Origin of the sequence: Azospirillum agricola, assembly GCF_017876095.1 — a bacterium.
GTDB lineage: Bacteria > Pseudomonadota > Alphaproteobacteria > Azospirillales > Azospirillaceae > Azospirillum > Azospirillum agricola.
This window is the reverse complement of the sequence record NZ_JAGINM010000024.1, coordinates 1-54585: the sequence shown is the minus strand read 5'-3', so window position 1 is coordinate 54585 and position 54585 is coordinate 1. Positions and strand designations below refer to the sequence as shown.

Genomic DNA, 54585 nt, shown 5'->3' with positions numbered 1-54585 from the left:
CGGGTCGAACAGCCCGAGCGCCGTGCGCAGCAGCAGCCCGTAGATCAGGATCGCCATGCCGAGATGCAGGGCCAGCCGGTAATGGCTGACGTTGGGCTGGTCGACCAGCCCGCTCTTGACCATGAACCAGCCGACGACGCCCTGGAGGCCGCCCAGCAGGAACAGTCCGGCCAGCTTCGGCCACAGGCCGGGGGCGATGCGGCCCTGGATCCAGAAGCGCAGGAAGGGGATCAGGAAGACGAAGCCGATCAGTTGGCCCCACAGCCGGTGGAACCACTCCCACCAGAAGATTTCCTGGAAGCCGGCCAGATCCATGCGGTTGTTGAAGATGCGGAATTCCGGCGTGCCCTTGTACAGGTCGAACACGCGGTTCCATTCCGCTTCCGACAGCGGCGGCAGAATGCCGATCAGCGGCTTCCATTCGACCATCGACAGGCCGGACTCGGTCAGCCGGGTGATGGCGCCGATCACCGCCATCGCCAGCACCATGGCGGCGCAGACGACGAGCCACCAGGCGATGGGGCGGTCGGAGGGCGGGGAATGGGCCGGGGTGCGGGCGAGGTCGGAGGCGAACGCGGTCAAGGCGGCAATCCGGAGCGCAGCGGTGGGACGTTCGCCACTGTGGGGCCAAGCGGCGCCCGCGTCAAATCCCCGCATCGCATCCGGATCGCCCGGCCCTCCGGTCTACAGTGGCGGACCGGGGCCTCGTTCAGGCGGTGCCGTCCTCGGTGGTGACGCCGCCGCGGGCCTGCGGATCGACCTGCCCTTGGAACAGCGCCGATTCGGCGGCGCGGCGGGCGACGAGGCCGGGCAACGTGGTGTGCACCCCGTCGACGGTGGCGTAGACCCAGCGGCCGAACTGGCCGGCGGCTCCATCATAGTCGCCCGCGTTCAGCAGCTTGAGCAGGGTGGAGGACGCCAGACTGCCGCTGCCGAGGTTGAACACGAAAGAGGCGAGCGCGCCGCGCTGGTCGGGATTCAAGGCCACCCTGACCAACCCGTCCACCTGTCCGGCGGCGGCGGTCAGGTCGGCGGACAGGAAAGCCTCCGCCTGCGCGGTGGTGATGGTCTCGCCCATGACGACGCCGGCGGTGTGGCCGTAGCCGATGGTCGCCACCCCGGCCGGACAGCGGTAGGCGGTCAGGCGGAGTCCCTCGAAATGCTTCACCAGATCGACGGCGGCTTGGCACACGGGCGTGATGGTCATGTTCCGGCCTCCCAATGGTTCTTGCGGGAAGGGCGTGGCCGCTCACCCGCTTTGGGAGGCGATCATACGATGGCGCGTCGGAATTGGAGAGAATTTCCGCCGAATTCCATTCAATGAAGCGAGTGCCGTCCGTCGATGGGGCGCGGTCCTACCGGGGTGGGTCCTGGATGATCCCGAACAGGAGGAACAGGGCGAAGAGCAGCGCGACCAACCCGGCGATGGTGGTGAATTCCAGCAACGCCTCGGTCAGCCACAGCGCGCGCTCCTGGGGATCGGTTTGGTCGTTGCTCATCGATGGCGCCTCCACGCCGTAACGCCGGTTGGATGATAAAATTTTAGGAAATTGCAGATCATTTCGCTGTGACGGCGGTCACAGGGGCGGTCACAGGGGGCGGTCACAGGGGCGCGCGCAGGGACGGTTGCCCGTCGAAGGCCGGCCCATCCGCCGGCCCGAGGGGCGGGAGACTGTGATTCTTTTCAGAAGCCCGGTCATCGGCAGCCACCGCCGTCGGCTAAAAATGCCAAGGAACGCAAGGGCTTGGCCGGGAGATGACGGGATATTTCCCGGCATTCGCGTCAAAATTCGAAACGAGCCTCTTGAATCCAAAACGGGGTTCGATTAGCTGTCTGGCACTCGCCGAGGGGGAGTGCTAACACAATCCCGCCGGCCAACCGTTCCCAAGACCAAGCCTTGATTCAAGGAGCCATCCCATGAAGTTCCGCCCGCTGCACGACCGTGTCGTCGTCAAGCGTCTGGAGTCCGACACCAAGACCAAGGGTGGGATCATCATCCCCGACACGGCCAAGGAAAAGCCGCAGGAAGGCGAGATCATCGCCGTCGGTCCGGGTGCCCGTGACGAGGCCGGCAAGGTCGTGGCGCTGGACGTCAAGGCCGGCGACCGCATCCTGTTCGGCAAGTGGTCCGGCACCGAAGTGAAGATCGAAGGCGTCGATTACCTGATCATGAAGGAATCCGACATCATGGGCGTCATCGAGGCCTGAAGACCTCCGCCCATCCTTCTCTTCAACATCCGACATTCAGAGGAATCGAGACATGGCTGCCAAAGACGTTAAGTTCGGCCCCTCCGCGCGCGAAAAGCTGCTGCGTGGCGTCGACATCCTGGCCGACGCGGTGAAGGTCACGCTCGGCCCCAAGGGCCGCAACGTCGTGATCGAGAAGTCCTTCGGCGCCCCGCGCATCACCAAGGACGGCGTGTCGGTCGCCAAGGAAATCGAGCTGGCCGACAAGTTCGAGAACATGGGCGCCCAGATGGTCCGCGAGGTCGCCTCGAAGACCAACGATCTGGCCGGTGACGGCACCACCACCGCCACCGTGCTGGCCCAGGCCATCGTCCGCGAAGGCGTGACCAAGGTCGCCGCCGGCCTGAACCCGATGGACCTGAAGCGCGGCATCGACATCGCCGTCGCCACCGTCGTCGCCGACATCCAGGCCCGCGCCAAGAAGGTCACGACCAACGACGAGATCGCCCAGGTCGGCACCATCTCCGCCAACGGCGAGGCCGAGATCGGCAAGATGATCGCCCAGGCCATGGAGCGCGTCGGCAACGAGGGCGTCATCACGGTGGAAGAGGCCAAGAGCCTGGACACCGAGCTGGACGTCGTCGAGGGCATGCAGTTCGACCGCGGCTACCTGTCGCCGTACTTCATCACCAACGCCGACAAGATGATCGCGGATCTCGAGAATCCGTACATCCTGCTGCACGAGAAGAAGCTGTCGGGCCTGCAGCCGCTGCTGCCGGTTCTGGAGGCCGTCGTCCAGTCCTCGCGTCCGCTGCTGATCATCGCCGAGGACATCGAGGGCGAGGCGCTGGCCACGCTGGTGGTCAACAAGCTGCGCGGCGGCCTGAAGATCGCCGCCGTCAAGGCTCCGGGCTTCGGTGATCGCCGCAAGGCGATGCTGGAGGACATGGCCATCCTCACCGGCGGCCAGGTCATCTCGGAAGACCTCGGCATCAAGCTCGAGAACGTCACGCTCGACATGCTGGGCACCGCCAAGAAGGTCGTGATCTCCAAGGAGAACACCACCATCGTCGACGGCGCCGGCCAGAAGGCCGACATCGAGGCCCGTTGCGGCCAGATCCGCGCCCAGGTCGAGGAGACCACCTCGGACTACGACCGCGAGAAGCTCCAGGAGCGTCTGGCCAAGCTGGCCGGCGGCGTCGCGGTCATCCGCGTCGGCGGCGCGACCGAGGTCGAGGTGAAGGAGCGCAAGGACCGCGTTGACGACGCCATGCACGCCACCCGCGCCGCGGTGGAAGAGGGCGTGGTCGCCGGTGGCGGTTCGGCCCTGCTGTACGCCGGCAAGGCGCTGGACAAGCTGGTCCCGGTCAACGACGAGCAGCGCGTCGGCATCGACATCATCCGCCGCGCCCTCCAGGCGCCGGTCCGTCAGATCGCCTACAACGCCGGCACCGACGGTTCGATCGTCGTCGGCAAGCTGCTCGAGCAGGCCGACACCAACTACGGCTACGACGCCCAGAAGGGTGAGTTCACCGATCTGGTCGCCGCCGGCATCATCGATCCGGTGAAGGTGGTCCGCACCGCCCTTCAGGACGCGGCCTCGATCGCCGGCCTGCTGATCACCACCGAGGCGATGATCGCCGAGAAGCCGGAGAAGAAGGCTGCTCCGGCCGGCATGCCGGGCGGCATGGGCGGCATGGACGACATGGGCTTCTAACAGGAAGTCCGGCGTTCCGACGCTGTGGTTCGGAAGGGGGCGCCCTCGCGAGGGGGCGCCCCTTTTCCATGCCGGACCGCGGTTTCACGGCTGCCTTTCCCAGCCGCCTTTCCCGAAAGTCAAGCCGAACTCCGGCTTGCTTTGACGGGGGCGCCTCCCAATAATCCCGCCTCCACGCCGGGTCCCGGATCGGGGCCGCGGTCGCTAGACTGTTTTTTACGAGGGCCTTTTCATGCGCTCCTTCGAGGGCCAGCATTCCGACAACGTCGCCATCAAGCGCACCCGCGAGGAGAAGCAGCGCCAGCTGGCGCAGCTCAAGGAGCAGCTTGCGACGCTGAAGTCCCACGCGGCCCCCGCCATCCGCGAAGCGCTGGTGAAGCGCGTCGCCGAACTCGACGCCGAACTGCGCCAGCCCCCCAAGCCGCCGCGCGAAAGCCGCGAGGACAGCCCGCGTCCCCGCCGCGAGACACGCGCCAGCGTGTACCGCAGCGACGACACCGGGCCGGGTGCCCAGTCGGGCGGTGCGTCGGGCGGCCCCACCGCCGCCTCCGTCTTCGCCTCGCCGCGCCGCCGCAGCTGACCCTGCCATGAGCACCGACCGCGCCGTCCCGCCGACCGCCGCACGCCGCCTGATCGACCAGGCCTGGCTGCTGATGATGCTGCCGCCCCTGTTCTGGGCGAGCAACGCGGTCATGGGGCGGGCGGTCGCCGGCGCCGTTCCTCCGATCGGCCTGGCCTTCTGGCGCTGGGTGCTCGGCACGCTGATCGTGCTGCCCTTCGCCTGGCCGCATCTGCGCCGGGACGCGGCGGCGCTGCGGGCGCGCTGGCCGGCCGTGCTGCTGCTGGGCACGCTCGGCATCGGCATGTTCAACACCTTCCAGTACATCGCGCTGAACTCGACGACGGCGCTCAACGCCGTGATGCTCCAGTCCTCGATGCCGGTGATGATCGTGCTGATGAGCTTCCTCCTGTTCCGCGACCGCGTGCGGCCGGCGCAGGGGCTTGGCATCGTCGTCTCGCTGGCCGGCGCCCTGACGCTGATCTCCTACGGCGACCCGGCGGCCCTGCTGGGCTTGAGCCTGAACGCCGGCGACCTGTGGATGCTGACCGCCATCGCCGTCTACGCCGCCTACACCACGCTGCTGCGCCGCAAGCCGGTGGTGCACGGCTTCAGCTTCATCCTGGTCACCTTCGCCATCGGCGCGGTGGAGCTGCTGCCCTTCTACATCTGGGAAAGCCTGACCCAGCGCCCGGTGGAGGCGACGGCGACGACGTTCCTGGCGGTCGGCTACGTCGCGCTGTTCCCGTCCATCGTCGCCTATCTCTGCTTCAACCGCGTGGTCGAGCTGGTCGGCGCCAACAGCGCCGGGCTCACCATTCATCTGGTGCCGGTCTTCGGCAGCCTGCTGGCGGTGCTGTTCCTCGGCGAACAGCCGCATCTTTATCACGGGATCGGCATCGCGCTGATCGCCACCGGCATCGCGCTCGCCACCCGGCGCCGTGCTTGAGACTTTCCTTTCCTTCCAGATATTTGTGCTTGCCGGACGACATTTTGTAATCGCGATGCGGTCCGACCCTTGCGCCGGATCGGCAAGTTCAGACATGGATTTGCCAACCCTCTCCCTTGATAACCACCATTTATCTTCTGGTCTTTTCTTCGGATTTCGTTAAGGATACAGGAACAGTTTGGTTGGGCGTCAGGTGGTGACTTGGCCGTTTTGTGACGCGCGTACTATCGGACGGGGATCTTGGATCACCACCCTCACGGATATTATCCCCGATATCCCATTTGCCACCCGCGCTATCCCTCCTTCAGGAAGCCAAGACACGGGCAACGCCACTAGACTGTGGGCATGACGGTGGTTCGATGAACCGGAGAACCACCAAGACCTCAACCCGGCCCTGCGCCGGATGCCCCTTGTGTGGTGGAGGGCCGTTCTGATGCTCACGCAAACCGCTTGCCTCGTTCACATCGTCGACGGCGATCTCCCGACCCGCAGCACCCTGGCGCGGGCGCTGGGCGCCGCCGGCATCGCCTGCCGGGTCCACAGCACGGGCGCCGACGCGCTGACGGTGCTGGGCACCGCCTCCGCCTGCCTGGTCATCCGCAGCAGCCTGCCCGACATGACCGCGCGGGAACTGATGGCCGAAGCCGCCTTGCAGGGCCACGACCTGCCGGTGCTGGTCGTCACCGACCAGGGCGACGTCGAGGCGGCGGTCGGCGCGATGAAGGCCGGCGCCCTCGACTGCCTCGCCCACCCCTTCACCACGGGCACCTTCCTGGAGCGGGTGCGCGCCTGCCTCGCCAGCGAGAACCCGCAGGCCCAGCAGCGCGACCGCGGCCGCGACGCCTCGCGCCGGCTGGCCCTGCTGAGCCGCCGCGAGTCCGAGGTGCTGCGCCTGATCGTCGAGGGCAAGCAGAGCAAGACCATCGCCTGGGAGCTCGGCATCAGCATCAAGACCGTCGAGGTCCACCGCGCCCGCATCATGGAGAAGACCGGCTGCCGGTCGATCGTCGGGCTGGGGCGGCTCTGGGAGGCGGCGGAGATGCTGCGCGCCCGCAACCTTCCCTGGCCGGTTCCGTCCAGCCTGCCGTCGATGGCCGCCATGGTCGAGATGGGCGCGCCCTGAGTTGCGGTCCTTCCCGCGCCCGGCGCTCTCGGCCGGGCGGGAGGGAGGGAAATCAGACCGCTTGCGGCTTTGCCGCATCCGGGAGCCGGCTATCGCTTGGGTTCGGACGGCGGGTGGACGTACACTCCCTTCCCGTTGACCCACGCCGCGTCTCCAGGAGCGTTCTTTCCATGCTGCCCGACCATTGCCATCGTCGAATCGACGTCGCCTCGGCCGCCGATGCCGTGGCGGTGCGGGATCTCGCCGCGGCGCTGGCCGAAAGCGTGCTGTCGGCGGCGGACGCGGAGCGTCTCGACGCCATGGTCGGTGCGCTGGCCGGCCATGTCCTGGCGCGGTCCGGCGGGATGCTGCTGCTGCGCCGCTGGGGCCGGCGGGAGGGGGTGGAATGCCTCGCCTGCGACCGCGACACCGGGGCGGACGCCTCCCCCGACAGCGATGGCGTGACGCTGGCCCGCGCGTGCGCCGACCGTTTCGCCGCCCACGCCACGCCCGGCGTCGGCCTGACCATTCTGGCGCGGGTGCTGCGGCCGGGCTGCTCCGACGAGCCGGCGGTCGGCGCTCCGGCCATCGCCGGGGTCGCGATGCTGCCGAAGCCGGGTGCCGCGGCCTGCGCCGATGGCTGGGTCTTGCGCAGCACGGCCGGCGCGGATGGGACCGGCAGCGGGGTCGCCCTGCTGGTGGACGGCGCGGAAGGGGCCGGCGCCCTGGCCCGCCGCGCCGAGGCGGTGGTTGCCGCGACGGCGCCCGGCCTGTCGCCGCAGATGGTGATCGGCGCCATCCGGCGGGACGCCGGCGAGGGCGCGGACGTGACGGCGGCGGTCCTGAGGTTCGACGCCGATTCGGTGGATTACACCGCGCTCGGCACGGTGGCCGGCGCGGTGGTGCGGCGCCACCACGTCACCTCGCTGGCGGCGCGCTGGGCGATGGTGGGCTACAACCCGCAAATGCCGGCCAGCGTGCATCTGCTGTGGCAGCCGGGCGACCATGTCGTCCTGCACAGCGACGGCTGCGCCCGCCTGCCGGTCCTGTTCATCGAGCGCGGCCTGCACGACGTCGATCCGACCCTGGCGGCGGCCGTCCTGCTGCGCGACGGCGCGACGCAGGACGACGACCGCACCGTCATTGTCCTGCGCAACATCGCCGGAGCCGTCCAGCGGGATTGAGCGGCGGGGCCGGGCGGCGGGGGCCGGGCGGCGGGGTTGGGCGCTTCCGGGCCTCAGTCGGACCGGGCGTTCAGGCCCGGGGCAACGTTGGTCCAGCCCCCCGGCGCCGCCGGCGCGACCGTGGCCATCGGCCCGGCGAGCGCGCCGCCGCCCAAACCCAGCAGCCGTTCGGCCGCCTGGGCGCATTGGCTGCGCAGTTCCGGCACCGCCGTCATTTCCCAGAAGGGCGCCTTGCTGACCGGCCCGAGCGCGAAGAGCCGCGGGACGGCCTGCCCGTCGGCGCCGATCACCGCCCCGTCGATCGTCACGTCGAGCCCCAGCCGCAGCGGATCCGGCCGCGCCAGCCCATGGTCGAGCAGCGCCCGCACCAGCGGGTGTCGGATCCGGCCATAATCGCAGTTTGTGCCGGTGGCGTTGATCAGCGCCGCCGCCGGCAGATGGTGCAGCGTCTCGCCGCCGCGCGCCGCCACCTGGATGTCCAGCCCCTGTTGGTCGTCGGTCAGCGCGATGTCGCGCAGGCGGCCGGCCAGGATGCGCAGGCGGCCGTCGGCCCGCGCGGCGTCGATGCGGTCGGCCACCTCCGGCGCCATGCGGTGGCGGTGGACCTCCCAGAAGGGGCGGGCGTGCCGCAGGAAGCGGCGGCGCTCCTCCATCGGCAGATGCGCCCAGATGCGGTGGTGGTGCGGACGCAGCGCGTCGAAGGCCGCCCGCCAGTCGAAGCCGGCCGCCTCGGCGCGCCGGGCGTCGCCCTTCAGCGCGATCAGCACGTCGAGCACGGTGCTGGGCAGCACGTCCGGGTGGAGGAAGGACTTGTAGGGCTGCGCCTCCTGGTGGCGGTGCGGCAGCAGGCCGCGGCGCGACACCGCGGTGATCGGACCCCGGTGCCCCTGGTCGAGCAGGGTCGACACCGTGTCCACCATGGTCAGGCCGGTGCCGAGGATGACCACCGGGGCGTCGCGGTCGATGCGGGCGATGGCGCCGAGATCCCAGGGGTCGCCGATGAAGCGCTCCGACGCGAAGGCGGCGTTGGCGGTTTCCGATTCGAGTCCGGGCGGCGAGGGCGGGAAGTTGCCGATGCACAGCACGGCATCGTCCACCGTCAACCGGCGGCCGTCGCCGAGCTGGACATGGACGCGCCCGCCGTCGGGCCGCAGATCCACCGCTTCGCCGCGGATCAGGCGCAGCCGGGCCTGGGGGGAGGCGTTCGCCTCGGCCTCGGCCAGCACGTCCTTGATGTAGGCGCCGTACAGCGCGCGCGAGACGAAGGCGTGCCCGCTCGGCGGGACATGGCCGTCGCCCTCGCGGCTCCACAGCCAGCGCAGGAAATGGCGCGGGTCGTCGGGGTAGGCGCTCATGTTGTAGGCGCGCACGTTCAACAGATGCGTGCTGTTGGATGTCGAATAGGCGAGGCCGGTGCCGTGGCAGCCGCCGCACTCGATCAGATGGACGGCGGTCGGCGTCTCGGCGTTGCGCAGCAGATGGGCGGCCAGAACGCTGCCGGTGAAGCCGGCGCCGATGATCGCGATCCTGCGCTCGGCTGGCGCTGCGAGAGGATGGGCACGGTGGGGCTGTGCAGGCATCACGGTCATCCGTCCTTCCACGAGGGTTCGGGAAAAAGACCGGCCGTTGGCGTCCCGCTGGCGTCGAGAGGGGCGCGTCGGCCGCGTGTCTGCTCGTTCCGCTTGTTAAGCGGATCTTTACCACAGGCGTGGAGCGCGCGCCAACTGTGGAGCGTCCGGACGGAAAACGCAAGATGCTGCGCGGAATCATTTCCACACAGTCTTGTGGGTTTATAGATTTATGACACCCCGAGCGCCGGGCGGAGCGTCAGCGCCAGCGTCCGCCGTGGCCTCCGTGCGGTCCGCCCCAGCCATGCCGGTGTCCATAGCCGTAGCCGCGGCCATATCCGGGGCCGCCATAGCCGTAACGGCCGCGGAAAACCACGGTCGGCGGCGGCGCGTACACCGGCGGAGCGACCACGACCGGCGCGCTGTAGGTCGGGTAGGCGGGATAGGCCGCGTAGGGATCGTAGGCGACGCAGCCGGTCAGGGACAGCAGCAGGGAGGACAGGAGGGCGACGCGGACGGTGCTCATGGTCGTGGACCTTGAAAGGGCGGAAGCGCCATGCAGGAGACAACACGTCCGCCGCCCCGCTTATTCCACGCCTCTTCCCGAATGGATCGATCGTTGAATCGGATCGATGAAACAAGAACTATGAATTTCCGATATCCGGTGGAGCGGTCCATCCTGCGGATCGGCACGTCCCGTTCAACAGAAGGAAGGTTCCGTTCCATGAAGGCCATCGGATACCACCGGCCCCTGCCCATCGCCGAGGCCGATTCCCTGATCGACATTGTTGTCGACACGCCGACCCCGACCGGCCGCGACCTGCTGGTGCGGGTGGAGGCGGTGTCGGTCAACCCGGTCGACGTCAAGCTGCGCGGCGGCGTCGCCCCCGCCGACGGTGCCCTGCGGGTGCTCGGCTTCGACGCCGCCGGCACGGTCGAGGCGGTCGGGCCGGAGGTCACCGGCTTCCGGCCGGGCGACGCGGTGTTCTATGCCGGCGCCATCGACCGGCCCGGCACCAACAGCGAGTTCCATCTGGTCGACGAGCGCATCGCCGGCCCGAAGCCCAGGAGCCTGGGCTTCGCCGAGGCGGCCGCCCTGCCGCTGACCGCCATCACCGCCTGGGAAATGCTGTTCGACCGGTTGGGGCTGGTGCGCGGCGGCGAGGACGGGCGGTCGCTGCTGATCGTCGGCGGGGCCGGCGGCGTCGGCTCGATGGCGATCCAGCTCGCGCGAAAGCTGACCAACATCCGCGTCATCGCCACCGCGTCTCGCCCGGAGACGGCGGCCTGGGTGCGCGAGCTGGGCGCGCACGACGTGATCGACCACAACGGCGCGATGCCCGAGCAGATCCGCGCCCTGGGCTTGAGCGGTGTCGAGGCGGTCTTCTCGACCAACGCGACCGACCGGCATTTCCCCGCCCTGGTCGAGATCGTGGCGCCGCAGGGCCGCATCGGCCTGATCGACGACCCGGCTCCCATCGATGTCCGGCTGCTGAAGCGCAAGAGCGTCTCGCTGCACTGGGAGCTGATGTTCACCCGCTCGCTGTTCCAGACCGCCGACATCGCCGAGCAGCGCGCGCTGCTGGCCGAGGTGTCGCGGCTGGTCGATGACGGGACGCTGCGCACGACGCTGACCGAGACGCTCGGCCGGATCGACGCGGCGACCCTGCGCCGGGCGCACGCGCTGATCGAGAGCGGCACGGCGCGCGGCAAGATCGTCCTCGCCGGCTTCTGAGCCCGGAGTCCGCGCTCAGGCCGCTTCCTGGGACGACGCGACCAGCGTCGGGCCCTGGGAAGGGCCCTGGGAGGAGCGGGGCGGTTTCATCGCCGACAGGCTGTCGGTGATGAAGCCGACCAGCGGTTCGGCCAGCCGGCGGTTGCGGGGGGTCTCGCCGAAGATGGCCATCTCGACCTCGCCCAGCTCGGGCAGGCCATCCTCGGGGCCGAGCCGGCGGGCGTCCTCGGGCACCGAGGATTCGCTCAGCACCGCCACCCCCAGCCCGGCGCGGACGGCGGCCTGCACCCCCATGACGCTGGCGCTGGTGTAGACCACCCGCCAGGGCCGGCCGGCCTCGCCGAGCGCCGCCAGCCCACGGTTGCGGAAGACGCAGGGCGCCGGCAGGGCGCAGAAGGGCAGCGGCGCGTCGGGGGACAGCTCCAGCGTCGGGGCGGCGACCCAGCGCAGCGGTTCCCGCCAGATCGCCCGGCCGCGCGTCTCTCCGGCGTCGCGGCGCGAGATCACGAGGTCGAGGTCGCCGGACTCCAGCCCCTCGACCAGATCGCCGCACAAGCCGACGCGCACGTCGATGTGCAGGCGCGGGTGGATTTTGGCGAACTGGCGCAGCACGCGCGGCAGATGGTCCGACAGGAAATATTCGGCGACGCCGAGCCGCAGCTCGCCCTCCGCCGCCGGTTCGGTGAAGCGGCGCACCGTTTCGTCGTTCAGCTCCAGCATCCGGCGGGCGTAGCCCAGCAGCAGCTCCCCGTCATGGGTGATGGCGAGCGAGCGGCTGGTGCGGTCGAAGACCCGGCGGCCCAGCATGTCCTCCAGCTTCTTGATCTTGACGCTGATCGCCGACTGGGTGCGGCCCAGCCGGTCGGCCGCCGCGGTGAAGCCGCCGGCCTCGGCCACCGTCACGAAGGCCCGCAGCGCGTCGATGTCGAGATCGGGAAGCGGCATCGCCAACCATTCCATGCTTGAATTGATAATGGGCAGTCTATCCGGAGTTCGCATGGATGGCGAGCGGTCCGACCGGTGTTGGTGGACGTTACGGTATGGGCAGGGAGCCCGGCGCTCCCCAAGACACGTGCCAACACATCGGTTCGGGAGGTTCCACCATGACCCACGGCGTGACCCACAGACTGTTCCTCGCCTCCGCTCTGGCCGCCGCCGCCCTGCTGGGCGGCTGCCAGTTTCCCGGCGTCGAGAGCCCGCGCCAGACCGCCGCGCTGACCCCGCCCCCGGCCCCGCGCCCGCCGCCGGAGGAGCGTGGCATCTGGATCGTCGGCAGCCCGGCCCTGCGCGGCCCGGTCCAGGACGCGGCGGCGAAGTTCGGCGGCGGGCCGGACACGCGGCCCCGGCTGGTGGCGGGCGGCACGGCAGCGGGTTTCCGCGCCTTCTGCGCCGGGGTCGGGCTGGAGCATCCCGACATGGTGGCGGCGGACCGTCCGGCGACGGCGGCGGAGATCAAGCGCTGCCGCGCCAAGGGCATCACCGTCAGCGAATACGACCTGGGGCCGAAGCGGTTCCTCTATGTGAAGGACGCCCATCTCGGCGCCGTGCCGGGGGTGCGGGATTTCGTCGGCAGCTGGGGCATTCCGGGCAAGCCGGTGAACGACCCGACCACGGGAAGCTGAGCGCCCGTCACGGGTCGCGCCGGACGATGGCGACGACGTAGCGGCAGGGGCCGGGGCCGGGGTTGGCGAAGACGCAATCCTCGGGCGGCCCCAGCCGCAGGCAGTCGCCGGGGGCCATCGCGTAGAGCGCCGTTCCCTGATGGAAGTGCAGCGTCCCTTCGACGACCAGGATCTGCTGGTCGCCGATCATGCGGTAGGCCGCCGCCGGATAGGCGACCTCCGCCCCCGCCGGCAGGTCGCCCCAGACCAGCTCCAGCGGTCCGCCGCCGGGAACCGGCGGGGTCAGGGCGCGCCGCTGGAAGCCGGTCGCCGGGTCGGTCCAGCGCTCCTGCTCCGCCAGCCGCGCGAGTCGCCCCCCGCCCCCTTCGGCGCTGGCCAGCAGTTGCGACAGGGTGACGCCGAACGCGGCGGAGAGGCGGCCGAGCAGGGCGGCCGTCGGGCTGCTCTCCTCCCGCTCGATCTTGCTGATCATGGCGCGCGAGACGCCCGACCGGTTGGACAGGTCGGCGAGCGACCAGCCGCGCCTTTCCCGCTCGATCCGGATCCGCTCCGCCAGACGCCGTTCGAGGTTGTCAAATTCAGTGGACATTCGTCCACTATAATGGATTCATGGGGCGAACGCCATCTCTTCCCCGCCTTCGGAAGTCCGCATCATGAGCATCCGCATCCGTCCCGCCGAAGAGGCCGATCTCCCAACCATCCTCGCCATCACCAACGACGCCATCCTCAACACCACCGCCGTGTGGAGCCTGACGCCCGCCACCCTGGAGACTCGCCGGGCCTGGCTGGAGGAACGGCGCTCGAAGGGCTTCCCCGTCCTCGTCGCCGAAGGAGGCGGGGCGGTTCTCGGCTTCGCCTCCTTCGGTGATTTCCGGCCCTGGGAGGGGTATCGGCACAGCGTCGAGAACTCGATCTACATCGCCGCCGGGCAGCGTGGGCGCGGCCTTGGCCGGGCGCTGCTGGGTGCCCTGCTGGACGAGGCGGCGCGCCAGGGCAAGCACGTGATGGTCGCCGGAATCGAGGCGGGGAACGAGGCGTCGATCCGCCTGCACGCCGCCTTCGGCTTCGTCGAGACCGGGCGGCTGCGGCAGGTCGGCCGGAAATTCGACCGCTGGCTCGACCTCGTGCTCATGCAGCGGATTCTGGGGGAGTGACGAGGTCGGCCGGAATTCAGCCGGCGGCGAACAGGTCGCCTTCGGACGGGCCGCCGGTCGCGTCGCCCCCATCGGAGTTGGCGTGGGGATCGGCGTTGGGATCGCCCAGCGCGGTTTCCCAGCCCAGCGCCGGCAGGCCGATGGCGCGGGTGTTGCCCAACCCGCTGCGCGTCGCGATGAAACCGCGCTGCTCCATGTAGGTCAGCAGCCGGCGCCCGCGCCCCTTCGACCGGCTGCCGCAGGCCCGCGCCACCTCGGCATCGGACGGGCAGGGCGTGTGGTCGAGCGCGGCGCGGGCCAGCAGCAGGAAGACCGGCTGGATGTCCTCGGTCAGGGTGGCGGCGACGGCCAGCGCCCTGCCCCAGGCGGGATCGTCGCCGGTCCCGCCCGCCGCCCCGGCGCGCGCGGCGGTCAGCTTGCGGCGGAAGGCGGGCAGGGCCAGACGGTCGCCGTCAACCCCGCGTCCCCGGCAGCGCACCAGGAAATCCTGGTACAGCACGGCGATCGGGCGGTAGGGCGCTTCCGGATCGGCCAGCACCTCGCGCAGCACCTCCTCGTACCGGGCCTCGCGCTCGGCCGCCTGTTCGGCCGTCTCCTCCGGTTCCGGGAGCGGCAGCGGGGTTTCCTCCTCCATGGCGGCCGGCGGTGGTGCTGCGGCGCGGCCGCGCGCAAGCTGCGCCATCAGGTCGGCGCTGGCCGAGGTCGAGGGGCGGCGCACCGGGTAGCGGGCCGGCTCGTCGTCGGTGGCGGTGAAGATCAGGTCGCGGGCGTTCTCGGTCGGGGTGGCGGGCGGCGGGATCAGGGTCGGGCTGCCGGTGCGGCCTTGCGTCTCCACCGTGCCGATGCGCAGCGGCAGCGGCCGGCGCGACAAAGCGGGGCCGAGCGCGATGAAATGGCCGCGCTCCAGGTCGCGGAACATCTCGGCCTGCCGGCGCTCCATGCCCAGCAGGTCGGCGGCGCGCGCCATGTCGATGTCGAGGAAGGTGCGGCCCATCAGAAAATTGGAGGCCTCCGCCGCGACGTTCTTCGCCAGCTTGGCGAGGCGCTGGGTGGCGATCACCCCGGCCAGCCCGCGCTTGCGGCCCCGGCACATCAGGTTGGTCATGGCGCCGAGCGAGACCTTGCGCGCCTCGTCCGACACCTCGCCGGCCGCCGAGGGGGCGAAGAGCTGCGCCTCGTCCACCACCACCAGCATCGGGTACCAGCAGTCGCGGTCGGCGTCGAACAGCCCGCCCAGGAAGGCGGCGGCGGCCCGCATCTGCATCTCGGAATCCAGCCCCTCCAGGTTCAGGACGACGGAGACGCGGTGCTGGCGGACGCGGGCGGCGATGGATTGCAGGGAGGCTTCGGTGTGCTCGTCGGCCTCCACCACGACATGGCCGAAGCGCTCGGCCAGCGTGACGAAGTCGCCCTCCGGGTCGATGATCGCCTGCTGGACCCACTGGGCGCTCTGCTCGATCAGGCGGCGCAGCAGGTGCGACTTGCCGGAGCCGGAATTGCCCTGCACCAGGAGGCGGGTCGCCAGCAGTTCCTCCAGGTCGAGCGTCGCGGCGCCGCCCGCGTTCGTCCGCCCCATGTCGATGCCGACCTTCATCCCGCTCGCCTCCCGCAGACCCGAACCATCCCGTGAAGCGCCCTCCTATAGCGCAGCCGGCCCCGCCGATACGAGGATGCGATTCGCGGGTCAGCCTTTTGCCCGCCACTGTTGCCACCGGAGTTTGCGGAAGGGGGCGGGAGGCGCTTGCGCGGCGTGGGATCTGTCCCATATCCTGTGGGGACCAAGGGGGCGCAGCTCGCGACCGCGCCCCCAGGTCCGGCCCTTACGGCATCAGATCGAGGATTTCCTTGATCAGCTGCACGATAAGGACCAGGAGTTTGAGGATCTTCATCATCCTCGCTCTCCCTTGTCGGTGGAACGCGGGCGGTGGCCACTCCGCCGCCCGGTTTCCACGCTCCAGACGCATGGAGGCGAACGGGCGGCCGGGCAACGGAACTTCCACTTTTCGGCGCCTTTTCCTGCCTTGCGTCAATCCTTGAGGGCTTTTCTTGCTGGGCACTCGCCCGCGCGGGGTTTGATGAAAAAACCCACGCGGGAGTCACGAAACCGCAAAGATCATTTGATACGAATGTTCGCTGAACCTGTGGTTCCGGCGCGTGACGGGCACGTGCGACACGAGCGGGTGGCGGTCTTCCAATGACCTTGCTTTCCATGGATGCGGCGAAAGGCGGCCACCCGGCGGGGCCGGGCGGCTTGGTCGACTCGCCATCCAAGCCCCGCTTCGACTGGCCGGTGGCGGTCGCCGCCCTGGGCTACGCCTTCCAGCCCATCGTCCAGCTGCGCAACGGGCGCTGCCACGGTTACGAGGCGCTGCTGCGCGGCTTCGACCGCACGCCCTTCGCCGACGCGGCGGAGCTGCTCGACGCCGCCGACGCGGCGGGCGCGCTGGCCGAGGTGGAGACCGCGCTGCATGCCAAGGCGGTCGCCGCTTACCGCGGGCTGGCCGGCTGGGCCGAGGCCAAGCTGTTCCTCAACCTCGACGCCCGTCTGGTCGGCCGGCCCGGCTCGCCCTGGCTGGCCCATGAGCCCGGCGGGCGGCGGTACAGCGGCATCACGCTGGAGATTTCCGAGCGGCGCCCGATCCCGGCCGAGGTCGCGGTGGAAACCGCCGTCGACCTCTACCGGCGCGGCGGGCTGGGCATCGCCATCGACGATTTCGGCGTCGGCCACGCCGGCCTGCGCCTGCTGTTCGAGGCGCGGCCGGATTATGTGAAGCTCGACCACTACTTCATCCACGGCATCGACCGCGATGCGCGCAAGCGGGCGCTGGTCGGGGCGGTGGTCGGCCACGCCCATGCGCTCGGCATCCAGATCGTCGCCGAGGGGATCGAGACGGCCGGCGAGTTCTACGTCTGCCGTGACCTCGGCTGCGACTTCGCGCAGGGCTTCCTGATCGCCCGCCCGAGCGCCGACCTCGCGGGCGTCTCCACCCGCTACGGCATCGTCGAGGAGTTGAACCGGCGCGACCGCCGCCAGCCCAGCGAGGCGCACCGCCGGCTGTCCGAGGTCATCGAGCGGCTGCCGCCGCTGCGCGTCGAGTCGCGCAAGACCGAGCTGCTCGACTATTTCAAGGGCGACGGCAGCGCCTCCATCGCCCCGATCGTCGATGAACACGACCGCCCGCTCGGCCTGATCCGCGAGCGCGACCTGAAGCGCTTCGTCTATTCCCGTTTCGGCGGCGAGCTGCTGCGCAACCGCGGCCTGGGCGATCGGCTGGACGATCTGGTGATCAAGACGCCGGTCTGCGACATCTCGACCCCGCTCGACCAGGTGATCGAAGCCTTCTCGGCCGAGTCGGCCAGCGACGGCATCATCATCGTCGAGGGCGGCGCCTACGCCGGGGTGCTGTCGAGCGGCGCGCTGCTGCGGCTGGTGCACGAGCGCAACCTCGCCATGGCGACCGACCAGAACCCTCTGACCCGGCTGCCCGGCAACGCCGCCATCGTCCGCCACATCGAGGGCGCCCTGGCCGACCCGTCGCGCGGCCATGTGCTGGCCTATCTGGATTTCGACAACTTCAAGCCGTTCAACGACAATTTCGGCTTCCGCCAGGGCGACCGCGCCATCCTGATGTTCAGCGAACGGATGAAGGCCTGGGCGGCGGCCGCCTCCCCGGCGGCCTTGGCGGCCGATGCGGGCGATTGTTTTGCCGGGCACATCGGCGGCGACGACTTCTTCCTGGGCGTCAGCGGCGGTGACGAGGCCGAGGTGCTGGCACGGCTCGCCGATCTGGTGGCGCGGTTCCGCTCCGACGCGGAAAGCCTCTACGACGCGCAGACCCGCGAGGCCGGCGGCTTCCTGGCCAAGGACCGCTACGGCGCCCTGCGCAGCTTTCCGCTGCTGTCGGCCAGCGGCGTGGTGGTGGTCCTGCGTCCCGGCCCGCACGGGCTGACGTCGGACGCCGTCAACGCGGCCATTGCCGACAACAAGGCCCACGCCAAGGGCGCCGCCGACAAGCTGTGCGTCGTCAGGCTGCCGGCGGACCCGGCTCCGCGCTGAGGCGGCGGGCGACGGCGAGGACCGTCTCGCGCAGGAAACGGTGAGCCGGGTCGCCGTCCTGGCGCGGGTGCCACGCCTGCGCCACGGCGACCGACGGCGTCTCCACCGGCAGGGCGAAGAAAGTCACCGGCATCCCCAGTGCCATCGCGTGCCGCGCCGCGCCCCGTGGCACGGTGGCGACGAGATCGGACTGCACGGCGGCGGACAGCGCGGTGGAGACGTCCGGCGCCACCAGATCGACCCGGCGTTCCAGCCCCAGCGCCGCCAGCGCCTCGTCGACCGGACCGCGCTCCTTGCCGCGGCGCGAGGCGCCGGCATGGCCGCAGGCGGCGAAGCGTTCCGCCGTGACCGGCCCGGCCAGCAACGGGTGGCCGAGGCGCACCACCCCGACGAAGCGCTCGCGGTAGAGGGTCTGCACCCGCACCTCCGGCCCCATCGGGCCGATGACGCCGATGTCGAGGTCGATGTGGTTGTCGCGCAGGGCGTCCACCGTCTCGTTCCCCTCGCCGACGAAGCGCAGCGCGACGCGCGGCGCCCGCGCCCGCAACCCGGCCAGCAGCGGCGCGGCGAGAAAGCCGGCGGAGCCCGAGCGCACGGTGAAGCGCCGCTCCAGCGCCGGCAGGTCGACATGATCGGGGCGCAGCAGGGTCTGGGCCTCCGCCACCAGGGAACGGACACGCTCGCGCATCGCCTCGGCGCGCGGGGGCGGCACCATGCCGCGCCCGGCGCGCACCAGGATCGGGTCGCCGACCGCCTCGCGGATGCGGGCCAGGGTGCGGCTCATCGCCGGCGGGCTGAGATTCATCCGCTCCGCCGCCCTGGTCACGCTGCCCTCGGTCAGCAGGGCGTCGAGCGCCGCCAGCAGGCCGAGTTCCATCGGCGGACACTCCCTGGATTGCGTTCCCTGCACTTATAAGTTCGGATCGTTGCACTGTAAATCATGGTTGGATGGGGCGAAGGATGGGGCATGCCCCATTCCTGGAGTGAGAATTCGATGAGCGACACGCTCGCGCCGCCCGGTCCCACCGCCCCGCCCGCCGGGGCGTCCGTCCTGCCCCGGCTGCTTCCCTTCGTCCTGACCGTCTTCCTCGGCTTCCTCGCCATCGGCCTGCCGCTGTCGGTGCTGCCGCTGCATGTCCACGGCGCGCTCGGTTTCGGCGCGGTGCTGGTCGGGGCGGTGGTCGGGCTGCAATCGGTGGCGACCGTCCTGACCCGCCGCCACGCCGGCATCCTGTCCGACACGCGCGGGCCGAAACGCGCGGTGCTGACCGGGCTGGCGGCCTCGGCGTTGGCCGGGGTCTGCTACGGCCTGTCGCTGCTGGCGCCGGGGAGCGGCGGCGGGCTGGCGGCGATTCTCTGCGGCCGGGTGGTGCTCGGCTTCGGCGAGAGCCTGTTCATGACCGGGGCGCTGTCCTGGGCGATCGCCGTCGCCGGGCCGCAGAACGCCGGCAAGGTGATGTCGTGGAACGGCATCGCCATGTACAGCGCCATCGCCGTCGGGGCGCCGGCCGGGCTGGCGATCCTGGAGGCCGGCGGCTTCGCGGCGCTGGCGATGGCGGCGGCACTGGCTCCGCTGGCCGGGCTGGCGGTGGCGGCCGGCGTGCCGGCGGTGCCGGTGCCGGGCGGCGTGCGCATGCCCTTCACCGCGGTGATCGGCCGGGTGCTGCGGCCGGGGCTCGGGCTGGCCTTCGGTACCGTCGGCTTCGCGGTGCTGGCCTCCTTCGCGCCGCTTCTGTTCGCGGCGCGCGGCTGGGACGGCGCCGGCTTCGCGTTGACGGCCTTTGGCGGTTGCTACATCGCGCTGCGGCTGGTGGCCGGCGGGCTGCCGGACAAGCTGGGCGGACGCCGGGTCGCGGCGGTGTCGCTGCTGGTCGAGGCGGTCGGGCAGGCGATGGTCTGGGGAGCCGGCTCGCCGTGGGTCGCGGTGGCGGGGGCGGCGGTGACCGGGCTCGGCTTCTCGCTGGTGCTGCCGTCGCTGGGGGTGGAGGCGGTCAAGCGCGTGCCGCCGCACAACCGTGGCGTGGCGCTGGCCGCCTTCGTCGCCTTCTTCGACCTGTCCATCGCCTTCGCCGCCCCGGTCGCCGGGGCGCTGGTCGGGAGCTGGGGCTACCCGGCGGTCTTCCTGGCCGGGGCGGCGGCGGCCCTGCTGTCGGCGCTGGTCACGCTCACCGAGCGCCGCGCGTGAGCGGCCTTTTCCGTGGATGGGCGGCCGTCAGGCGAAGTCGCGGAAGCTCTCCGCCGCCGCGCGGTCGTAGCCCTGGCTGGCGCGCAGGAGCTGGCGGGTGTAGGGCTGCGCCGCCTCGCCCCGGCGCAGATCCTCCACGGTCATCTCCTCGACGATCCGGCCGCGGTTCATCACCGCCAGCCGGTCGCACAGGTTGGCGACGACGGCGAGATTGTGACTGACCAGCACCAGCGTCAGCCCGCGCTCGGCGCGCAGGCGGCGCAGCAGGTTCAGGATCTCCGCCTGCACCGAGACGTCGAGCGCCGAGGTCGGCTCGTCGAGCAGCAGCAGGCGCGGCTCCAGCACCAGGGCGCGGGCGATGGCGACGCGCTGGCGCTGGCCGCCGGAGAGCTGGTGCGGATAGCGGAAGCGGAAGGACGGCCCCAGCCCGACCTCGAGCAGCACCCGGTCGATCCGCCCGTCGGTGTCGCCCAGCCCATGGATGGCGATCGGCTCGGCGAGGATGCGGTCCACCGGATGGCGCGGGTGGAGCGAGCCGTAGGGATCCTGGAAGACCATCTGGCAGGTCTTGAAGAAGCCCTTGGCGCGCCGGCGCGACTGCTCGACCCCGGCGACCGCCACCCGGCCGCTCCAGTCGTGGTTCAGCCCGCTGACCGCGCGCAGCACGGTGGATTTGCCGGAACCCGACTCGCCGACGAGGCCGAAGCTCTCGCCGTCCCGCACCGACAGCGAGACGCCGTCCACCGCGACGACCGAATCCGCGCCCTGCCCGAAGGCGACCCGGAGGTTCTCGATCCCGATCATCCCTTGTTCCGTCATTGGCCGCCCTCCGTCAGCCAGGCCGGGTCGCGGGTCAGCACCGGCAGTTCGGCGCGCGGGTCGTCGAGCCGTGGCAGGCTGTCGAGGAGGCCGCGCGTGTAGGGATGCGTCGCGTTGCGCAGCTCCGACGCGCGGCAGCTCTCGACCACCCGGCCGGCGTACATGATGAGGATGCGGTCGCAGAAGGAGGCCACGAGGTTCAGATCGTGGCTGATGAAGATCATGCCCATGCCGCGCCGCCCGCACAGATCGTCGAGGATCGCCAGAACCTGCATCTGCACGGTGACGTCGAGGGCCGAGGTCGGCTCGTCGGCGATCAGCAGCTCGGGCTCGGGGATCAGCATCATGGCGATCATGATGCGCTGGCCCATGCCGCCCGACACCTCGTGCGGGTAGCGGCCGTAGACCCGCTCCGGGTCGCGGATCCGCACGGCCTCCAGCATCTCCAGGGCGCGGCGCCTCGCCTCGGCCGGGCCGGCGTCGCTGTGGACGCGGTAGGCCTCGGCGATCTGCCGGCCGACCGTCATCACCGGGTTCAGCGAGAATTTCGGGTCCTGCATCACCATGGCGATGCGCCGGCCGCGGATGGCGCGCAGCCGCTTGTCCGACGCGCCCAGCAGATCCTCGCCCCGGAAGGCCAGCCGGTCGGCGCCGACCACGCCGGGCGCCGGCACGAGCCGCAGGACCGAGCGGCCGGTCATCGACTTGCCCGACCCCGATTCGCCGACGATGCCGAGCTTTTCCCGCCCGACGGTGAAGGAGACGCCGCGCACCGCCTCGGTCACGCCCTGGCGGGTGGGGAAGGAGACGCGGAGGTTCGACACCTCCAGCAGGGGAGAGTCGCTCATCGCCTCAGTCGCCTTTCGGGTCGAGCACGTCGCGCAGGCCGTCGCCCAGCAGGTTGAAGCCCAGGCTGACGACGAAGATGGCGAGGCCGGGCATGGCGGCGACCCACCATTGCTCCAGCACGTTCTGCCGGCCGGCGGCGATCATGGCGCCCCATTCCGGCAGCGGCGGCTGCGCCCCCAGCCCGAGGAAACCCAGCCCGGCGGCGGTCAGGATCACGCCGGCCATGTCCAGCGTCACCCGCACGATCAGCGAGGCGACGCAGAGCGGCACGATGTGGCCGAGGATGATGCGCGCGCTCGACGCCCCCTGGAGTCGGGCGGCGCTGATGAAGTCGGCGCGGCGGATGGTCAGCGTCTCGGCCCGCGCGATGCGGGCGTAGGGAGGCCAGGAGGTGATGGCGATGGCGATCACCGCGTTCTCGATGCCGGGGCCGAGCGCCGCGACGAAGGCCAGCGCCAGGATCAGCTTGGGGAAGGCCAGGAAGATGTCGGTGATCCGCATCAACACCGCGTCGACCCAGCCGCCGAGATAGCCGGCGACCGTGCCGATCAGCAGCCCGACCACCGGCGCCGTCGCGGCCACCAGCGCCACGATCATCAGCGTCAGCCGCGCGCCATGGATCAGCCGGGACAGGATGTCGCGCCCGAAGCTGTCGGTGCCCAGCCAGTGCAGGGCGCCCGGCGGTTGCAGCCGGTTGGCGAGATCCTGCTCGTAGGGATGATAGGGCGCCAGCAGCGGGGCCAGCGCGGCGACGACGACCAGCCCCAGCACGATCAGCAGCCCGGCCATCGCCAGCCGGTTGCGCCGGAAGGCCAGCCAGCCGGACCACGCCCGCCCCAGCCGGGCCTGCATGCGCGACTGCGGCGTGTCGGTGGACAGCCACGCGCGCCATGTCGATCCGCCGTTCATCGCGCGCCCGTTCATCGTGCCCTCGGATCGAGCAGACGGTAGAGCAGGTCGGACAGCAGGTTCAGCCCGATGAAGACCGTGCCGACGACCAGCGTCCCGCCCAGCACCGCGTTCATGTCGGCGCTGAGCAGCGAGTTGGTGATGTAGAGCCCCAGCCCCGGCCAGGCGAAGACCGTCTCGGTCAGCACAGAGCCCTCCAGCAGGCCGGCGTAGGACAGGGCGATGACGGTGGTCAGCGGCACCGCGATGTTGCCCAGCGCGTGGCGCCAGACGACGCGCGCTTCCGACAGGCCCTTCACGCGGGCGGTGACGATGTATTCCTGGCGGAGCTGGTCGAGCATGAAGCTGCGCGTCATCCGCGCGATGTAGGCGACGCTGTAGAGCCCGAGGATCGCCGTCGGCAGCAGCAGGTGGTGCAGCGCGTTCCAGAAGATGTCGGTCTCGCCGGCCAGCAGCGCGTCGATGGTGACGATGCCGGTCCGCGCCTCGACCATGCCTTCATAGAAGATGTCCACCCGGCCCGGCCCCGGCACCCAGTCGAGCCGGGCGTAGAACAGCAGCAGCCCCATCAGCCCGAGCCAGAAGATCGGCACCGAATGGCCGAACAGCCCGAGCAGGCGGATGACGTGGTCGGGCCAGCGCCCGCGGTGGGTGGCGGCGACCACCCCGGCCGGCACGCCGAGCGCGGCGCCGACGGCGACGGCGACGGTCGCCAGCTCCAGCGTCGCCGGGAAGACGCGCAGCACGTCCTCCAGCACCGGGCGGGAGGTCAGCACCGAGTCGCCGAGATCGCCCTGGAGCACCGCGCCGAGATAGCGCAGGAACTGCTGCCACAGCGGCAGATCCAGCCCCAGCTCGGCGCGCATCCGGGCGTAGGCGTCGGCGCCGGCGCGGTCGCCGATGGCGGCCAGCACCGGGTCGATGGGCACGACGCGGCCGATCAGGAAGGTGACCAGCAGCAGGCCGAACAGGGTGAAGGCGACCGAGGCGATCAGGCCGAGACAGCGTTTCAGCGTGCGCAAGGAGGCTCCGGGGCGGACCGTTCCGGACGGAACAGGGGGAGGTCAGAGGGAATCACACTCCATGCGCCGTGCAAAGCCTGCTGTTCGCCGTTTCCGTTCCCCGGACGCCGCCTGCCCCCTACGCCGCCTGCCCCCTACGCTGCCTGCTTGGTCCGCCGCGCCGGCTGGGTCGGGATGGTCAGGGTGAAGATGGTGCCGCCCTGCCGCTCGATGGCGAGCGTGGCGCCGGCCTGGTGGGACAGCGCCTGGACCAGCCCGAGCCCCAGCCCGCTGCGGGCGCCGCCGCTGCTGGCCGCCGTCCGCCGGCTCGGCGCCGGCATGTCGGCGGGCAGGCCGCAGCCGTCGTCGCGGACGATCAGGCGCATGTGGCCGTCCACCGGCTCCAGGATGACGCGGACGGTGCCGGGATGGCCGTCGGGGAAGGCGTGGAGCAGGGCGTTGGACACCAGCTCGCTGGTGGCGATGGCCAGCGGGGTGGCGCGGTCGGCGTCGAGGATCCAGTCCTGCGCCTCCACCTCCAGCCGGGCGGCGGTCGGGTTGTCGGAGCGCACCAGCCCGTCGCACATCTGCCGCAGCGCGTCGGCGAAGTTCAGGTGCGCCGGTTCGGCCGAGCGGTGCAGCAGCTCGTGCAGCAGGCTCATGGTCTGGATGCGGCGCAGGCTCTCGTCGAAGCCGCGGCGCGCCCGGTCGTCGATGCGGGCGGCCTGGAGCCGCAGCAGGCTGCAAATGACCTGGAGGTTGTTCTTCACCCGGTGCTGCACCTCCTTCAGCAGGACCTCCTTGTCGGTGAGCGCGCCTTCCAGCCGGGCGTTGGCGGTCTCCAGCTGGGCGGTGCGCTGGTGGACATGCTCCTCCAGCGTGTCGTAGGCGTGCTGGAGCGCGTCCTCGGCCTCGCGCTCGCGCCGCGCCCGCTCGATGGCGAGCGCGCCGATCCCGCCGACCGTCGCGCAGGCGGCGAGCGCGAAGGCGGCGTAGGTCCAGAGCTGGTCGCGCCAGCGCTTCAGCACGCTGCCGGTGGCGATGGTGACCTCGGCGCTGAGGCCGGTGTCGCCGACCGGGCGGGTCGCGGCGATGTCGTCGGCGCTGGCCGGGTTGCCGCCGGTGCCTTCGCCCTCCGGCTCGCGCAGCAGGGTGGCGCCGTCGGCGGCCTTCAGCGCGATGCTGTGCCCATAGCCGACGTCGAGCGCGCCGTAGACCGCGTGCAGCGACCGGGCGTCGATGCCGGCGACGGCGTAGCCGCGCGGCTGCCCGCCGGGGCCGGCGATCGGACGCGTTAACCGCAGCACCGGCCGCCCGCTCATGGAGCCGTCGGCGATGACGCGCCCGGCCGGGTCGAGCCGGCCCGCATTTTCCTCGGGGGCGCCCTCGGCGAGACTCGACAGCAGCGGCGCGCCGGCCGGGTCGCGGATCTCCAGCGCCACCACATGCGGCGCGCTCTCGACCAGCATCGACAGCCGCTCGCGGGCGGCCTCGCCGGCCGGCAGCGGCTGGTCGGGCGGGCCGGCCAGCGCCGCGATCTGGGTCAGCAGCAGGTCGCCCGACTCGATCACCCGCGCCGTGTGCTCCGCCACCAGCAGCCCGACGTTGCCGGCGACCCCGGCCGCCTGCCGCACCGCCTCGTTGCGGTCGCGCCACGCGAACATGCCGGACAGGCCGACCGTCAGCAGGACCGCCGCCACGCAGGCGATCAGGACCAGCGCCGTGCCGGGCAGCCGGTACAGGGGGGAGGGGTGGGAGCGCAGGGCACGCAGCGGCATCGTCTGGACAACCATGGAGGGGTACGGCCATTCGGGCTTAGGCCGGAAACGGTAACACCGGCCGGGGGTGGCTGTTCCAGGCGACGCTACCCGCGTTGAAGCGGCCCCGGCCACCGCCTATTGTGGGGTGCCGATTCCGGCATCGGGTGTTTGGGGGGAGGGTTCTATGCGCATCGACGGCAGGGCTTACCGGACCATCTGGCAGACGGAGGATGGGGCGGAAGACGGCGCGGTCGCGATCATCGACCAGACCCGCCTGCCGCACGACTTCGCGGTTGCCCGGCTGACGACCCTGGAGGACGCGGCGCACGCCATCCGTGCCATGCTGGTGCGCGGCGCCCCGCTGATCGGCGCCACCGCCGCCTGGGGCGTCGCCCTGGCGATGCGCGCCGACCCGAGCGATTCCGGTCTGGAGCGCGCCTGCGCCACCCTGCTGGCGACCCGGCCGACGGCGGTCAACCTGCGCTGGGCGCTGGACCGGCTGCGCGCCCGGCTGGCCGGGCTGCCCGAATCGGAGCGCGCCGCCGTGGCGGCCGGCGAGGCGGCGGCCGTCGCCGACGAGGACGTCGCCATCAACCGCGCCATCGGCGGCCATGGCGCCGCCCTGATCCGCGCGGCCTTCGAAAGGAAGGGCGGCGGCGGGCCGGTCAACATCCTGACCCACTGCAACGCCGGCTGGCTCGCCACCGTCGACTGGGGCACCGCGCTGGCCCCGGTCTATGTGGCCGTCGAGGAGGGCATTCCCCTGCATGTCTGGGTGGACGAGACCCGGCCGCGCAACCAGGGCGCCAGCCTGACCGCCTGGGAACTGAACCGCCACGGCGTGCCGCACACGATCATCGCCGACAATGTCGGCGGCCATCTGATGCAGCACGGCAAGGTCGATCTCTGCATCGTCGGCACCGACCGGACGACGGCGACCGGCGACGTCTGCAACAAGATCGGCACCTACCTGAAGGCGCTGGCCGCCCACGACAACGGCGTGCCCTTCTATGTCGGGCTGCCCTCGCCGACCATCGACTGGGGAATGAGCGACGGCGTGCGCGAAATCCCGATCGAGGAGCGCGACGGCCGCGAGGTCACCGACCTGACCGGGCGGACCGCCGACGGCCGGATCGAGACGGTCCGTCTGACGCCCGACGGCAGCCCGGTCGCCAATTTCGGCTTCGACGTGACGCCGGCCCGCCTCGTCACCGGCCTGATCACCGAACGCGGCGTCTGCCCGGCGAGCCGCGCCGGTCTGCTCGGCCTGTTCCCGGAACGGGGGTGAAGGAAGCCTCAGGGGGAGGTGCGGCGCCGGCCCAGGCGGCGCCACAGCGGCGTGGAGGCGTCCTCGGCCTCCTGGGCGGCCAGCCATTGGTCGGCCAGTTCCCGCACCTGCCAGCCGCCCAGAAAACGCTCGCAGTCGATGGCGGCGTAGAGGCGCACGCGCTTCTTTCCCAGCCGTTCGAAATACGCCAGCGTTCTTTGGCGGTCGATGTCTTCCATGGCCCGCGCGGTGTCGGTGGGACGCCGTGCTCCGGCCCCTTCATGGGGCGGGCAACCGCGACTCGCACCGGAGGTTGATCCAGCACCGGTGATAGTGAGTGAGCGGGGTGTGCCGCGCAACAACTCCTTCGTCGGGGGCCTGCGCCGTACCGCGGAAGGTCACGCCTTTCAGAACAGCGCCCCGGTGTGGATCGGCAGGTCGGACATCGGAATGCCGGCCTTGTCGGCGGCCGCGACCAGCGCCTCCCGGCTGCACCAGTGGTCGCGTCCGCCGATGCCGATCAGCGCGCCGCCCCGCTTCACCACCCACAGTCCGGTCGCCGCCAGTTCGATGGGCTGGGCCAGGGGAAGGACGGCGACGGGCGCCGGCCGGTGGCTGGCCGCCGGATGCGGGGCCGCCGGATCCCGTTCGAAGAACGGAACATGGCCGAGGGTCGCGCTGGGGGATTGCGGGCTGCGGTCGCGCCGTTCGCTCGGCCCGCAAGGGGCAGGCGAGAGCAGAGGAGGCGGGCGTAGCGAGAAGGACATGGCTGGCTTCCTGCGTCTCGACTTTCCGCACGCCTGGGCAGGGCCAGAACGTTCGAAAACGTTCGATTCTTACAAAATTGTCACAAGACTTGTACCGGAGCCGCGCAGGATAATTCCATTCCGTTCGACAATCATATTATGCATGCCAGTCATTCCATGCAACCGGGCGGGGAGACGCTGTTTGTCTGCGTGCCCTTCAGTAAACATTAAACATTGTGTGGGTTAAGGCGGCGGCTGTGATGGAAACTTTGGCGCCGTGGCGCGGTTGACGGAATGCCGGGCGCGGGCCCGGCGGCAATCGCTGTCACAGAACCGGAGGACGCCATGATCGCCGACACCCCGAAACCGGCTTCCCAGAACGAAGGCGAGGGCAACCGCACCGCCGACGCCCAATACCGGCGCGGCGTCGAGGAGCATGTCCGCCACCACGATGTCCAGGGCGACGCCGACCGCGCCCGCAAGGCGGTGGACGGCCCGGAGGGCGACGAACTGCGCCGCGCCGAGGCGGAGGGCAAGCGCCACGCCAAGGGGGAGGACCCCGGCCTGAAGAAGGGCTGAGGCGCCAGGGGCTCCCCATCCGAAGGGGTGCTTTACCCCGAAATCGTCACAGCAGCCACAGCCGACTCTTCCCAATCATAAGCGTGGCCGTTCGACAAACCCGGACGGCCACGCCTACGACGTGAGGGAAGATGACCATGATTAAGACGATGCGGAAGACGGCGGGCCGGAAGAAGGTGGCGCTTGCCGCCCTGGTGATCGGGGCGGGTGCGCTGGCCGGCTGCTCCAACCTGAACCATCGCGAGAACCGCGCCCTGACCGGAGGCGCCATCGGCGCCGCGGGCGGCGCCGCGATCGGCGCCGTCACCGGCGGTAGCGCCGTCTATGGCGGCCTGCTGGGCGGTGCGGCGGGTGCCGCGGTGGGGGCGCTCACCGCCGACGACCATGGCGGCAAGCGCCGGCGCTAATCCTCCCCATCCTCCTCGAACTGGTCGAGGCTGAGCGACCGGACCTCCGGTGGCGGCCTCGGCGGTTCGACCGGAAGGGCCTGCGGGCGACCCGTCCGCCGCCCTGGCGGCAGCCCCGCCCCCGGTCCCTTCAGCGGGCTGTTCACCGTGCCCTTCGGCCCGATGCTGGGCTCCTCGCCGAAATCGGGCAGCGGCGGGATGCGGTCCATCACCGAGCGGATCCGCGCCACGACGCGGTCGGCCTCGGCGCGCAGGGCCAGCCCGCGCTCCCCCTCGTAGAGCGGGTCGTCGAGGAACTTGCGGATCTCCAGCACGCCGCGCAGTTCCACCCCGCACATCTCGTGGGTGCCGATGGGCAGCGCCTTGACCCGCGCGAAGCTGGCGAAGAAGGCGGCGCTGCCCTCGACGAACAGCACCACCATGCGGGTGTGCAGGCGCTCCAGCGCGGTGGTCAGCGGACCGATCAGATCCTCCAGCTCCTCGGGCGCGGCGTCGAGTCGCTCCTGGGCCAGCGCCGCCAGCGCGAAGAAGTCGCGCACCCGCCGGCTGAAGCGCCGGTAGCGGGTCAGACCGCCGACCGACACCCGCTCGCGCGCCGCCACCGCCAGCTCGCCCGTCTGCTTCAGCATGGAGTCGAGGCGCATCAGCAGCGTGGCGATCTCGCGCTGGCGCTGGGCCGGGCTTTTCGCGGGCGCCGGGGCGGGGCGGCGGGGAGTGCCGGGACGGGCCATGGAGTCGGCTCGGGTCCCTTACTTGGCGGTGCGGACGGTCAGCGACCTCTGCCCGCCGTTGCGCACCACGGTCACCTGCACCGGCGTGCCGACGCGCAGCAGGCCGATGCGGTTGCGGAAGTCGGTGGCGCTGCGCACCGGCCGGCCGTCCACCGCGATCACCACGTCGCCGCTGCGCAGGCCGGCGCCGTCGGCCGGCGAGCCGGATTCGATCTTGGCGATCAGCGCGCCCTCGTCGCCGCTCAGGTTCAGGCTCTCGGCGAGGTCGGGCGTCAGATCCTGGATGGCGACGCCGAGCCGGCCGCGCCGCACCTCGCCGAACTCGCCCAATTGCTCGATCACCGAGCGGACGATGCCGACCGGCACCGCGAAGCCGATGCCGACCGAGCCGCCGGCCGGGCCGATGATGGCGGTGTTGATGCCGATCAGCTCGCCGTTGAAGTTGACCAGCGCGCCGCCGGAGTTGCCGGGGTTGATCGAGGCGTCGGTCTGGATGAAGTCCTCGTAGCCCTCGATCTTCAGCCCGCTGCGCCCGAGCGCCGAGATGATGCCCGACGTCACCGTCTGGCCCAGCCCGAACGGGTTGCCGATGGCGACGACGAAGTCGCCGACCTTCAGCCGGTCCGAATCGCCCATCGGCAGGGCGGTCAGCCCCTTCGCCTCGATCTTCAGCAGGGCGATGTCGGTGGCGGCGTCGCGCCCGACCAGCTTGGCGCGCAGGCGGCGGCGGTCCTTCAGGGTGACGGCGATCTCCTGCGCGTTCTCCACCACATGGTTGTTGGTGATGACGTAGCCGCGCGCGGCGTCGACGATCACCCCCGACCCGGCGCTGACCTGGGGCCTGGCCTGCGGCTGCTGGTCGGGGATGTTGAAGAAGCGGCGGAAGAAGGGGTCGCGCAGCAGCGGGTTCTCCGCCTGCGGCGCGCGCGACAGCACGGCGATGTTGACCACCGCCGGTGTCACCTGCTCCAGCATCGGGGCGATGGTGGTGACGCCGGTCGCTCCCGCCGGCAGGGCGGCCGCCGCCGGGGACGCGGCGGGACCGAAGGCCGGGCCGAACAGGGCGCCCGCCGCCAGCGCCGCCACCACACCAACCGCCGCCACGCGCGCAACCGCCTTCATGAATGTGTCCTCTCCGTTGTGGGCCGGGCTGATCTGGGAGAAAAACAGAAGCCGTTCAAGCCCGTTGGCCGCGATCATAACCGACCGCCGCCACCGCTGCGAAGGGCGGAAACGCGATGCGCGGAAAGGTCCGGTCAACCATTTCGCGGCATGATGGCGACTCGCGATGGTCGGTGCTATGACCTTCGGCCGGGATTGAGCTGGGCGGGTTGACGGTGATGAGCGGCGGGTCACTGCTCGAATTGACCGAGCACGAGTATCTGCAAATGGAGGAGGCGCTGTCGCAGTCGGCGCGCGGCCGCGCCTTCCTGCGCATGCGCGACCGGCGCTGCCGGGTCGTCGCGTCGGACGATTTCCAGCGCCTGGTCGAGCAGCTCGAACGGCAGGTCGACCGGCTGGGCGGGGCGGCACCCATGGCGCCGTCCGCCTTCGGCGGCGACTCGCGCTTCCAGCAGGAGCTGACCGCCATCACCCAGGTGGTGCAGGAGGCGCGCAGCGACATCGCCGCCTTGAAGGCGACCGACACCGGGTCGAACCGCATCGAGGCCGCCACCGGCGAACTGGACGAGATCGTCGCGGCGACCGAGCGCGCCACCACCGACATCCTGAACGCGACGGAGAAGATTCAGGAAATCACCATGTCGATGCCGCGCACCGATCCCGATCTGGCCGAGCAGATCGACGCGATCGAGGCGTGGTGCATCGAGGTGATGACCGCCTGCTCCTTCCAGGACATCACCGGTCAGCGGACCACCAAGGTCGTGAACACGCTGCGCTACATCGAGGAGCGCGTGAACACGATGATCGAGATCTGGGGCGTCGAGCGGCTCGCCGCCAGCGGGGCGGGGGACGGCGTCACCTCGCACCGCAAGAGCGGCGACACCCGTCCCGACGCGCATCTGCTGAACGGGCCGCAGCTCGGCGGGCCGGAGGTGAGCCAGGACGCCATCGACGCGCTGTTCGACAGCGTGCCCGACGTGCTGGAGCGGGCGGAGCCGGCCTTCGCCGCCCCGCCGCCTGCGCCGCCTCCACCCCCGCCGCCGCCCGCGAAGACGCCTGTGAAGGCGCCGCCTCCGCCACCCCCTCCGCCGGAGCCGTCGGACGGCGGCGGACAGATCTCGCAATCCGACATCGACGCCCTGTTCGCGTGACGGCCGATGGCGCAAGACGGCAAATCCCGTGTCCGCTTGAATCAGGAACAGCTCGACCGCGTGTGCGAGCGGCACGTCCGCTTCACCGAGGGGCGGCCGAACGGCGCCCGCGCCAACCTGCCCTTCTTCGACCTGTCCGGCCTCAGCCTGGCGGGGCGTGACCTGACCGGCGCGCATCTGTCGGGCGCCATCCTGCGCGACGCCAACCTGATGGGCACCATCCTCGACCACGCCGACCTCTACGGCGCCGACCTGCGCGGGGCCGACCTGTCGGGGGCGCGGCTGTTCCGCACCGACCTGCGCGGCGCCAACGTGCGCGGCGCCACGCTGGACGGCGCCGCCATGGTCGAAGTCGACCTGCGCGACGGCAGCATGGTCAACCGCAGCAGCGACGGCGAGCTGAAGGTGGTCGGCTTCGAGCCCGGCCCGGCCGACATGGCGTCGGCCCGGCTGACCAACGCCGACATGGCGCGGGCCAAGCTGTCGGGCAGCTTCGCGAAATCGGCCGACTTCACCAACACCAGGCTGTCGGGCGCCCGGCTCGACCGCACCGACCTGCGCGGCGCCAACTTCTCGGGCGCCGATCTGCGCGGCGCCGACCTGAACGGGTCCGACCTGCGCGGCGCCAAGCTGGAGGGCGCGCAGGTCGAGGCGGAGGCCCTGGAGCAGGCCATCCGCACCGACGCGGACGCCGCCCGCGCCGCCGTCCAGCCGCCGCCGCCCCCGCCGCCGCCGGCACCGGAGGAGGAGGAGCCGGCCGCCGTCGAGATGCCGGCGCTGCCCGCCGAACAGCTCGCCATCATGCTGAAGCAGCACATGCTCTGGCTCGGCACCGGCGGCAAGCAAGGCAACCAGCTCGACCTGACCGGGCTGAACCTGGAGGGGGCCGATCTGTCGGGGAAGGTCCTGACGCTGGCCAAGGGCTCCAACGCCCGGCTGCGCAACGCCCGCCTCGGCGGCGCCCAGCTCCAGGCGGCGCAGTTCGACGGGGCCGACCTGCGCAGCGCCGACCTGCGCAGCGCCGACCTGCGCGGCGTCAAGCTCGACCGGGCGATCCTGATCGACTGCCAGCTCGACGGCGCCAATCTGGGGATGCTGCTGATCAGCGCCGGAGCCAAGATGATGCGCGCCTCGCTGGTGCGGGCGCGGCTGGCCGGGGCGTCGCTGCTGCGCACGAACATGGCGGGCAGCGACCTGACCATGGCCGACCTGACCGGCTGCGACCGCTCCACCGCGGTGCTGGACGACGCCATCCTGGAGGGGACCCGGCTGGGCGCCGCGTAGAGCCGCGCCCGGCGGACCTTTTCGGTTTTCCTTTGCGGCAATCCAGCGATTGCTTTCAAGAATCCGTTGATATTCATGGCGGAAATTGCGGACACTGGGCCGCGTCGCGGGCGTGACGCGGCGGGGGCCTTCCGTCCCGACCCTTGCCGCGTCGTGGAATAAATGTTTTACCATAACGGCTTAGCTTGACGGTTCGGGGGCGTGGTGGCACGCTTGGCCGCAAGCGGCGCATCGGCAATCAACGCGTCCGCAAGCAAGGGGAAACGTCGACGGCCATGACCAAGTCGGAATTGATCCAACGGCTGGCGGAACGGAATCCGCACCTCTACCAGCGCGACATCGAGAAGATCGTCGGCACCATCTTCGACGAGATCACCGAGGCGCTGGCCCGCGGCGACCGGGTGGAGCTGCGGGGATTCGGCGCCTTCTCGATCAAGCGGCGCGACGCGCGCACCGGCCGCAACCCCCGCACCGGGGAATCGGTTGACGTGGGCGAGAAATGCATCCCTTTCTTCAAGACCGGCAAGCAGCTCCGGGAACGGTTGAACACGGACTGAGCGCCAGCCTCCCCATGGCCGCCGCTCCGCCCGCCCTTGTGGAGGAATCGTCGCTTTGCGTTACCTGTCCTGGATCGTCACCCTGCCCATCGCCCTGGTCGCGGTTCTCTTCGCGGTGTCCAACCGCGACGTCGTGACCTGGGCGCTGTGGCCGTTGCCCTTCACGCTGGAGGCCCCCCTCTATCTGGCGGCCCTGCTGGCGCTGCTGGCCGGCTTCCTGGCCGGCGGCTTCGTCGTGTGGAACGCCCAGCGCCGCCACCGCCGCCGCGCGCGGCGCGAGGGCAACCGCGTCCTGTTCCTGGAGCGCGAGGTGAAGGAGGCGCAGGCCCGCGCCGCCGCCGCCGAGAAGCGCCTGGCCGAGCTGTCGCGCCCGGTTTCCGGCCCCGCCGTTGGCGGCGGTGCCGGACTGCCGGTTCCGGCCGCCGCCACGGGGAGCGCGCCCACGGTTCACTGATCGCCATGGATTGACCGGTCTCCCACCGCCGCCCAGCCGCGGGCGGCGGTGTCCACCGTCGGGAGGCGCCCATGCGCACCATCACCGGTGCCGAGTTGAGGTCCGTTCTCCACCACCGCATGCTGATCGAGCGCATGCGGCAGACCTTCCGGGCCGGGGTGGAGGTGCCGATGCGCCATCACCACACGGTCGAGACCTATGGTCAGCACGACGCCACCTTGCTGCTGATGCCGGCGTGGCAGGTCAACCAGTCGATCGGCGTCAAGATCGTCACCGTCTTTCCCGACAACGGCGCGCAGGACCTGCCGGCGGTGCAGGGCGTCTATCTGCTGATGGACGGCAAGACCGGCATCCCGCAGGCGCTGCTCGACGGCTCGGCCCTGACCAAGCGGCGCACGGCGGCGGCCTCGGCGCTGGCGGCCTCCTACCTCGCCCAGCCCGACGCCTCGCGCCTGCTGGTCGTCGGTACCGGGGCGCTCGCCCCGGAGTTGATCGAGGCCTATGTCGCGGTGCGGCCGATCAAGCAGGTGCTGGTCTGGGGGCGCAGCCTGGAGAAGGCGAAGAAGGTCGTCTCCCGCTTCCACCGGCCGAAGTTCAAGATCGAGGCGACCGACGATTTGCAGGGCGCGGTCGGCGGCGCCCACATCATCACCTGCGCCACGCTGGCCAAGGATCCGATCATCAAGGGGGAGTGGCTTCAGCCCGGCCAGCATCTCGACCTGATCGGCGGCTTCACGCCGGAGATGCGCGAGGCCGACGACGAGTGCATCCGCCGCTCCCGCGTCTTCGTCGACACCCGCGAGGGCGCCTGCAAGGAGGCCGGCGACATCGTGCAGCCGATGCGGTCGGGTATTTTGTCGGAGGACGACATCGCCGGCGATCTCTACGACCTGACGCGCGGCGAGCGGGCGGGGCGGCGCTATTACGACCAGATCACGCTGTTCAAGTCGGTCGGCACCGCGCTGGAAGACCTCTGCGCCGCGCAGTTGGCGGTGGAGATGGTGCTGCACAACGACTCGATCCGGTGATCGCGATGGTTTGTTTTTTTGACACAGATGAACACAGATAGACACAGATGAAATAAGATGCGCTGATCCATGCTGGTTAAGTGTGTGTGGCGGAAAATGTTATTTTGATATTTTTCTATCATCTTCATCTGTGTCCATCTGTGTTCATCTGTGTCAAAAAATATTCCACCCCCTGACGAACATTGGCGGGAGGATGTGAGGCCAGCTCAGCCCTCTGGTGAAACGACCTCCCCCTTGCTAGGGTGCCGGACCGTGATATTTCAGGGTTTGGAGACCGCAGCCCCATGACGTCGCCCGCCTCGCGCATCTTCTGCGCCGTGGACACCACCGAGATCGACAGCGCCCGCCGGATCGCCGCGCAGGTGAACGGCTCCGTCGGCGGCATCAAGCTGGGGCTCGAATTCTTCATCGCCCAGGGGCCCGCCGGGGTCCGCGCCGTGATCGGGGAGGACGGGCCGCCGCTGTTCCTCGACCTCAAGCTGCACGACATCCCCAACACGGTGGCGTCGGGCATCCGCTCGGCGCTGCCGCTGAAGCCGGCCTTCATGACCATCCACACGTCGGGCGGCGGCGCCATGATGCGCGCGGCGGCCGAGGCGGCGGCCAGCGGCGGGGCGAACCGCCCGAAGATCCTCGCCGTCACCGTGCTGACCAGCCTCGACGAGGGCGACCTGGAGACGGTGGGGCAGGCGACCCCGGTCGCCGAGCAGGTCAAGCGGCTGGCCCTGCTGGCCAGGGAGTCGGGCATCGACGGCGTCGTCTGCTCGCCCGCCGAGGTGGCGCTGCTGCGCGCGGCCTGCGGGCCGGACTTCATCCTGATGGTGCCGGGCATCCGTCCGGTCTGGGCCGCCACCAACGACCAGAAGCGCTTCATGACCCCGGCCGAGGCGGTCGCCGCCGGCGCCGACCATCTGGTCATCGGCCGCCCGATCACCGGCGACGCCGATCCCGCCGCCGCCGCCCGCCGCATCCTGTCCGAAATCGAGGGAGCCGCATGACCGTCCTCACCAAGATTTGCGGACTGAGCGAGCCGGAAAGCCTGCGCGCCGCCGTCACCGGCGGGGCGCGCTACGTCGGTTTCGTCTTCTACCCGCCGAGCCCGCGCGCGGTGGCGCCGTCGCTGGCGGCGGAGCTGGCGCGGCTGGTGCCGACCGGCGTGCGCTCGGTCGGGCTGTTCGTCGATCCCGACGACGAGTTCCTGGAGCATGTCGTCTCCCAGGTGCCGCTCGACCTGATCCAGCTTCACGGCAAGGAGAACCCCCGCCGCATCGCCGAGGTCAGGGCGCGCTACCAGATCCCGGTGATGAAGGCGGTCAAGGTCGGCGGGCCGGAGGATCTGACGGCCGCGCTGGAGTTCGCCGAGGTCGCCGACCGCCTGCTGTTCGACGCCAAGCCGCCGGCCAAGGTGTCGGCGCTGCCGGGCGGCAACGGCATCGCCTTCGACTGGACGCTGCTGGCCGGACGCTCCTGGCCCAAGCCCTGGATGCTGTCGGGCGGGCTGACGCCCGAGAATGTCGCCGAGGCGGTGCGCGTCACCGGGGCCACCGAACTCGACGTCTCCTCCGGGGTCGAGGACCGGCCGGGCCACAAGGATCCGGCGCTGGTCCGCGCCTTCCTGAGCGCGGCCGCCGCGCTGTGACGCCGCTGCGGCTGGCCCGCCTGTCGCTGGTCGCCGCGGTGGCGCTGTTCTTCACGCTGGTGGCGTGGGGCAACATCGCCGATTACGGATCGAACCTCGCCTTCGTCCAGCATGTCCTGACCATGGACACGACCTTCAAGAGCCCGGCCCTGATGGGCCGCGCCATCGAATCCCCGGCGCTGCACCACGCCGCCTACTGGCTGATCATCGGCTGGCAGATGCTGACGGCGGCGCTGTGCTGGGGCGGGGTGTGGCGGCTGGGGCGGGCGCTGCGCGACACCGGCGTCGCGCAGGACCGCGCCAAGGGGCTGGCCATCCTCGGGCTGACGGCGGGTTTCCTGCTTTACACCGTCGGTTTCGTGACGATCGGCGGCGAATGGTTCGCCATGTGGCAGTCCGCCACCTGGAACGGACAGCGCAGCGCCCACATCTTCTTCACCTTCATCGGCATCGTCCTGCTGGTCCTGATCCAGCCGGAACGCGAGACGATGTAGGATTTGAGGCGAATTGTTTGGCTTATCTTGGTTGCATGGTCTTGACCCGCCGCGTCGGCTAGGATGGCGTCCATGAGCGAAACGACCTCTTCCCCGCCCGCGACCGAGATGCTGGGCGTCATCCTCGACGAGCATCTGCGCTGGATCGGCCAGTGGCACCGCGCCGCCTTCTACCGTGGCGGCCAGGGCGGCGACCGGGCCTCGGCCCCGGCCTCCTTCGCCGCCTGGTGCGCGGCGGCCAGCCGCGACGATCTGGTCCACCAGCCGGCGGTGCAGAAGCTGGCCACGATGCACGAGCAGATGCACCGGCAGGCCCGGCTGGTGCTGCTGAAGGCCGGCAACGGCGACACCCCGACCGAGGCGGAGTACGAGGCGGTGGTCGGCCGCTTCGAGGAGTTCGTCCTGCATCTGCGCCGGATGGAGCGCGCCTTCGGGGCCGCCGCCTCCGGGCTCGACCCGCTGACCGGCCTGCGCACCCGGCGCGGCATGCTGGAGGCGCTGGAGCGCGAGCACAGCCGCTACCGCCGCACCGGGCAGAGCTTCTGCCTCGCGCTCGCCGACATCGACAAGTTCAAGGGCATCAACGACACCTACGGCCACGACATCGGCGACCGCGTGCTGGCCGCCACCGCCGCCGTCATCAGCCGGGGCGTGCGCAGCTTCGACGAGGCCTTCCGCATGGGCGGCGAGGAGTTCCTGGTCTGCCTGAAGGAAACCGAGATGGCGGAGGGCTTCGCCGTCATCGAGAGGCTGCGGATCGACCTGATGGAATCGCCGGTGCTGCTGCCGGACGGGCGGGCGATCCCGGTCACCGCCTCCTTCGGGCTGGTCGAGGCGCAGCCGGACCTGTCGGTGGACGAGCTGATCGTCTGCGCCGACCGCGCGCTCTACCAGGCGAAGAACGCCGGGCGCAACCGCGTGATCCGCCACGGCGTCGACCGCCCGCCTGCCGCCGCGAATCCCGCTCCGTCGAAGCCGGCGCGGCCGCGGGCGTAAGCGCGCCCCGGATTCCTCATCTTGGATTCCAGGGCGGTGGGCGGTTAGGATCGGGTCCAACCTCCCGCCAGCCGGAAGCCGGATTTCATGCGCACCCAGCCCGAATACCCCAACCTGTTCATCCTCGATCACCCGCTGATCCAGCACAAGCTGACCCACATGCGGGACAAGAAGCGCTCGACCGGCGGCTTCCGCACCCTGCTGCGCGAGATCTCGCTGCTGATGGGTTACGAACTGACCCGCGACATCCCGCTGACCACCGAGCGGATCGACACGCCGTTGCAGCCGATGGACGCGCCGGTGATCCTGGGCAAGAAGCTGGCGGTGGTGCCGGTGCTGCGGGCCGGGCTCGGCATGTCGGCCGGGTTGCTGGAGCTGGTGCCGTCGGCCCGCGAGGGGCACATCGGCCTCTACCGCGACCACGACACCAAGCAGCCGCACGAGTATCTGGTGAAGCTGCCGCCGGCCGATGGCCGCCTGTTCATCGTGGTCGACCCGATGCTGGCGACCGGCAACTCGGCCGCCCACGCCTGCGACGTTCTGAACCGGCACGGGGTGGAGGACGAGAACATCCGCTTCATGGCGCTGGTCGCGGCACCCGAGGGCGTCCGCCGCTTCCACGAGGCGCACCCGGACGTGAAGGTCTTCACCGCCGCCCTCGACAGCCATCTGGACGAGAACGCCTACATCGTGCCGGGCCTGGGCGACGCTGGCGACCGGATGTTCGGCACCAAGTAAGCAAAAAGGCGGCGCGCCGGGGATGTCCGGCGCGCCGCCCGTTCCTTCGTCGGCTTTTTTGAGCGCTTAGACCGCGCGGCTGTGGCGCCCGGCGCCGCTGGCGAGGTGGGTGTCGAAGCGGGCGGCGACGATCCGCATCAGCGGGCGGGCAGCCTCGGGAACCGACACCCGCCGGCCCTCGATCGCGGCGACCCCGTCGGCCACCAGATCGTCCATCGCCGCGAGGTCGGCGTCGAAGACCCCCGCGTCCCGTCCATGCGCCTCGGCGACCGCGCCGGCATCGACCGACAGGTCGCACATCAGCCGCATGATCAGGTCGCGGCGCAGCCGGTCGTCGTCGGTCAGGGCGATGCCCTTGCCGGTCGGCAGGCGTCCCTCGTCGATGGCGGTGGCGTACTGGTCGAAGGGAACGGCGTTCTGGATGTAGCCCTGCGGCAGCGCCCCGATGGAGGAGGCGCCGAAGCCGATCAGCGCGTCGGCGTCGTCGGTGGTGTAGCCCTGGAAGTTGCGGCCGAGCCGCCCCTCCTCCTGCTGGACCGCCAGCTCGTCGCCGGGGCGGGCGAAATGGTCGAGCCCGATGGCGCGGTAGCCGGCCTCGGCCAGCGTGTCGGCGATGGCGGCGAACTGCTCCCAGCGGCCCAGCGTGTCGGCCAGGACGGACTCGTCGATCTTCTTCTGATGGGTCTTCATCCACGGCACATGGGCGTAGCCGAAGACCGACAGCCGGTCGGGCGCCATCTCCAGCGCGATGCGGGCGGAGCGGGCGACGCTCTCCACCGATTGGTGGGGCAGGCCGTACATCAGGTCGAGGTTGACGTTGGCGATGCCGGCCTCGCGCAGCCACTCCAGCGTGCGCTCGGTGGTCTCGCGCGGCTGGATGCGGTTGATCGCCGCCTGGACGGTTGGGTCGAAGTCCTGCACGCCGAGCGAGGCGCGGTTGACGCCGGATCGGCCGAGCGCCGCCGCCATCTCCGCCGTCAGGGTGCGCGGGTCGATCTCGATGGCGAGTTCGGCGTCGGTGGCGACGTCGAAGCGCTCGCGCAGCAGGGCGATCAGCGATTCGAAGTCGGCGGGCGCCATCATGGTCGGGGTGCCGCCGCCGAAATGGATGTGGCGGACCGTCAGCCGGCCGGGGATGCGGTCGGCGACCATGGCGATCTCGCGCCGCAGATGGTCGAGATACTCGGCGATCGGCGCGTAGCGCGCGACGATCTTGGTGTGGCAGCCGCAGTACCAGCACATCTGGTGGCAGAAGGGGACGTGGAGGTAGAGCGAGCCGGATCGGGTGAGGTCCATCGCCTCCAGCCAGCCGCCATAGACCGACGCGTCCACCGCGGGGGTGAAGTGCGGCGCCGTCGGGTAGCTGGTGTAGCGGGGGACCCGCAGCCCGTCATACTTGGCGAGCAGGGCGGGATCGACGGTCCCCGCGCAAGGCGACGGGGCGGTGGAGGCGGGGGAGAGGGTCGGTGCGTCCATGGGCGACAGAGTGCCGCAGGGGCCTCCGCCGTGCCTTGATCCACGTCAAGCTCCGGGAGGGCCGCGTCTTGTCACCACCCCGCCGCCTGTTTGTCCGCCGCCTGCCTGGCCAGCCGCTGCTCCAGATGCTCGTGCAGCAGATCGACGTTCATCCGGTTGGCCTTGAAGGCGATGTCGAAGACCGTTCCCACCACCGGGACGGAGCCGAACAGCCAGTCGACCCCGACGTTCAGCGCCATCCGCGCCAGCAGCGACTTCGGCAGGTCGAAGCGCGCCGCCTCCAGGATGATGTAGGCCGAGACGATGGCGGTCGCCGTGTCGCCGGCGACGGGCAGCAGGCTGGCGATGCCGTCCAGCCCGATGGGGATGCGGGTGCCGGGAATGCGCCAGCGCGTGTCCATCAGGCGCGACAGCCGGCGCAGCCGCTCCAGCCGCTGGAAGTCGATGGAGACGGACGCGTCCGCGCTGGCGGGCGGCGGGTCTGCGGCGAAGGCGCGGCGGCGGGTGCGGGTGTCGTCCATCGTCGGTGTCCCCCCATATGCGGCGCGTGTCCCGCCGGTTCTTTCCGTCGGGGGAACGGTCCCGCGACAGGAACAACCCGCGCGGCGGCCGGGGGTTCCCCGCCGCCGCGTCCGGTTTTCACGAAATAAGGCGCGCGCGGCGGCCCGCCGCTCCTGTCCGTCCGGGCCTGTCTGTTCGGACCTGTCCTTGCGGGGCTGTTTTTCCGGCGGATGGGCAGGCATCGAAGGATGTAGGAGCGCCCGGCCTCCGTTCAAAGGCGGAGGCGCCGCACGCAGCGGCGAATTGACGCGCCGCCTGCGGCAAGCGGTTGCTTTCACGACGCTTTCGCTTGGCTTGGCGGGCAGTGGCGCAGGGGGTATGTCTTTTGTTGTCTGGTCAGCGTCAAGAATTCCGGCAAGAATACCGATCAAACCCAAGAAGAACGCGGCGGCGGCTGTTGTCCGAGCGCGTTCTGAGCAACCGCAGCAAGCGGTTGCCTTCCAGGGGAGGACCCCAATGCCAAAGCTTTACTGTGCCTGCTGCGGGCGCCCCTTCGCACGTGCATCATCGCGGGGGCCGGTTCCGCTCTATTGTTCGCGGGATTGCCGCGTGCAGATGGCGACGCGCCGCCGGGCCTGGACCCTGGTGGAACGGGACGGCGCCCTGTGGGACCGGATGCGCAGCGAATGGACCCGGACCGACGGGGCGGCGTCCCGGTCTGCCGGGCTGTCCGCCCTGCGCTGATCCGGTCTTCAGGACCGTTCGGGATCGGTGCCGGATGGTTGAGGCGGCCGTTATGATGGCGTGACGGATTGCGGCTGGTTCCGTGTTTTTTTGAAAAAACTGGCCAAGCCCCCTCTACAACCGGGCAGCCCGTACCCCCATGTGGTGAGGCTCCCTAGGATCTGACGGCTGATGGCGATCATGAACGAGAACACCCGACCTACCACCGTGCCGGCGAAAAGCACCACCCGCACCGTGACCGCCGTGGCGGTCGCCTTGATGATGGCCCTCTCCGCTGGCACCGCCGACGCCCGTGCCGGCAAGAGCGGTTCGTCGGGCAGCCGTGGCGCCCGCACCACCGAGGCCCCCGCCGCGACCTCCACCGCGCCGAACACGGCCGCGCCGATGGAGCGGTCGGCCGCCCCGTCCCCCGGCATGCAGCGCCCGGCCGCCGCGGCCCCGGCGCAGCAGGGCGGCTTCTTCCGTGGCGGCGGCTTCATGTCCGGCCTGATGGGCGGCCTGATCGGCGCCGGCATCGGCGCCATGCTGTTCGGCGGCGGCTTCTTCGAGGGGCTGGGCAGCTTCGCGGGCATCCTGGGCTTCATCCTCCAGATCCTGCTGGTCGTCTTCCTGGTCCGTCTGGCGATGCGCTTCTTCCGCAACCGCTCGCAGCAGCAGCAGCCGGCCACGGCCCGCATGGGCTCGCCGCTCGGCGGCGGGGCGAACCCGGCTTACGCCGGCGGCCCGCTGAACCGCGAGGCGGCCGACGCCGGCCACAACCCGATGGGCGGTCCCGGCGGCGGTCTGGGCGGCGGTTCGGGCGGCGGTTCGGGTCTGGGCGGCCTGATGGGCGGCGCCAAGCGCCGGCAGCAGCCCGACGAGATCGGCGTCCAGCCGGCCGACTACCAGTCGTTCGAGCGTCTGCTCGTCACTGTCCAGACCGCCTACGGGCGTGAGGACATCGACACGCTGCGCGGCGTGACGACGCCGGAGATGCTGTCCTACTTCACCAGCGACCTGTCGGAGAACAGCAGCCGCGGCGTGGTGAACAAGGTGAGCGACGTCACCCTGCTGCAAGGCGACCTGTCGGAGGCATGGCGCGAGGGCAACGCCGAATACGCCACCGTCGCGATGCGCTTCTCGCTGATCGACACGACGGTGGAGCGTGCCAGCGGCCGGGTCGTGGACGGCACCCCCGGCACCCCGGTCGAGGCGACCGAGCTGTGGACCTTCGTCCGCCCGCGCGGCGGCCAGTGGCAGTTGTCGGCGATCCAGCAGACCCGCTGACCGTTCCGCCGATCCCGACCGGCTTGATCCCCGACGGGTTTGAGCAGCGAGCGCCCCGGCCCTGTGCCGGGGCGTTTTCGTTTGGACCGCTCCGCCTCGACTCTCCCCTTGGCGATGCGCCATGATGGAACATATAAGGAACAAATACCTGTCGAGCGGAGTGAAGTCATGCCTCGGTCTGCGCTGCCCTCATCCTCCGCCTGCTTGAGCGGTGAGCGTCCAGGCGGTGAGCGGGCGGCGGCGCTGGCGGCGTTGCGCCTGCGCGTCCGCCGCATCGAGGGGATCGGCGGCGATGGCGTGCGGGTGATGCCCTTCGGGGTGGCGGCCATCGACGCGGCGCTGCCGGAGGGCGGCCTGCCCCTGGGGTGTCTGCACGCGCTGGCGGGGGAAGAGAGCGGGGCGGGGACCGCCTTCGCGGCGGCCCTGCTGGCGCGTCTGGCGACGGCGCGGGCGCCGGCCCTGTGGATCGTGCGCGGGCGGGACCTGCACGCGGCGGGGCTGGCGGCCTACGGGCTGACGCCGGACCGGCTGATCGCCGTGCGCGCGGTGGAGCGCAGGGACGCCCTGTGGGCGATGGAGGAGGCGCTGCGCTGCTCCGCCCTGTCGGTGGTGCTGGGGGAGGTCGGCGCGCTGGATCTGACCGAAAGCCGGCGGCTCCAGCTCGCCGCCGAATCGTCGGGAGTCACCGGCGTCCTGCTGGACGGGGCGAGCCGGAAAGCGCGGCAGGGGGAGGCGGCGAGCGCGGCGGTCACGCGCTGGCGTCTGGCGCCGGCCCCGAGCCGTCCCGGCGATGAGCCGGGCGTCGGCGCGCCGCGCTGGCGTGTCGCGCTCGAACGCTGCCGGGGCGGGCGTCCCGGGGCCTGGATCCTGGAATGGACCGATGGCGGATGGGTGGAGAGTGCGGGGGAGGACACCGGATCCGCAACCCCGCCGGCGCCGGAGCGGGCCGTGGAGTGCGCGGTGAATCCGCTGGTGGCGTGAAGCCCGCCCCTGCCCGTCGATGACGGGGGGCGGCGGTCACGAGCGGTGCCGGTTGAACCCGGCCTGCCGGCCGCTGTCGGGAATTGGACAACGGTCATGCCGGTAACGGCCATGCCGGCAGTGGCTGTGTCACGAAACCCGTGTCGGCTTTCGTTCAGCCGGCGGCGATGGTGGGCCGGCGGCGATCAGTAGTTGGACATCCAGTCGGGTTCCCGGCTGCCTTCCGGCGCCTCGTCCGGATCCGTCATCCAGCGGGGATCGTCCACATGCAGCGGCAGTTGGCGGGCGAATTCCGCGCTTTCCGCGTCGCGGCGCTGCTTCAGCAAGCGGTCGGCCAAATGTGCGGGCAGCATGGCAGGTCTCCTTCTGAGCACCGGAGCAAGTCGGGAACGGCCCTTTGGCCATCCTTGGCTTTCTCCGTCCTGATTGCCTGGACCCTATCACGCAAGTTCCAGGCCAGCCGTGAGATGCGTCACATTCCGGTCCATCTCACACGATGAACCTCTACAAAAGGTTTATGCGGACGAGGGGGCACCCCCGCGGCCATCAGGGCCGGATCCTTCCCGGACCCGGCTCTGACGAGATATGTTCCCTTCCGCGCCGTTCCAACCCATATTCGCGGTTATCTCCGTTCAAGGATTGCGTACCTCCCATGCACAGCGCCCCCGCCCCCGAAGCCTGCCCCACCTGCCTGAAACCCAGTCACCTGTGCATTTGCGAGGCAGTGGAGCCGGTCGAGAACGGCGTCTTCCTGCTCATCCTCCAGCATCCGCAGGAGAAGCGCGAAAATCTGGGAACCGCGCAGATCGCCCATCTTCAGTTCGCCAACTCGGCGCTGAAGGTCGGGTTGAGCTGGCCGAACCTGAAGCGCATCCTGGGCCGCGAGGTCGATTACAAGCGCTGGGGCGTGCTGTATCTCGGCCCGGTCAAGCCGGACAATCCCGCCGCCAGGAGCGAGATCGCGGTGGTCGACCGGAACGGCGTCCCCCAGAAGGACAGCGAGCTGGTGCTGGGCGACCTGGAGGGCATCATCGTGCTGGACGGCACCTGGAGCCAGGCCAAGACCCTGTGGTGGCGCAACGCGTGGCTGCTGAAATGCCGGCGCATCGTGCTGCATCCGAATTTCCGCTCGCTCTATGGGCAGGCGCGCAAGGAGCCCCGGCGCGAGAGCGTCTCGACCCTGGAGGCCGGCGCCTTCGTGCTGTCCCGGCTGGAGGGCGACCCGGCCATCCTGGACCGCGCGCTGAAGCCCTTCGCGCTGCTGCTGAAGAAGATCCGCGCGCCGCGCCCGCGCCCGGTTCCGCCGCCCCGGCCGGCCGAGGACGGGAACGGGATGGACGAGGAACGCGACGAGGGCTGAGGCGCATCCTGCGCGCTACCCCTTCCGATCTCCCCCGGATCGGGAAACGCCGTGCAACCAACCGGCACCGGCGCCGTTGTTTCGGATGAGAGTGGCCGGCGCAACCCGCCGGCCGGTCGCCCACGCAACGGAGGACCATGTCATGAAGGGCATTCTGCTGTGGCTCGTCGGCCTGCCGATTCCGATCATCATCCTTCTGTATCTGTTCAACGTGCTCTGACCGCCGTGAGCCGGTCATTGTGAGCTGGGCTGACATTTCGCTCACGAATGGTTGACGGGGACGGGGAGCGGCGTGCCAAATGCGCCGGCCGGAGCGCGTCCGCGCTCCGAACCGGCCTTTGGGCCGATCCTTGGAAAGAGGGCATCATGGCCAGCGATTTCGTCCCCTTCGGCCTGACCGTCTGCGGCATCGAGGAGCTGTGCGAGTTCGGCGGCGGGCGCGTCAGCCACGTCCTCTCGATCCTCGACCCCGACCATCCCGAGCCGACCGCCTTCGGCGACTACGGCGAGCATGAACGGCTGGAGCTGCGCTTCCACGACGTCATCGAGCCGACGCGCGGCCAGGTCGCCCCGCAGAAGGCCGATGTCGAGCGCATCCTCGCCTTCGGCCGCGACCTGCTGTCCGAGCCGGTGGAGTGCCGGCATCTGCTGGTGCATTGCCACGCCGGGATTTCGCGCTCCACCGCCGCCCTGACCATGATCCTGGCCCAGGCCCGGCCCCGGCGCCCGGCCGCCGAGGCGATGGCCGCCGTCGCGGCCATCCGGGCCAAGGCGTGGCCCAACCTGCGCATGATCGAATTCGCCGACGAGCTTCTCGGCCGCAACGGCGATCTGGTCGCGGCGGCGCGCCAGCGTCACCACACGCTGGGCAAGCAGCGGCCGGAGCTGGTCCAGTTCATGATCGACAACGGCCGCATCCGCGAGGTCGAGGATTTGATCGACTGAGCGGGCCTGCGGGGAGCGCTCGGCGCTCGGTGAGCGCCAGCCGCGGCCAGGACGGCGACGTCAGATCGACGCGATGCCTCCCGCAGGAGGATTTTGACACGGATGAACGCGGATGCCGGCTGCGCCGGCCCACGTGTTCATCCGTGTCTTTTGACAATTTCTCCCAACCGCCGGGTTGCACGGTCGTCACCATGGCGACGATGAGCATGACCGGCGGTCTTCCCTAAAAGCGCCTAACAGAAGCTTGAGTCGTCTCTCGACTCGTCATCCCCGCCTTCGCGGGGATGGCGGTTCCATTGGGCACCGATGGCGAGAACGGAATTCTGTTCGGCGCTCTAAAAAGACGCTCAGCGAATCGGGGCGGTGACGACGTCGGCGGTGGTCTCGACCGCCGTGCCGGCCAGGCTTACCGCCGTGCCGGCGACGCTGGCGGCGCCGCTGACCACGCCGCAGCCGGCCAGCAGGGTGGAGACGCACACAAGCAGGACCCAACGCGTCATCATGGTGACTCCCCAAGCAGGATGAAGGCTCAAACGAAAACGGTGGCGATTGGACCACGCCAATCGCCACCGTTTCGTTAATGGCCGCTTCCGTAATGGGGGAGGGCGGCGCTCAGAATTCCTTCCAATCGTCGTCGTCGTTGACGCTGTGCTTCAGCACGCTGGCCGGCGCGGCGGTCTGGACCGGCGGACGGGAGGCCGTCACCGGGCGCAGGGCCGGCTTCGCGGCGGGCTTGGCCGCCGCCTTGGCCGGAGCCGGGCGGGTCGGGGCGACGGCGCGGCGGAACTGGCTGGCCGACGCGGCCGAGGCGTGGGCGGCCTGGGCCGCGACCGGACGGTACTCGCCGGTCTGCTCCAGCTTGAAGAAGCCGATCAGCCCCTTCAGGTCGCCGGCCTGACCGCTCATCGCCTGGGCGGCGGCGGTGGTCTCCTCGACCAGGGCGGCGTTCTTCTGGGTCATCTCGTCCATGCTGGCGACGGTCGAGTTGATCTCGTCCAGCGCGGTCGCCTGCTCGGCCGAGGCGGAAGCCATCTCGGCGATCAGCGAGGCGACCTGATGGACGCCCGACACGATGCCCTCCAGGGCGCTGCCGGCCTTGCGGACCAGATCGACGCCGTCCTTCACCTGGGCGTCGCTGTCGAGGATCAGGCCCTTGATCTCCTTGGACGCCTGGGCGGAGCGCTGGGCGAGCTGGCGGACCTCCTGGGCGACCACCGCGAAGCCGCGCCCGGCGTCGCCGGCCCGCGCCGCCTCGACCGCCGCGTTCAGCGCCAGCAGGTTGGTCTGGAAGGCGATCTCGTCGATCACCCCGATGATGTCGGTGATCTTGCGGCTGGACTCCTCGATCCGCCGCATCGCGTCGATCGCCGAGCCGGTGACGCCGTTGCCCGATTCGGCGGCGGTGCGGGCCTCGGCCGCCATGACGTTGGCGCGCTGGGCGTTGTCGGCGTTGGAACGGACGGTGGCGCCCAGCTCCTCCATGCTGGCGGCGGTCTCCTCCAGCGAGGAGGCCTGCTGCTCGGTGCGGTCGGCGAGGTCGCTCGACCCCAGCGAGACCTCGGCGGCGGCGGACGCGATGGTGTCGGCGGCCTGGGTGATCTGGCCGACGATCTCCGCCAGCTTGACCGAGGTGGCGTTGACGTCGGTCTTCACCTGCTGGAAGGCGCCCTGGTAGTCGCGGGTGACGCGGCGGTTCAGGTCGCCCTGGGCCAGCGCGCTCAGCACCTCGCCCAGGTCGGCGATGACGCTCTCCACCGTGTCGGTCAGGCGGTTGATGCCCTCCGACATGGTCTTGTAGAAGCCGTCCTTGCCGGCCAGGTCGATGCGGCGCTCCAGGTCGCCCTTCGACACGGCGTCGATCAGGTTGGCGATCTCCTCGCCGATGGCGTGCTCGCGGGCGCGCTGGGCCTCGGCGGCGCGGCGCTCGGCCTCCAGCCGGTCGCGCTCGGCCTCGTCCATCCGCTTCTTCTCGATGGCGTTGTCCTTGAACACCTGCACCGCCTTGGCCATCTCGCCGATCTCGTCCTGGTTGGACAGGGCGGGGACGATCACGGTCAGGTTGCCGGCGGCGAGGTCGGTCATGGTGTGGGTCATGCTGACCACCGGCTTCACGATCGAGCGGGCGGTGAAGTAGGCGATCAGCAGGCCGATCACGAAGGCGCCGACCGCCAGCCCGGTGACCAGCGTCACCGTGTCGGCGGTGTCCGCCTTCATGGTGTTCTGGACCTGGAGCCGCGCCTCGTTCTGCGAGGCGACGGTGCGGTTGACGAGCTCGGCGAACTGCTCCGCCTCGTTGACCATGGTGGTGAAGGCGAGGAACTGCGACTCGGTCACCACGTTCGACAGGCCGTTGACGGTGTCGAGGTAGCGCACGCCGAGCTGCGCCGTCTCCTCCGCCAGCCGCTTGCGGGCCGGGTTGGTCTGGCGCTCGGCGAAGGCGGCGATGGCGCTGCGGAAATCGGCGTTGCGGGTCTTGACCTCGTCGAGTGCCTTGTCCGACGGGTTGGACACGAAGTGCAGGGCGCTGATGCGCGACACCATCAGCTTTTCCATCACCACGCCGGCGGCGGCGGCCGACTCGAAGTCGCCGTCGGCGAGGCCGGCGGCGACGATCTGGCTGATGTTCTCGCGCGCCTTGTTGCCGATGGGCAGGAGATCCTGGTCGTACAGCCGGTCGCGGCGCTCGCGCATCTCGGTCAGCTTGACGAAGTTGGCCATGTAGCTGTCGAAGAGCTGGATCATCCGGTCGAGGTTGGCGCGGCGGCCGGGATCCTGGATCGCTTCGCGGACGGTGCGCAGGGTCTGGGCCAGCTTGGCCTGCTGGGTGCGGACCGCCTCGATCAGCGCGTTGTTGCCGGAGAAGGAGTAGTTCACGACGTTGCGCCGCATGTCCGACACGTCGCCGTCCAGCTCGCTGATGTTCAGGGAGTTGTCGGAGATCGCCGCGTAGCGGTTGAAGCCGGCCTCGACCCCGGTCAGCGCGCGGACCCCGAAGACCGCGACCAGCCCGAGGAGGGCGAGGATCAGCAGGAAGCCGAAATGGATGCGGGTGCCCACTTTGAAGCGGCCGGCGAAACTGGCGTTCTGCATGGTCGAAAAGCCTTGATCTGCGGTTCGGGTCGCGCTGCGACGCGCGGGCAGAATAGGCCGATATGGTTTCCATTCCGTTGCCAAATCGCGCGGAAAAATCGGGATCCCGGTGGTGCGGCGCGACGCCGTGATGATTTTTTCAGGGCAGGAATGAAGACGATTTGATGGCCCGCCCTTTGACGGACGCCCTGCGGCGCCTAGGTTACGCCTTCTCGTGCCTCCGTTTCCCGTTCCGCATCCAAGCCGCGATTGTCCCCAGCCATGCGCCGATCCCTTCCCCCCTCCGCCGGCGACGGCCCGTTCCAGCCCCGGCCCGGCGGCGATCTCGCTGCGATCCGCTCGCTGCTTCCCTATGTGTGGCCGCGCGATTCGCTGGAGACGCGGGTGCGCGTGGTCGTCGCCATGCTGCTGCTGGTCGGGGCCAAGGTCGCCAACGTCTATGTGCCGATCTTCTACAAGCACGCCATCGACGCGCTGACGCCGATCGCCTCGGGGGGCGCCTCCGGCGCCGCGGTGACGATCCCGCTCGGGCTGATCATCGCCTACGGCCTCGCCCGCGTCACCTCGCTGGTCTTCGCCGAACTGCGCGACGCGGTCTTCGCCACGGTGGCGCAGCGCACCATCCGCCGGGTCGCCCTGTCGGTGTTCCGCCATCTGCACGCGCTGTCGCTGCGCTTCCACCTGGAGCGCCAGACCGGCGGCCTGACCCGCTCTCTGGAGCGCGGCACCCGCGCCATCGAGGCGCTGCTGCGCTACGCCCTGTTCTCCATCGTGCCGACGCTGGTCGAGATCGCGCTGGTCTGCGGCGTGCTGTGGGCGCTGTTCGACGGCTGGTTCGCGCTGGCCACCTTCGTCACGGTGGCGGGCTACATCCTCTACACCTTCTTCGTGTCGGAATGGCGCATCCAGTTCCGCCGGGTGATGAACGACACCGACAGCGTGGCCAACACCAAGGCGATCGACAGCCTGCTGAACTACGAGACCGTCAAGTATTTCGGCAACGAGGAGCATGAGGCCAGGCGCTACGACGGCGCGCTGCAATCCTATGAAAAGGCGGCCGTGCGCAGCCAGCAGAGCCTGTCGCTGCTGAACGTCGGGCAGTCGGCGATCATCTCGCTCGGGCTGGCGGTCGTGATGGGCATGGCCGCCAGCGGCATCGTGCGGGGAACCATGTCGCTCGGCGATTTCGTGCTGGTGAACACCTATCTGTTGCAGCTCTACCAGCCGCTGAACTTCTTCGGCGTGGTCTACCGCGAGATCAAGCAGTCGCTGACCGACCTGGAAGCGATGGTCAAGCTGCTGGCGGTCGACCGCGAGGTCGCCGACCGGCCGGGCGCCGCGCCGCTGGCGATCGCCGGGGCGGAGCTGCGCTTCGAGGGGGTCGAGTTCGGCTACGACCCGCGCCGGCCGATCCTGAAGGGGGTCGATTTCACCGTGCCGGCGGGCAGGACGGTCGCCATCGTCGGACCGTCGGGGGCGGGGAAATCCACCATCAGCCGGCTGCTGTTCCGCTTCTACGACGTGAGCGCCGGGCGGGTGCTGATCGACGGCCAGGACATCCGCGACGTGACGCAGGCGTCGCTGCGCGCCTCCGTCGGCATCGTCCCGCAGGACACGGTGCTGTTCAACGACACCGTCTTCTACAACATCGCCTACGGGCGGGCCGGCGCCAGCCCGGCGGAGGTCGAGCGGGCGGCGCGGCTCGCCCACATCCACGACTTCATCATGGCGCTGCCCGACGGTTACCAGACCATGGTGGGGGAGCGCGGGCTGAAGCTGTCGGGCGGCGAGAAGCAGCGGGTCGCCATCGCCCGCACCATCCTGAAGAATCCGGCGATCCTGCTGTTCGACGAGGCGACCAGCGCGCTCGACACCCACACCGAGCGGGAAATCCAGGCCAACCTGCGCGAGGTCAGCCGCGGCCGCACCACGCTGGTGATCGCCCACCGGCTGTCCACCGTGATCGACGCCGACGAGATCCTGGTGCTGGAGGCCGGGCGGGTGATCGAGCGCGGGCGCCATTTGGAGCTGCTGGCGGCCGGCGGCGCCTACGCGGCCCTGTGGTCGCGCCAGCAGGAATCCGGCCAGGGGTTTGGCCAGGGGCCCGATTCGGGGCCGGCGCCGATCCCCGGCGTCCTCGCCCCCACCTGAGGATATCCAAGGAGTTCTTCCGCATGGGGCCGGCACGGCAGGCGTTGCGCGAATCGACGAAGGACATCCATGACCGGCTCGACCGGGCGGCGATCCTCCAGCCGCTGCTGCGGCCGGACATCACGGCGGCGCAGTACCGCGCGGCGCTGGGAGTCCTCTACGGTTTCCACGCCCCGGTGGAGCGCGCGCTCGGCGACGGCGGCGCGGCGCGGCTGGAACGGCTGCGCGACGATCTGGCGGTGCTGGGCGCCGACCCGGACGCGCTGCCGCTGATGACGGGCCTGCCGCCGCTCGACGGCGCCCCGGCGCGGCTGGCCGCGCGCTACGTGCTGGACGGCTCGGCCCATGGCGGGCGGGCGATGCTGCCGGGGATCACCCGCGCGCTGGGGTACGACGCCGGGCGTGGCGCGCGCTTCCTCGCCTCCGACGGGCTGGACATGGCGGGCGCCTGGAAGGCGCTGCTGGTCCGGCTGGAGGAGGAGCTGGCGGATCCGGCGGCGCTCCGTGTCGCCTGCGGCACGGCGGTGGCCCTGTTCGCCGCGCTGGAGCGCTGGACGGGGAACGCCGGGCACGGGCTTTCCCCGGACGCCTCTCCGGGGCTTTCTCCGAAGCCGGCGCGCGGGTAGGGTGGCGGTCCCGACGATGACGACGATGACCGCCGCGACCATGCCAAACCTCACCCAACCCACGGCGGCCCAGCTCGCCGCCGCGGTGCGCGCCGGGGACCGCCGCGCGCTGGCCCGCGCCATCACGCTGATCGAATCGACCCGCCCCGACCACCGGGACACCGCCGACGCGCTGCTGGCGGAGCTGCTGCCGCACACCGGCAACTCGGTGCGGCTCGGCATTTCCGGCGTGCCGGGGGTGGGGAAATCCACCTTCATCGAAGCGTTCGGGCTGCACGTCATCGGGTTGGGCCACAAGGTCGCGGTGCTGGCGGTCGATCCGTCGTCGCAGCGCACCGGCGGCTCGATCCTCGGCGACAAGACGCGGATGGTCGATCTGTCGCGCGATCCCGACGCCTTCATCCGCCCCTCGCCGGCCGGTTCCACCCTGGGCGGGGTGGCGCGCCGCACCCGCGAGGCGATGCTGATCTGCGAGGCCGCCGGTTTCGACGTCATCATCGTCGAGACGGTCGGGGTCGGGCAGTCGGAAACCGCCGTCGCCGACATGGTCGACCTGTTCATGCTGCTGCTGCTGCCGGCGGGCGGCGACGAGTTGCAGGGCATCAAGAAAGGCATCGTCGAGCTGGCCGACCTCGTCGTCGTCAACAAGGCCGACGGCGACCTCGCCGCCACGGCGCGGCATACGGTCGCGGACTACCGCCACGCCCTGACCCTGCTGCGCCACGGCGACTGGCGGGTGCCGGTGCTGAGCTGCTCGGCGGTCCACAAGATCGGCATCGATTCGATCTGGAACACCATCGGCGAGCACAAGGCGGTCACCGAGGCCAACGGCCAGCGCGCCGGCCGCCGCGCCGAACAGGCCCGCGCCTGGCTGTGGAGCGAGATCCGCGAGACGCTGATCGACCGCTTCCGCGCCCACCCGGCGGTGCGCGCCGACCTCGCCCGCATCGAGGCCGGCGTGACCGGCGGCGACGCCATCCCGACCACGGCGGCGCGCGCCCTGCTGGCGCGCTTTCTCGGCGAATCGGCGAACGGGACCCTAACCGACTAGACCGTAACGCTTATGTTGCACCGCAACAATTCGGTTGCCTTGCAGCACTCGCATGGGTAGTCTGTCATGGGCGGGAAAGGAGCGTCTGCGAAGACGCTTGGGCGACGGTTGCCCGCGGTCTCCTGGGGTTCGCCGGAGCGGCCTTTCCGTTTCCGCCAAGCCTGTGTCCGTCTACGGGAGACAAAACGCCATGACCGTCAATTTCCTCGACCTCTTCGCGCAAGCCGGCAGCCTCGCCAAGTCCAACGCCGAGACCGGCGCCGCCAAGTCCGCCCGCGTCGCCGGGCTGGTGCAGGACGGCTACCGCCGCTGGTTCGACGGGGTCACCGCCTCGGTGAGCGACGCCGGCCGCCTGGCCGCCGGGTTCGGCAAGGTCCGTTCGCCGGCCGATCTCGCCGCCTTGCAGCGCGAGTGGCTGAGCGCCACCCAGGCCCGCGTCACCGAAGGCGTCCAGGGCTTCCTCGACGTCTCCAGCAAGATCGCCGCCGAGGTGTCGGCTGTTCCGCTGCCGGTCAAGCCCGCCGCCGCGCCGGTCCCGGCTCCGCTGGCGGCTCCGGTCGCAGCTCCCGTGGCGGCGCCCACGCCGGTCGTGGCGAAGGCCGTGGCGCCGGCTCCCGAACCCGTCGCTGCCCCGGTGCCCGAAGCCGCTCCGGCCGTCGAGGCGCCCAAGCCGGTGGCCGAGGCCGCCGTTCCGGAGGCCGCCGCTCCGGAGGCCGCCGTCATCGCGGCCGTCGTCGAGGAGCTGGCGCCGGCCCCCGTCGCCGAGGCGGCGCCGGCCGTGGTGAAGCCGCCCGAGGCGGTGGTGGCGCCGGCGGCCAAGGCCCCGCTGCGTCGCGGTCCCAAGACGGCGGCGTCCAAGTCCGCGATCAAGGCCGCCTCGACCGTCGAGTGAGACTCGGGCCGGCGCGCCGTCTCCTTTCGCAGGAGAGAGACGGCGCCCGGCTCGACTCCGCGGGGACTCCGGTTTTCGTGGATTGTTCTCGCGGATCCGTCCTTGACGGCTCCTCTTTTGTTCGACTATATAGCGGCCTCCTTCGGGCGGCTCTCCGTCCGTTACCGGGTTTCATTTGCTCTAAAGTAAAGGATTAGTCCGATGGCACGTCGGTGCTCCGTGACTGGCAAAGGCACGCAGTTTGGCAACAACGTCAGCCATGCCAACAACAAGAATCGTCGTCGCTTCCAGCCGAACCTCCAGGACACCTCGCTGCTGAGCGACGCGCTGGGTTCGCTGGTGCGTCTGCGCCTCTCGGTGCACGCGATCCGCTCGATCGAGCACAAGGGTGGCCTCGACGCCTTCCTGCTCGACGCCAAGGACGCGGTGCTGAGCGACGACGCCCGCCGCGTGAAGCGCCGCATCGCCAAGGCCACGGAGAAGGCCCAGGCCGCCGCGGCCTGATCTCTCCACGTTCGGTGTGCTGAAAAAGGCGGAACGCATCGCCGTTCCGCCGGTAAGATTTCCAGGACGCCTGCACGACGAATCCGACTCCCGGTCGAGAGCCGCGCGCGATGTTCGCAAGAGCATCGCGCGTTTCGTCGTGTCCGCATTCTGAAACTGGTTTTATCCGCGTCGCTTGGTCTTCTCCAAGCTTCGTCATGACCGGGCTTGTCCCGGTCATCCACGCGCAACCCTTTCGTCACGATTCGCGGCCGTGGATGCCCGGCACAAGGCCGGGCATGACGAAAAGGGAAATGCCAGTTGGTCTGAGAACGGCCATCTCCGGGGCACCGTCCCAATCAAGCCGGCCCTCATACCGCCTCTCCTATGAAATGACCTTCTGGAGCCAAGGCGGGAAGCAGAGGGATTTGATGCGGCCGGTTTCGGCGATGAGCGCGTTCCAGGCGT

58 protein-coding genes (1 of these 58 only partly in view) are annotated in these 54585 nt (G+C 70.5%); 35 read left to right on the top strand and 23 right to left on the bottom strand.

Going from position 1 to position 54585, the window contains the following annotated elements; genetic code table 11:
- The 3 genes from J2847_RS27540 to J2847_RS27530 all read right to left on the bottom strand — a co-directional run.
- On the bottom strand, positions 1–582 hold the 5' portion of the coding sequence (locus J2847_RS27540; RefSeq protein WP_233474836.1) for a COX15/CtaA family protein. Its footprint begins 492 nt before the window's first position; 582 of the gene's 1074 nt are visible here — the first part of the coding sequence; it begins with the start codon at positions 580–582; its stop codon lies beyond the left edge, outside the window.
- 127 nt (positions 583–709) lie between these two features.
- Positions 710–1207: a lysozyme gene (locus J2847_RS27535; RefSeq protein WP_209781958.1), complete on the bottom strand. Its 498-nt coding sequence runs from the start codon at positions 1205–1207 to the stop codon at positions 710–712.
- 148 nt (positions 1208–1355) lie between these two features.
- Complete coding sequence (locus J2847_RS27530; RefSeq protein WP_179166199.1) at positions 1356–1499, bottom strand: hypothetical protein; 144 nt, start codon at positions 1497–1499, stop codon at positions 1356–1358.
- 419 nt (positions 1500–1918) lie between these two features.
- Here J2847_RS27530 and groES point away from each other — a divergent pair, with 419 nt between their 5' ends.
- The 6 genes from groES to J2847_RS27500 all read left to right on the top strand — a co-directional run bounded on the left by groES (position 1919) and on the right by J2847_RS27500 (position 7699).
- On the top strand, positions 1919–2209 hold the full coding sequence (gene groES / locus J2847_RS27525) for a co-chaperone GroES (RefSeq protein WP_014248860.1): 291 nt from the start codon (positions 1919–1921) through the stop codon (positions 2207–2209).
- Between the two features lie 52 nt (positions 2210–2261).
- Positions 2262–3905, top strand: coding sequence for a chaperonin GroEL (gene groL, locus J2847_RS27520; RefSeq protein ID WP_085555789.1), 1644 nt, complete (start codon positions 2262–2264; stop codon positions 3903–3905).
- Positions 3906–4137: 232 nt separating this feature from the next.
- A complete protein-coding gene (locus J2847_RS27515; RefSeq protein WP_209781957.1) occupies positions 4138–4485 on the top strand; it encodes a hypothetical protein in 348 nt (115 codons plus the stop codon).
- A gap of 7 nt (positions 4486–4492) precedes the next feature.
- Complete coding sequence (locus tag J2847_RS27510) at positions 4493–5413, top strand: DMT family transporter (protein ID WP_209781956.1); 921 nt, start codon at positions 4493–4495, stop codon at positions 5411–5413.
- A gap of 433 nt (positions 5414–5846) precedes the next feature.
- Positions 5847–6536: a response regulator transcription factor gene (locus J2847_RS27505; protein WP_233474835.1), complete on the top strand. Its 690-nt coding sequence runs from the start codon at positions 5847–5849 to the stop codon at positions 6534–6536.
- Positions 6537–6706: 170 nt separating this feature from the next.
- Positions 6707–7699, top strand: a complete 993-nt coding sequence (locus J2847_RS27500; protein WP_209781954.1) for a hypothetical protein — start codon at positions 6707–6709, stop codon at positions 7697–7699.
- Between the two features lie 53 nt (positions 7700–7752).
- On the opposite strand, the gene J2847_RS27495 is transcribed toward J2847_RS27500, so the two are convergent.
- On the bottom strand, positions 7753–9279 hold the full coding sequence (locus tag J2847_RS27495; protein ID WP_209781953.1) for an FAD/NAD(P)-binding protein: 1527 nt from the start codon (positions 9277–9279) through the stop codon (positions 7753–7755).
- A gap of 247 nt (positions 9280–9526) precedes the next feature.
- A complete protein-coding gene (locus tag J2847_RS27490; RefSeq protein ID WP_209781952.1) occupies positions 9527–9793 on the bottom strand; it encodes a hypothetical protein in 267 nt (88 codons plus the stop codon).
- 198 nt (positions 9794–9991) lie between these two features.
- Between J2847_RS27490 and J2847_RS27485 the strand changes: the two genes are divergently transcribed.
- The gene (locus J2847_RS27485; RefSeq protein WP_209781951.1) at positions 9992–11002 is read left to right on the top strand and encodes a zinc-binding alcohol dehydrogenase family protein; all 1011 of its coding nucleotides are present in this window, start codon (positions 9992–9994) and stop codon (positions 11000–11002) included.
- A 15-nt stretch (positions 11003–11017) separates the two neighbouring features.
- On the opposite strand, the gene J2847_RS27480 is transcribed toward J2847_RS27485, so the two are convergent.
- Entirely contained in the window at positions 11018–11947 is a 930-nt protein-coding gene (locus J2847_RS27480) for a LysR substrate-binding domain-containing protein (protein ID WP_209781950.1), read from the bottom strand.
- Positions 11948–12105: 158 nt separating this feature from the next.
- On the opposite strand from J2847_RS27480, the gene J2847_RS27475 reads away from it, so the two are divergent.
- Complete coding sequence (locus J2847_RS27475; protein ID WP_209781949.1) at positions 12106–12624, top strand: substrate-binding domain-containing protein; 519 nt, start codon at positions 12106–12108, stop codon at positions 12622–12624.
- A 7-nt stretch (positions 12625–12631) separates the two neighbouring features.
- Here J2847_RS27475 and J2847_RS27470 read toward each other — a convergent pair whose 3' ends face one another.
- Entirely contained in the window at positions 12632–13213 is a 582-nt protein-coding gene (locus J2847_RS27470; protein WP_209781948.1) for a helix-turn-helix domain-containing protein, read from the bottom strand.
- 64 nt (positions 13214–13277) lie between these two features.
- Here J2847_RS27470 and J2847_RS27465 point away from each other — a divergent pair, with 64 nt between their 5' ends.
- Positions 13278–13778: a GNAT family N-acetyltransferase gene (locus tag J2847_RS27465; RefSeq protein WP_209781947.1), complete on the top strand. Its 501-nt coding sequence runs from the start codon at positions 13278–13280 to the stop codon at positions 13776–13778.
- A 16-nt stretch (positions 13779–13794) separates the two neighbouring features.
- Here the strand turns inward: J2847_RS27465 and J2847_RS27460 are convergent, their stop codons facing one another.
- Complete coding sequence (locus J2847_RS27460) at positions 13795–15372, bottom strand: helicase HerA domain-containing protein (RefSeq protein ID WP_209781946.1); 1578 nt, start codon at positions 15370–15372, stop codon at positions 13795–13797.
- A 600-nt stretch (positions 15373–15972) separates the two neighbouring features.
- On the opposite strand from J2847_RS27460, the gene J2847_RS27455 reads away from it, so the two are divergent.
- Positions 15973–17835, top strand: coding sequence for a GGDEF domain-containing protein (locus J2847_RS27455; protein WP_233474834.1), 1863 nt, complete (start codon positions 15973–15975; stop codon positions 17833–17835).
- Here the strand turns inward: J2847_RS27455 and J2847_RS27450 are convergent.
- Complete coding sequence (locus tag J2847_RS27450; protein WP_209781945.1) at positions 17804–18712, bottom strand: LysR family transcriptional regulator; 909 nt, start codon at positions 18710–18712, stop codon at positions 17804–17806. The two genes, J2847_RS27455 and J2847_RS27450, sit on opposite strands and share 32 nt — an antisense overlap.
- A 117-nt stretch (positions 18713–18829) precedes the next feature.
- On the opposite strand from J2847_RS27450, the gene J2847_RS27445 reads away from it, so the two are divergent.
- Positions 18830–20020, top strand: coding sequence for an MFS transporter (locus tag J2847_RS27445; protein WP_209781944.1), 1191 nt, complete (start codon positions 18830–18832; stop codon positions 20018–20020).
- A 27-nt stretch (positions 20021–20047) separates the two neighbouring features.
- Here J2847_RS27445 and J2847_RS27440 read toward each other — a convergent pair whose 3' ends face one another.
- From J2847_RS27440 to J2847_RS27420, 5 genes are all read right to left on the bottom strand, one after another.
- Entirely contained in the window at positions 20048–20839 is a 792-nt protein-coding gene (locus J2847_RS27440; protein WP_233474833.1) for an ABC transporter ATP-binding protein, read from the bottom strand.
- Entirely contained in the window at positions 20836–21687 is an 852-nt protein-coding gene (locus tag J2847_RS27435; protein WP_209781943.1) for an ABC transporter ATP-binding protein, read from the bottom strand. The genes J2847_RS27440 and J2847_RS27435 overlap by 4 nt, the downstream gene beginning before the upstream one ends.
- 4 nt (positions 21688–21691) lie before the next feature.
- Entirely contained in the window at positions 21692–22612 is a 921-nt protein-coding gene (nikC, locus tag J2847_RS27430; protein ID WP_209781942.1) for a nickel transporter permease, read from the bottom strand.
- A complete protein-coding gene (locus J2847_RS27425) occupies positions 22609–23619 on the bottom strand; it encodes an ABC transporter permease (protein WP_209781941.1) in 1011 nt (336 codons plus the stop codon). Before J2847_RS27425 ends, nikC begins: the two co-directional genes overlap by 4 nt.
- Before the next feature lie 134 nt (positions 23620–23753).
- Positions 23754–25376: a sensor histidine kinase gene (locus tag J2847_RS27420; RefSeq protein ID WP_233474832.1), complete on the bottom strand. Its 1623-nt coding sequence runs from the start codon at positions 25374–25376 to the stop codon at positions 23754–23756.
- A 166-nt stretch (positions 25377–25542) separates the two neighbouring features.
- Between J2847_RS27420 and mtnA the strand changes: the two genes are divergently transcribed.
- Complete coding sequence (gene mtnA, locus J2847_RS27415) at positions 25543–26646, top strand: S-methyl-5-thioribose-1-phosphate isomerase (protein WP_209781939.1); 1104 nt, start codon at positions 25543–25545, stop codon at positions 26644–26646.
- A gap of 8 nt (positions 26647–26654) precedes the next feature.
- Here mtnA and J2847_RS27410 read toward each other — a convergent pair whose 3' ends face one another.
- On the bottom strand, positions 26655–26864 hold the full coding sequence (locus J2847_RS27410; protein ID WP_085555809.1) for a hypothetical protein: 210 nt from the start codon (positions 26862–26864) through the stop codon (positions 26655–26657).
- A gap of 168 nt (positions 26865–27032) precedes the next feature.
- Positions 27033–27392 carry a hypothetical protein gene (locus tag J2847_RS27405; RefSeq protein WP_085555810.1) on the bottom strand — a complete coding sequence of 120 codons (360 nt, stop codon included), beginning with the start codon at positions 27390–27392 and terminating at the stop codon, positions 27033–27035.
- A gap of 324 nt (positions 27393–27716) precedes the next feature.
- Here J2847_RS27405 and J2847_RS27400 point away from each other — a divergent pair, with 324 nt between their 5' ends.
- Complete coding sequence (locus tag J2847_RS27400) at positions 27717–27950, top strand: hypothetical protein (RefSeq protein ID WP_209781938.1); 234 nt, start codon at positions 27717–27719, stop codon at positions 27948–27950.
- A 137-nt stretch (positions 27951–28087) separates the two neighbouring features.
- On the top strand, positions 28088–28357 hold the full coding sequence (locus J2847_RS27395; RefSeq protein ID WP_233474831.1) for a hypothetical protein: 270 nt from the start codon (positions 28088–28090) through the stop codon (positions 28355–28357).
- Here the strand turns inward: J2847_RS27395 and J2847_RS27390 are convergent.
- The gene (locus J2847_RS27390; protein ID WP_209781937.1) at positions 28354–29088 is read right to left on the bottom strand and encodes a hypothetical protein; all 735 of its coding nucleotides are present in this window, start codon (positions 29086–29088) and stop codon (positions 28354–28356) included. The genes J2847_RS27395 and J2847_RS27390 overlap by 4 nt on opposite strands.
- A gap of 18 nt (positions 29089–29106) precedes the next feature.
- The gene (locus tag J2847_RS27385; protein WP_209781936.1) at positions 29107–30210 is read right to left on the bottom strand and encodes a Do family serine endopeptidase; all 1104 of its coding nucleotides are present in this window, start codon (positions 30208–30210) and stop codon (positions 29107–29109) included.
- Between the two features lie 218 nt (positions 30211–30428).
- Between J2847_RS27385 and J2847_RS27380 the strand changes: the two genes are divergently transcribed.
- The 10 genes from J2847_RS27380 to upp all read left to right on the top strand — a co-directional run bounded on the left by J2847_RS27380 (position 30429) and on the right by upp (position 38551).
- Complete coding sequence (locus J2847_RS27380; RefSeq protein ID WP_209781935.1) at positions 30429–31361, top strand: hypothetical protein; 933 nt, start codon at positions 30429–30431, stop codon at positions 31359–31361.
- A 36-nt stretch (positions 31362–31397) separates the two neighbouring features.
- Positions 31398–32645 (top strand): pentapeptide repeat-containing protein, encoded by a 1248-nt coding sequence (locus J2847_RS27375; RefSeq protein WP_233474830.1) that lies wholly within the window; start codon positions 31398–31400, stop codon positions 32643–32645.
- A 230-nt stretch (positions 32646–32875) separates the two neighbouring features.
- Positions 32876–33202, top strand: coding sequence for an integration host factor subunit beta (gene ihfB, locus J2847_RS27370; RefSeq protein WP_282183177.1), 327 nt, complete (start codon positions 32876–32878; stop codon positions 33200–33202).
- Positions 33203–33257: 55 nt separating this feature from the next.
- The gene (locus J2847_RS27365; RefSeq protein WP_085555816.1) at positions 33258–33656 is read left to right on the top strand and encodes a lipopolysaccharide assembly protein LapA domain-containing protein; all 399 of its coding nucleotides are present in this window, start codon (positions 33258–33260) and stop codon (positions 33654–33656) included.
- A gap of 71 nt (positions 33657–33727) precedes the next feature.
- Entirely contained in the window at positions 33728–34684 is a 957-nt protein-coding gene (gene lhpI, locus J2847_RS27360; protein ID WP_209781933.1) for a bifunctional Delta(1)-pyrroline-2-carboxylate/Delta(1)-piperideine-2-carboxylate reductase, read from the top strand.
- Positions 34685–34968: 284 nt separating this feature from the next.
- The gene (gene pyrF, locus J2847_RS27355) at positions 34969–35682 is read left to right on the top strand and encodes an orotidine-5'-phosphate decarboxylase (protein WP_209781932.1); all 714 of its coding nucleotides are present in this window, start codon (positions 34969–34971) and stop codon (positions 35680–35682) included.
- The gene (locus J2847_RS27350; RefSeq protein ID WP_209781931.1) at positions 35679–36323 is read left to right on the top strand and encodes a phosphoribosylanthranilate isomerase; all 645 of its coding nucleotides are present in this window, start codon (positions 35679–35681) and stop codon (positions 36321–36323) included. The genes pyrF and J2847_RS27350 overlap by 4 nt, the downstream gene beginning before the upstream one ends.
- Positions 36320–36817 carry a DUF2165 family protein gene (locus J2847_RS27345; protein WP_209781930.1) on the top strand — a complete coding sequence of 166 codons (498 nt, stop codon included), beginning with the start codon at positions 36320–36322 and terminating at the stop codon, positions 36815–36817. Before J2847_RS27350 ends, J2847_RS27345 begins: the two co-directional genes overlap by 4 nt.
- Positions 36818–36889: 72 nt before the next feature.
- Positions 36890–37813 (top strand): diguanylate cyclase, encoded by a 924-nt coding sequence (locus tag J2847_RS27340; RefSeq protein ID WP_209781929.1) that lies wholly within the window; start codon positions 36890–36892, stop codon positions 37811–37813.
- A gap of 87 nt (positions 37814–37900) precedes the next feature.
- Entirely contained in the window at positions 37901–38551 is a 651-nt protein-coding gene (gene upp, locus J2847_RS27335) for a uracil phosphoribosyltransferase (RefSeq protein ID WP_085555822.1), read from the top strand.
- 66 nt (positions 38552–38617) lie between these two features.
- Here the strand turns inward: upp and hemN are convergent, their stop codons facing one another.
- Together hemN and J2847_RS27325 are read right to left on the bottom strand one after the other, a co-directional pair.
- Positions 38618–40027: an oxygen-independent coproporphyrinogen III oxidase gene (gene hemN / locus J2847_RS27330; protein ID WP_209781928.1), complete on the bottom strand. Its 1410-nt coding sequence runs from the start codon at positions 40025–40027 to the stop codon at positions 38618–38620.
- Positions 40028–40098: 71 nt separating this feature from the next.
- Positions 40099–40548 (bottom strand): DUF4112 domain-containing protein, encoded by a 450-nt coding sequence (locus J2847_RS27325; RefSeq protein ID WP_209781927.1) that lies wholly within the window; start codon positions 40546–40548, stop codon positions 40099–40101.
- Positions 40549–41143: 595 nt separating this feature from the next.
- Between J2847_RS27325 and J2847_RS34700 the strand changes: the two genes are divergently transcribed.
- The 3 genes from J2847_RS34700 to J2847_RS27315 all read left to right on the top strand — a co-directional run bounded on the left by J2847_RS34700 (position 41144) and on the right by J2847_RS27315 (position 43519).
- Positions 41144–41272 (top strand): hypothetical protein, encoded by a 129-nt coding sequence (locus J2847_RS34700; RefSeq protein WP_267912575.1) that lies wholly within the window; start codon positions 41144–41146, stop codon positions 41270–41272.
- Positions 41273–41443: 171 nt separating this feature from the next.
- The gene (locus J2847_RS27320) at positions 41444–42538 is read left to right on the top strand and encodes a Tim44 domain-containing protein (RefSeq protein ID WP_233474829.1); all 1095 of its coding nucleotides are present in this window, start codon (positions 41444–41446) and stop codon (positions 42536–42538) included.
- Positions 42539–42706: 168 nt separating this feature from the next.
- Positions 42707–43519 (top strand): ImuA family protein, encoded by an 813-nt coding sequence (locus J2847_RS27315; RefSeq protein ID WP_233474828.1) that lies wholly within the window; start codon positions 42707–42709, stop codon positions 43517–43519.
- Positions 43520–43704: 185 nt separating this feature from the next.
- On the opposite strand, the gene J2847_RS27310 is transcribed toward J2847_RS27315, so the two are convergent.
- Positions 43705–43872, bottom strand: a complete 168-nt coding sequence (locus J2847_RS27310; RefSeq protein WP_179166200.1) for a hypothetical protein — start codon at positions 43870–43872, stop codon at positions 43705–43707.
- A gap of 299 nt (positions 43873–44171) precedes the next feature.
- Here J2847_RS27310 and J2847_RS27305 point away from each other — a divergent pair, with 299 nt between their 5' ends.
- The 3 genes from J2847_RS27305 (at position 44172) to J2847_RS27300 (ending at position 45824) form a co-directional block, all read left to right on the top strand.
- A complete protein-coding gene (locus J2847_RS27305) occupies positions 44172–44879 on the top strand; it encodes a tRNA-uridine aminocarboxypropyltransferase (protein WP_209781926.1) in 708 nt (235 codons plus the stop codon).
- Positions 44880–44970: 91 nt separating this feature from the next.
- Positions 44971–45099 carry a hypothetical protein gene (locus tag J2847_RS34695; protein WP_267912574.1) on the top strand — a complete coding sequence of 43 codons (129 nt, stop codon included), beginning with the start codon at positions 44971–44973 and terminating at the stop codon, positions 45097–45099.
- 146 nt (positions 45100–45245) lie between these two features.
- Entirely contained in the window at positions 45246–45824 is a 579-nt protein-coding gene (locus J2847_RS27300) for a tyrosine phosphatase family protein (RefSeq protein ID WP_209781925.1), read from the top strand.
- 347 nt (positions 45825–46171) lie between these two features.
- Here the strand turns inward: J2847_RS27300 and J2847_RS27295 are convergent, their stop codons facing one another.
- The gene (locus tag J2847_RS27295; RefSeq protein WP_209781924.1) at positions 46172–46327 is read right to left on the bottom strand and encodes a hypothetical protein; all 156 of its coding nucleotides are present in this window, start codon (positions 46325–46327) and stop codon (positions 46172–46174) included.
- Positions 46328–46436: 109 nt separating this feature from the next.
- Complete coding sequence (locus J2847_RS27290; RefSeq protein WP_209781923.1) at positions 46437–48914, bottom strand: methyl-accepting chemotaxis protein; 2478 nt, start codon at positions 48912–48914, stop codon at positions 46437–46439.
- 261 nt (positions 48915–49175) lie between these two features.
- Between J2847_RS27290 and J2847_RS27285 the strand changes: the two genes are divergently transcribed.
- The 5 genes from J2847_RS27285 (at position 49176) to rpmB (ending at position 54138) form a co-directional block, all read left to right on the top strand.
- Complete coding sequence (locus J2847_RS27285) at positions 49176–51065, top strand: ABCB family ABC transporter ATP-binding protein/permease (RefSeq protein ID WP_209781922.1); 1890 nt, start codon at positions 49176–49178, stop codon at positions 51063–51065.
- Between the two features lie 23 nt (positions 51066–51088).
- Positions 51089–51691 carry a biliverdin-producing heme oxygenase gene (locus J2847_RS27280; protein ID WP_209781921.1) on the top strand — a complete coding sequence of 201 codons (603 nt, stop codon included), beginning with the start codon at positions 51089–51091 and terminating at the stop codon, positions 51689–51691.
- Between the two features lie 25 nt (positions 51692–51716).
- Positions 51717–52742 (top strand): methylmalonyl Co-A mutase-associated GTPase MeaB, encoded by a 1026-nt coding sequence (meaB, locus tag J2847_RS27275; RefSeq protein ID WP_411800654.1) that lies wholly within the window; start codon positions 51717–51719, stop codon positions 52740–52742.
- A 190-nt stretch (positions 52743–52932) separates the two neighbouring features.
- Positions 52933–53634, top strand: coding sequence for a hypothetical protein (locus J2847_RS27270; protein ID WP_209781920.1), 702 nt, complete (start codon positions 52933–52935; stop codon positions 53632–53634).
- 201 nt (positions 53635–53835) lie between these two features.
- Positions 53836–54138, top strand: coding sequence for a 50S ribosomal protein L28 (rpmB, locus tag J2847_RS27265; RefSeq protein ID WP_085555833.1), 303 nt, complete (start codon positions 53836–53838; stop codon positions 54136–54138).
- The last annotated feature ends 447 nt before the right edge of the window (positions 54139–54585 follow it).

Coding starts and splice junctions, on each gene's coding strand:
- J2847_RS27410 (WP_085555809.1), bottom strand. CDS start 26,864: ATGGAAGACATCGACCGCCAAAGAACGCTGGCGTATTTCGAACGGCTG.
- J2847_RS27490 (WP_209781952.1), bottom strand. CDS start 9,793: ATGAGCACCGTCCGCGTCGCCCTCCTGTCCTCCCTGCTGCTGTCCCTG.
- J2847_RS27270 (WP_209781920.1), top strand. CDS start 52,933: ATGACCGTCAATTTCCTCGACCTCTTCGCGCAAGCCGGCAGCCTCGCC.
- hemN (WP_209781928.1), bottom strand. CDS start 40,027: ATGGACGCACCGACCCTCTCCCCCGCCTCCACCGCCCCGTCGCCTTGC.
- J2847_RS27485 (WP_209781951.1), top strand. CDS start 9,992: ATGAAGGCCATCGGATACCACCGGCCCCTGCCCATCGCCGAGGCCGAT.
- groL (WP_085555789.1), top strand. CDS start 2,262: ATGGCTGCCAAAGACGTTAAGTTCGGCCCCTCCGCGCGCGAAAAGCTG.
- J2847_RS27435 (WP_209781943.1), bottom strand. CDS start 21,687: ATGAGCGACTCTCCCCTGCTGGAGGTGTCGAACCTCCGCGTCTCCTTC.
- J2847_RS27455 (WP_233474834.1), top strand. CDS start 15,973: ATGACCTTGCTTTCCATGGATGCGGCGAAAGGCGGCCACCCGGCGGGG.
- J2847_RS27320 (WP_233474829.1), top strand. CDS start 41,444: ATGGCGATCATGAACGAGAACACCCGACCTACCACCGTGCCGGCGAAA.
- J2847_RS27390 (WP_209781937.1), bottom strand. CDS start 29,088: ATGGCCCGTCCCGGCACTCCCCGCCGCCCCGCCCCGGCGCCCGCGAAA.
- J2847_RS27385 (WP_209781936.1), bottom strand. CDS start 30,210: ATGAAGGCGGTTGCGCGCGTGGCGGCGGTTGGTGTGGTGGCGGCGCTG.
- J2847_RS27515 (WP_209781957.1), top strand. CDS start 4,138: ATGCGCTCCTTCGAGGGCCAGCATTCCGACAACGTCGCCATCAAGCGC.
- nikC (WP_209781942.1), bottom strand. CDS start 22,612: ATGAACGGGCGCGCGATGAACGGCGGATCGACATGGCGCGCGTGGCTG.
- J2847_RS27510 (WP_209781956.1), top strand. CDS start 4,493: ATGAGCACCGACCGCGCCGTCCCGCCGACCGCCGCACGCCGCCTGATC.
- J2847_RS27280 (WP_209781921.1), top strand. CDS start 51,089: ATGGGGCCGGCACGGCAGGCGTTGCGCGAATCGACGAAGGACATCCAT.
- J2847_RS27400 (WP_209781938.1), top strand. CDS start 27,717: ATGATCGCCGACACCCCGAAACCGGCTTCCCAGAACGAAGGCGAGGGC.
- meaB (WP_411800654.1), top strand. CDS start 51,717: ATGACCGCCGCGACCATGCCAAACCTCACCCAACCCACGGCGGCCCAG.
- J2847_RS27480 (WP_209781950.1), bottom strand. CDS start 11,947: ATGCCGCTTCCCGATCTCGACATCGACGCGCTGCGGGCCTTCGTGACG.
- J2847_RS27305 (WP_209781926.1), top strand. CDS start 44,172: ATGCACAGCGCCCCCGCCCCCGAAGCCTGCCCCACCTGCCTGAAACCC.
- J2847_RS27300 (WP_209781925.1), top strand. CDS start 45,246: ATGGCCAGCGATTTCGTCCCCTTCGGCCTGACCGTCTGCGGCATCGAG.
- J2847_RS34700 (WP_267912575.1), top strand. CDS start 41,144: ATGGCGACGCGCCGCCGGGCCTGGACCCTGGTGGAACGGGACGGCGCC.
- J2847_RS27325 (WP_209781927.1), bottom strand. CDS start 40,548: ATGGACGACACCCGCACCCGCCGCCGCGCCTTCGCCGCAGACCCGCCG.
- J2847_RS27285 (WP_209781922.1), top strand. CDS start 49,176: ATGCGCCGATCCCTTCCCCCCTCCGCCGGCGACGGCCCGTTCCAGCCC.
- groES (WP_014248860.1), top strand. CDS start 1,919: ATGAAGTTCCGCCCGCTGCACGACCGTGTCGTCGTCAAGCGTCTGGAG.
- J2847_RS27440 (WP_233474833.1), bottom strand. CDS start 20,839: ATGACGGAACAAGGGATGATCGGGATCGAGAACCTCCGGGTCGCCTTC.
- J2847_RS27530 (WP_179166199.1), bottom strand. CDS start 1,499: ATGAGCAACGACCAAACCGATCCCCAGGAGCGCGCGCTGTGGCTGACC.
- upp (WP_085555822.1), top strand. CDS start 37,901: ATGCGCACCCAGCCCGAATACCCCAACCTGTTCATCCTCGATCACCCG.
- rpmB (WP_085555833.1), top strand. CDS start 53,836: ATGGCACGTCGGTGCTCCGTGACTGGCAAAGGCACGCAGTTTGGCAAC.
- pyrF (WP_209781932.1), top strand. CDS start 34,969: ATGACGTCGCCCGCCTCGCGCATCTTCTGCGCCGTGGACACCACCGAG.
- J2847_RS27340 (WP_209781929.1), top strand. CDS start 36,890: ATGAGCGAAACGACCTCTTCCCCGCCCGCGACCGAGATGCTGGGCGTC.
- J2847_RS27500 (WP_209781954.1), top strand. CDS start 6,707: ATGCTGCCCGACCATTGCCATCGTCGAATCGACGTCGCCTCGGCCGCC.
- J2847_RS27535 (WP_209781958.1), bottom strand. CDS start 1,207: ATGACCATCACGCCCGTGTGCCAAGCCGCCGTCGATCTGGTGAAGCAT.
- J2847_RS27450 (WP_209781945.1), bottom strand. CDS start 18,712: ATGGAACTCGGCCTGCTGGCGGCGCTCGACGCCCTGCTGACCGAGGGC.
- mtnA (WP_209781939.1), top strand. CDS start 25,543: ATGCGCATCGACGGCAGGGCTTACCGGACCATCTGGCAGACGGAGGAT.
- J2847_RS27395 (WP_233474831.1), top strand. CDS start 28,088: ATGATTAAGACGATGCGGAAGACGGCGGGCCGGAAGAAGGTGGCGCTT.
- J2847_RS27405 (WP_085555810.1), bottom strand. CDS start 27,392: ATGTCCTTCTCGCTACGCCCGCCTCCTCTGCTCTCGCCTGCCCCTTGC.
- J2847_RS27350 (WP_209781931.1), top strand. CDS start 35,679: ATGACCGTCCTCACCAAGATTTGCGGACTGAGCGAGCCGGAAAGCCTG.
- lhpI (WP_209781933.1), top strand. CDS start 33,728: ATGCGCACCATCACCGGTGCCGAGTTGAGGTCCGTTCTCCACCACCGC.
- J2847_RS27470 (WP_209781948.1), bottom strand. CDS start 13,213: ATGTCCACTGAATTTGACAACCTCGAACGGCGTCTGGCGGAGCGGATC.
- J2847_RS27420 (WP_233474832.1), bottom strand. CDS start 25,376: ATGCCGCTGCGTGCCCTGCGCTCCCACCCCTCCCCCCTGTACCGGCTG.
- J2847_RS27290 (WP_209781923.1), bottom strand. CDS start 48,914: ATGCAGAACGCCAGTTTCGCCGGCCGCTTCAAAGTGGGCACCCGCATC.
- J2847_RS27465 (WP_209781947.1), top strand. CDS start 13,278: ATGAGCATCCGCATCCGTCCCGCCGAAGAGGCCGATCTCCCAACCATC.
- J2847_RS27315 (WP_233474828.1), top strand. CDS start 42,707: ATGCCTCGGTCTGCGCTGCCCTCATCCTCCGCCTGCTTGAGCGGTGAG.
- J2847_RS27380 (WP_209781935.1), top strand. CDS start 30,429: ATGAGCGGCGGGTCACTGCTCGAATTGACCGAGCACGAGTATCTGCAA.
- J2847_RS27460 (WP_209781946.1), bottom strand. CDS start 15,372: ATGAAGGTCGGCATCGACATGGGGCGGACGAACGCGGGCGGCGCCGCG.
- J2847_RS27445 (WP_209781944.1), top strand. CDS start 18,830: ATGAGCGACACGCTCGCGCCGCCCGGTCCCACCGCCCCGCCCGCCGGG.
- J2847_RS27505 (WP_233474835.1), top strand. CDS start 5,847: ATGCTCACGCAAACCGCTTGCCTCGTTCACATCGTCGACGGCGATCTC.
- J2847_RS27495 (WP_209781953.1), bottom strand. CDS start 9,279: ATGCCTGCACAGCCCCACCGTGCCCATCCTCTCGCAGCGCCAGCCGAG.
- J2847_RS27310 (WP_179166200.1), bottom strand. CDS start 43,872: ATGCTGCCCGCACATTTGGCCGACCGCTTGCTGAAGCAGCGCCGCGAC.
- J2847_RS27295 (WP_209781924.1), bottom strand. CDS start 46,327: ATGATGACGCGTTGGGTCCTGCTTGTGTGCGTCTCCACCCTGCTGGCC.
- J2847_RS27475 (WP_209781949.1), top strand. CDS start 12,106: ATGACCCACGGCGTGACCCACAGACTGTTCCTCGCCTCCGCTCTGGCC.